This window comes from Streptomyces sp. Ag82_O1-12 (assembly GCF_900182715.1).
Taxonomy (GTDB): domain Bacteria; phylum Actinomycetota; class Actinomycetes; order Streptomycetales; family Streptomycetaceae; genus Streptomyces; species Streptomyces massasporeus.
Genome location: NZ_FXUW01000001.1, coordinates 7,092,154 through 7,148,905 on the forward strand (window position 1 = coordinate 7,092,154; position 56,752 = coordinate 7,148,905).

General features: G+C 72.0%; 48 protein-coding genes and 1 pseudogene (1 of these 49 cut by a window edge). 25 read left to right on the top strand and 24 right to left on the bottom strand.

The window, feature by feature from the left end; translation table 11 throughout:
- Positions 1–168: 168 nt before the first annotated feature.
- From QOL88_RS32325 to QOL88_RS32340, 4 genes are all read left to right on the top strand, one after another.
- Entirely contained in the window at positions 169–1,995 is a 1,827-nt protein-coding gene (locus QOL88_RS32325) for a gamma-glutamyltransferase family protein (RefSeq protein WP_097221788.1), read from the top strand.
- Positions 1,996–2,080: 85 nt separating this feature from the next.
- Complete coding sequence (locus QOL88_RS32330; protein ID WP_097221789.1) at positions 2,081–2,926, top strand: inositol monophosphatase family protein; 846 nt, start codon at positions 2,081–2,083, stop codon at positions 2,924–2,926.
- Positions 2,927–3,105: 179 nt separating this feature from the next.
- Positions 3,106–4,515: a phytoene desaturase family protein gene (locus tag QOL88_RS32335; protein WP_097221790.1), complete on the top strand. Its 1,410-nt coding sequence runs from the start codon at positions 3,106–3,108 to the stop codon at positions 4,513–4,515.
- A complete protein-coding gene (locus QOL88_RS32340; protein WP_097221791.1) occupies positions 4,512–5,021 on the top strand; it encodes an O-acetyl-ADP-ribose deacetylase in 510 nt (169 codons plus the stop codon). Before QOL88_RS32335 ends, QOL88_RS32340 begins: the two co-directional genes overlap by 4 nt.
- A gap of 18 nt (positions 5,022–5,039) precedes the next feature.
- Here the strand turns inward: QOL88_RS32340 and QOL88_RS32345 are convergent, their stop codons facing one another.
- From QOL88_RS32345 to QOL88_RS32355, 3 genes are all read right to left on the bottom strand, one after another.
- Complete coding sequence (locus QOL88_RS32345; protein ID WP_097221792.1) at positions 5,040–5,873, bottom strand: class II glutamine amidotransferase; 834 nt, start codon at positions 5,871–5,873, stop codon at positions 5,040–5,042.
- A 408-nt stretch (positions 5,874–6,281) separates the two neighbouring features.
- Positions 6,282–7,691: a DUF2252 domain-containing protein gene (locus QOL88_RS32350; RefSeq protein ID WP_097221793.1), complete on the bottom strand. Its 1,410-nt coding sequence runs from the start codon at positions 7,689–7,691 to the stop codon at positions 6,282–6,284.
- Between the two features lie 3 nt (positions 7,692–7,694).
- Positions 7,695–8,273 carry a potassium channel family protein gene (locus QOL88_RS32355; RefSeq protein ID WP_097221794.1) on the bottom strand — a complete coding sequence of 193 codons (579 nt, stop codon included), beginning with the start codon at positions 8,271–8,273 and terminating at the stop codon, positions 7,695–7,697.
- Positions 8,274–8,459: 186 nt separating this feature from the next.
- On the opposite strand from QOL88_RS32355, the gene QOL88_RS32360 reads away from it, so the two are divergent.
- Together QOL88_RS32360 and QOL88_RS32365 are read left to right on the top strand one after the other, a co-directional pair.
- Positions 8,460–8,930 carry an SHOCT domain-containing protein gene (locus QOL88_RS32360; protein WP_097221795.1) on the top strand — a complete coding sequence of 157 codons (471 nt, stop codon included), beginning with the start codon at positions 8,460–8,462 and terminating at the stop codon, positions 8,928–8,930.
- Between the two features lie 32 nt (positions 8,931–8,962).
- A complete protein-coding gene (locus QOL88_RS32365; protein WP_097221796.1) occupies positions 8,963–9,382 on the top strand; it encodes a DUF7144 family membrane protein in 420 nt (139 codons plus the stop codon).
- Positions 9,383–9,444: 62 nt separating this feature from the next.
- Here QOL88_RS32365 and QOL88_RS32370 read toward each other — a convergent pair whose 3' ends face one another.
- Positions 9,445–11,490: a SpoIIE family protein phosphatase gene (locus QOL88_RS32370; RefSeq protein ID WP_097221797.1), complete on the bottom strand. Its 2,046-nt coding sequence runs from the start codon at positions 11,488–11,490 to the stop codon at positions 9,445–9,447.
- A gap of 153 nt (positions 11,491–11,643) precedes the next feature.
- Here QOL88_RS32370 and QOL88_RS32375 point away from each other — a divergent pair, with 153 nt between their 5' ends.
- Together QOL88_RS32375 and QOL88_RS32380 are read left to right on the top strand one after the other, a co-directional pair.
- On the top strand, positions 11,644–12,474 hold the full coding sequence (locus QOL88_RS32375; RefSeq protein WP_097221798.1) for an alpha/beta fold hydrolase: 831 nt from the start codon (positions 11,644–11,646) through the stop codon (positions 12,472–12,474).
- Positions 12,475–12,698: 224 nt separating this feature from the next.
- Positions 12,699–16,595 (top strand): glycoside hydrolase family 2 TIM barrel-domain containing protein, encoded by a 3,897-nt coding sequence (locus QOL88_RS32380; RefSeq protein WP_097221799.1) that lies wholly within the window; start codon positions 12,699–12,701, stop codon positions 16,593–16,595.
- Positions 16,596–16,622: 27 nt separating this feature from the next.
- On the opposite strand, the gene QOL88_RS32385 is transcribed toward QOL88_RS32380, so the two are convergent.
- A complete protein-coding gene (locus tag QOL88_RS32385) occupies positions 16,623–16,985 on the bottom strand; it encodes an ArsR/SmtB family transcription factor (protein ID WP_097221800.1) in 363 nt (120 codons plus the stop codon).
- Between the two features lie 142 nt (positions 16,986–17,127).
- On the opposite strand from QOL88_RS32385, the gene QOL88_RS32390 reads away from it, so the two are divergent.
- Both QOL88_RS32390 and QOL88_RS32395 read left to right on the top strand, forming a co-directional pair.
- Complete coding sequence (locus QOL88_RS32390) at positions 17,128–18,597, top strand: AlkA N-terminal domain-containing protein (RefSeq protein WP_097223276.1); 1,470 nt, start codon at positions 17,128–17,130, stop codon at positions 18,595–18,597.
- A 9-nt stretch (positions 18,598–18,606) separates the two neighbouring features.
- Positions 18,607–19,089, top strand: coding sequence for a methylated-DNA--[protein]-cysteine S-methyltransferase (locus tag QOL88_RS32395; protein WP_097221801.1), 483 nt, complete (start codon positions 18,607–18,609; stop codon positions 19,087–19,089).
- Here QOL88_RS32395 and QOL88_RS32400 read toward each other — a convergent pair.
- The 3 genes from QOL88_RS32400 to QOL88_RS32410 all read right to left on the bottom strand — a co-directional run bounded on the left by QOL88_RS32400 (position 19,086) and on the right by QOL88_RS32410 (position 21,509).
- Positions 19,086–19,817, bottom strand: coding sequence for an SIR2 family NAD-dependent protein deacylase (locus tag QOL88_RS32400; RefSeq protein WP_097221802.1), 732 nt, complete (start codon positions 19,815–19,817; stop codon positions 19,086–19,088). The two genes, QOL88_RS32395 and QOL88_RS32400, sit on opposite strands and share 4 nt — an antisense overlap.
- 80 nt (positions 19,818–19,897) lie before the next feature.
- Complete coding sequence (locus QOL88_RS32405) at positions 19,898–20,392, bottom strand: NUDIX domain-containing protein (RefSeq protein ID WP_097221803.1); 495 nt, start codon at positions 20,390–20,392, stop codon at positions 19,898–19,900.
- A 43-nt stretch (positions 20,393–20,435) separates the two neighbouring features.
- Positions 20,436–21,509: an ADP-ribosylglycohydrolase family protein gene (locus QOL88_RS32410; RefSeq protein ID WP_097221804.1), complete on the bottom strand. Its 1,074-nt coding sequence runs from the start codon at positions 21,507–21,509 to the stop codon at positions 20,436–20,438.
- A 252-nt stretch (positions 21,510–21,761) separates the two neighbouring features.
- Here QOL88_RS32410 and QOL88_RS32415 point away from each other — a divergent pair, with 252 nt between their 5' ends.
- Positions 21,762–22,880 (top strand): glycerate kinase, encoded by a 1,119-nt coding sequence (locus QOL88_RS32415; RefSeq protein WP_097223277.1) that lies wholly within the window; start codon positions 21,762–21,764, stop codon positions 22,878–22,880.
- Positions 22,881–22,978: 98 nt separating this feature from the next.
- Here QOL88_RS32415 and pssA read toward each other — a convergent pair whose 3' ends face one another.
- The 9 genes from pssA to QOL88_RS32460 all read right to left on the bottom strand — a co-directional run bounded on the left by pssA (position 22,979) and on the right by QOL88_RS32460 (position 33,891).
- Positions 22,979–23,761: a CDP-diacylglycerol--serine O-phosphatidyltransferase gene (gene pssA / locus QOL88_RS32420; protein ID WP_097223278.1), complete on the bottom strand. Its 783-nt coding sequence runs from the start codon at positions 23,759–23,761 to the stop codon at positions 22,979–22,981.
- Between the two features lie 58 nt (positions 23,762–23,819).
- Positions 23,820–24,476: a phosphatidylserine decarboxylase gene (locus tag QOL88_RS32425; protein ID WP_030843916.1), complete on the bottom strand. Its 657-nt coding sequence runs from the start codon at positions 24,474–24,476 to the stop codon at positions 23,820–23,822.
- A gap of 170 nt (positions 24,477–24,646) precedes the next feature.
- Positions 24,647–25,852 (bottom strand): acyl-CoA dehydrogenase family protein, encoded by a 1,206-nt coding sequence (locus QOL88_RS32430; protein WP_097221805.1) that lies wholly within the window; start codon positions 25,850–25,852, stop codon positions 24,647–24,649.
- A 2-nt stretch (positions 25,853–25,854) separates the two neighbouring features.
- Positions 25,855–26,367: a MaoC family dehydratase gene (locus tag QOL88_RS32435; RefSeq protein WP_031107606.1), complete on the bottom strand. Its 513-nt coding sequence runs from the start codon at positions 26,365–26,367 to the stop codon at positions 25,855–25,857.
- A gap of 2 nt (positions 26,368–26,369) precedes the next feature.
- Positions 26,370–27,329, bottom strand: coding sequence for an HpcH/HpaI aldolase/citrate lyase family protein (locus QOL88_RS32440; protein ID WP_062716550.1), 960 nt, complete (start codon positions 27,327–27,329; stop codon positions 26,370–26,372).
- Entirely contained in the window at positions 27,326–29,374 is a 2,049-nt protein-coding gene (locus QOL88_RS32445; protein WP_097221806.1) for an ethylmalonyl-CoA mutase, read from the bottom strand. The genes QOL88_RS32440 and QOL88_RS32445 overlap by 4 nt, the downstream gene beginning before the upstream one ends.
- 15 nt (positions 29,375–29,389) lie before the next feature.
- Positions 29,390–30,733 (bottom strand): crotonyl-CoA carboxylase/reductase, encoded by a 1,344-nt coding sequence (gene ccrA / locus QOL88_RS32450; RefSeq protein WP_097221807.1) that lies wholly within the window; start codon positions 30,731–30,733, stop codon positions 29,390–29,392.
- A gap of 382 nt (positions 30,734–31,115) precedes the next feature.
- The gene (locus QOL88_RS32455) at positions 31,116–31,943 is read right to left on the bottom strand and encodes a TetR family transcriptional regulator (protein WP_179879019.1); all 828 of its coding nucleotides are present in this window, start codon (positions 31,941–31,943) and stop codon (positions 31,116–31,118) included.
- A gap of 142 nt (positions 31,944–32,085) precedes the next feature.
- A complete protein-coding gene (locus tag QOL88_RS32460; RefSeq protein ID WP_097221809.1) occupies positions 32,086–33,891 on the bottom strand; it encodes a 3-hydroxyacyl-CoA dehydrogenase family protein in 1,806 nt (601 codons plus the stop codon).
- A gap of 397 nt (positions 33,892–34,288) precedes the next feature.
- On the opposite strand from QOL88_RS32460, the gene QOL88_RS32465 reads away from it, so the two are divergent.
- Entirely contained in the window at positions 34,289–34,864 is a 576-nt protein-coding gene (locus tag QOL88_RS32465) for an adenylosuccinate lyase (RefSeq protein ID WP_097221810.1), read from the top strand.
- Between the two features lie 134 nt (positions 34,865–34,998).
- On the opposite strand, the gene QOL88_RS32470 is transcribed toward QOL88_RS32465, so the two are convergent.
- From QOL88_RS32470 to QOL88_RS32485, 4 genes and pseudogenes are all read right to left on the bottom strand, one after another.
- Positions 34,999–35,526: a GNAT family N-acetyltransferase gene (locus tag QOL88_RS32470; protein ID WP_179879020.1), complete on the bottom strand. Its 528-nt coding sequence runs from the start codon at positions 35,524–35,526 to the stop codon at positions 34,999–35,001.
- Positions 35,527–35,555: 29 nt separating this feature from the next.
- Positions 35,556–35,648: pseudogene (locus QOL88_RS32475) on the bottom strand (RidA family protein); the annotation flags it as partial.
- A 63-nt stretch (positions 35,649–35,711) separates the two neighbouring features.
- Positions 35,712–37,307: an alpha/beta hydrolase gene (locus tag QOL88_RS32480; protein WP_097221812.1), complete on the bottom strand. Its 1,596-nt coding sequence runs from the start codon at positions 37,305–37,307 to the stop codon at positions 35,712–35,714.
- Between the two features lie 183 nt (positions 37,308–37,490).
- Positions 37,491–38,540 carry an Rv2578c family radical SAM protein gene (locus tag QOL88_RS32485; RefSeq protein WP_097221813.1) on the bottom strand — a complete coding sequence of 350 codons (1,050 nt, stop codon included), beginning with the start codon at positions 38,538–38,540 and terminating at the stop codon, positions 37,491–37,493.
- 169 nt (positions 38,541–38,709) lie between these two features.
- Here QOL88_RS32485 and QOL88_RS32490 point away from each other — a divergent pair, with 169 nt between their 5' ends.
- The 11 genes from QOL88_RS32490 to QOL88_RS32540 all read left to right on the top strand — a co-directional run bounded on the left by QOL88_RS32490 (position 38,710) and on the right by QOL88_RS32540 (position 54,027).
- The gene (locus QOL88_RS32490) at positions 38,710–39,153 is read left to right on the top strand and encodes an SRPBCC family protein (protein WP_097221814.1); all 444 of its coding nucleotides are present in this window, start codon (positions 38,710–38,712) and stop codon (positions 39,151–39,153) included.
- A 156-nt stretch (positions 39,154–39,309) separates the two neighbouring features.
- Entirely contained in the window at positions 39,310–41,694 is a 2,385-nt protein-coding gene (locus QOL88_RS32495; RefSeq protein WP_097221815.1) for an MFS transporter, read from the top strand.
- A 164-nt stretch (positions 41,695–41,858) separates the two neighbouring features.
- On the top strand, positions 41,859–44,297 hold the full coding sequence (locus tag QOL88_RS32500) for an ATP-binding SpoIIE family protein phosphatase (protein ID WP_097221816.1): 2,439 nt from the start codon (positions 41,859–41,861) through the stop codon (positions 44,295–44,297).
- Between the two features lie 122 nt (positions 44,298–44,419).
- Positions 44,420–45,145: a class I SAM-dependent methyltransferase gene (locus tag QOL88_RS32505; RefSeq protein ID WP_097221817.1), complete on the top strand. Its 726-nt coding sequence runs from the start codon at positions 44,420–44,422 to the stop codon at positions 45,143–45,145.
- A gap of 120 nt (positions 45,146–45,265) precedes the next feature.
- A complete protein-coding gene (locus QOL88_RS32510) occupies positions 45,266–46,357 on the top strand; it encodes an SGNH/GDSL hydrolase family protein (protein ID WP_257027957.1) in 1,092 nt (363 codons plus the stop codon).
- A 74-nt stretch (positions 46,358–46,431) separates the two neighbouring features.
- On the top strand, positions 46,432–47,265 hold the full coding sequence (locus tag QOL88_RS32515; RefSeq protein ID WP_097221819.1) for a M55 family metallopeptidase: 834 nt from the start codon (positions 46,432–46,434) through the stop codon (positions 47,263–47,265).
- On the top strand, positions 47,258–48,571 hold the full coding sequence (locus QOL88_RS32520; protein ID WP_097221820.1) for a M20/M25/M40 family metallo-hydrolase: 1,314 nt from the start codon (positions 47,258–47,260) through the stop codon (positions 48,569–48,571). The genes QOL88_RS32515 and QOL88_RS32520 overlap by 8 nt, the downstream gene beginning before the upstream one ends.
- A 4-nt stretch (positions 48,572–48,575) precedes the next feature.
- On the top strand, positions 48,576–50,579 hold the full coding sequence (locus QOL88_RS32525) for a S9 family peptidase (protein WP_097221821.1): 2,004 nt from the start codon (positions 48,576–48,578) through the stop codon (positions 50,577–50,579).
- Positions 50,576–51,508 (top strand): S66 peptidase family protein, encoded by a 933-nt coding sequence (locus tag QOL88_RS32530; RefSeq protein ID WP_097221822.1) that lies wholly within the window; start codon positions 50,576–50,578, stop codon positions 51,506–51,508. The genes QOL88_RS32525 and QOL88_RS32530 overlap by 4 nt, the downstream gene beginning before the upstream one ends.
- 120 nt (positions 51,509–51,628) lie before the next feature.
- The gene (locus tag QOL88_RS32535; protein ID WP_373559324.1) at positions 51,629–53,422 is read left to right on the top strand and encodes a CocE/NonD family hydrolase; all 1,794 of its coding nucleotides are present in this window, start codon (positions 51,629–51,631) and stop codon (positions 53,420–53,422) included.
- Positions 53,423–53,466: 44 nt separating this feature from the next.
- Complete coding sequence (locus QOL88_RS32540; protein ID WP_097221824.1) at positions 53,467–54,027, top strand: GNAT family N-acetyltransferase; 561 nt, start codon at positions 53,467–53,469, stop codon at positions 54,025–54,027.
- A 16-nt stretch (positions 54,028–54,043) separates the two neighbouring features.
- Here QOL88_RS32540 and QOL88_RS32545 read toward each other — a convergent pair whose 3' ends face one another.
- On the bottom strand, positions 54,044–54,391 hold the full coding sequence (locus QOL88_RS32545) for a VOC family protein (RefSeq protein WP_097221825.1): 348 nt from the start codon (positions 54,389–54,391) through the stop codon (positions 54,044–54,046).
- 48 nt (positions 54,392–54,439) lie between these two features.
- Here QOL88_RS32545 and QOL88_RS32550 point away from each other — a divergent pair, with 48 nt between their 5' ends.
- Entirely contained in the window at positions 54,440–54,919 is a 480-nt protein-coding gene (locus QOL88_RS32550) for a phage holin family protein (protein WP_097221826.1), read from the top strand.
- 6 nt (positions 54,920–54,925) lie between these two features.
- A complete protein-coding gene (locus QOL88_RS32555; RefSeq protein WP_097221827.1) occupies positions 54,926–55,957 on the top strand; it encodes an SDR family oxidoreductase in 1,032 nt (343 codons plus the stop codon).
- A gap of 4 nt (positions 55,958–55,961) precedes the next feature.
- Here the strand turns inward: QOL88_RS32555 and QOL88_RS32560 are convergent, their stop codons facing one another.
- A complete protein-coding gene (locus tag QOL88_RS32560) occupies positions 55,962–56,330 on the bottom strand; it encodes a GatB/YqeY domain-containing protein (RefSeq protein WP_257028096.1) in 369 nt (122 codons plus the stop codon).
- Positions 56,331–56,432: 102 nt separating this feature from the next.
- Positions 56,433–56,752, bottom strand: partial view of an LLM class F420-dependent oxidoreductase gene (locus tag QOL88_RS32565; protein WP_097221829.1) — the final stretch only. 643 nt of this gene lie beyond the right edge of the window; only the last 320 of its 963 coding nucleotides appear in the window; the start codon falls outside the window, past its right edge — the gene reads right to left on this strand; the stop codon is at positions 56,433–56,435.

Sequence of the window (56,752 nt, forward strand, 5' to 3'; positions counted from 1 at the left end):
CCCACTTCATGCCGGAGGCGGGGAAGAAGGGACGCAGGGCGATCGATAGCCTTCTGGGGGAGCGGGCGGAGAAGGTCCCTGGCGCTAACTCCCCAGTTTCTCCCCAGGACCCCTCCTGAGTGCCCATCGTCCGGGCCGGTACGCGTAAACAGCGAGGTGAGAGGCCGTATGTTCACGACCCGCCCGACCCTTCAGGGCACCTTCGGCATGGTGTCCTCCACCCACTGGCTCGCCTCGCAGTCGGCAATGGCCGTCCTGGAGAGCGGGGGCAACGCCTACGACGCGGCCGTGGCGGGCGCCTTCGTGCTGCACGTCGTCGAGCCGCACCTCAACGGCCCGGCCGGTGAAGTGCCGATCCTGCTCGCCCCGGCCGGCGGCGAGGTGCGGGTGCTGTGCGGGCAGGGCGTCGCACCGGCCGGCGCGACCGTCGCGCACTACCGGGGTCTCGGCCTGGACCTCGTCCCCGGCACCGGGCCGCTCGCCGCCGCCGTACCGGGCGCGTTCGACGCCTGGATGACGCTGCTGCGCGACCACGGCACCCGGTCCCTCGAGGACGTCCTGAAGTACGCGATCGGATACGCCGAGCACGGACACGCGCCCGTGGAGCGCGTCGGCGAGACCGTCGAGACCGTGCGCGAGCTGTTCGAGACGGAGTGGACCTCGTCGGCGGACGTCTATCTCCCCGGCGGCAAGGCACCGCGCCCCGGCGAGCTCTTCGCCAACCCCGCCCTCGCCGCCACCTGGAAGCGCCTGCTCGCCGAGACCGCCGGCGCGGGCGGCAGGGAGGCGCGGATCGAGGCCGCCCGGCAGGTCTGGCGCACCGGGTTCATCGCCGACGCCCTCGTCCGCCAGGCCGGTCGCCCCACCAGGGACACCAGCGGAGAACGCCACACCGGTACCCTCACGGCCGCCGACCTCGCCACCTGGTCAGCGACCTACGAGAGGCCGGCGACGTACGACTGGAACGGCTGGACCGTGTGCAAGCCCGGCCCCTGGAGCCAGGGCCCGGTCCTCCTCCAGCAACTCGCCCTGCTCCCGCCCGAACTGCCCCGCTACGGCTCGGCCGACTACGTCCACCTCCTCGTCGAGAACTGCAAGCTCGCCATGGCCGACCGGGAGGCCTGGTACGGCGACGCCGCAGACGTGCCCCTCGACGACCTGCTGTCCGACGCGTACAACACGGCCCGCCGCGCCCTCGTCGGCGAGTGGGCCGAGAACGGCCTGCGGCCCGGCAGCCCCGGCGGACGCATCCCGCGGCTGTGCGCGCACGCGCGCGGGGCGGCCGCCGCCCAGGAGGGCTACGACGCCCTGGGCGCCGGCGAACCGACCGTCGCCAAGAGCCCGGCGTCCCCCGTGCCGGGCGAACCGGAGATCCTGGCCGACGGGACCACCCGCGGCGACACCTGCCACCTCGACGTGGTCGACCGCTGGGGCAACATGGTCTCGGCCACGCCCAGCGGCGGCTGGCTCCAGTCCAACCCGGTCGTGCCCGAACTCGGCTTCCCGCTCGGCACCCGGCTCCAGATGACCTGGCTGGAGGAAGGCCTGCCGGGCTCACTGGCCCCCGGCCGGCGCCCCCGCACCACCCTGACGCCCTCGATCGCCCTGCGCGACGGCGTGCCCGTCATGGCGTTCGGCACGCCCGGCGGGGACCAGCAGGACCAGTGGCAGCTGCACTTCCTCCTCGCGGTCGCGCTGCGCGCCCGGGTGCGCGGCGGCCCCGACCTCCAGGGCGCCATCGACGCCCCGAACTGGCACAACGACAGCTTCCCCGGCTCGTTCTACCCGCGCGGCATGCGCCCGGGCAGCGTGACCGTGGAGTCCCGCACCGACCCGGTCGTCGTGGCGGAACTGCGGCGCCGCGGCCACGACGTGACCGTGGGCGGCCCCTGGTCGGAGGGCCGGCTGTGCGCGGTCGCCCGGGACCCGGAGACGGGCGTGTTGTCGGCGGCGGCGAACCCGCGCGGGATGCAGGGGTACGCGGTGGGCCGGTGATCCGGCGGGCCGCTGTTCATCGCGAGGCCACCCGGAGTGCACCCGGAGTGCGGGCGTTGTCAGTGGCACGTGTTGTCATGGAGGGGTGAACGACAGCAACGAAACCATCGAAGAGTTTCTCGCACAGCACGCCTCCGACGTCGAAGAGGCGATCCGCAAGGCCGCCGCCACCGAGATCATGCCGCGCTGGCGCCAGCTGGCAGCGCACGAGATCGACCAGAAGAGCGGCCCGCACGACCTGGTGACCGACGCCGACCGCAAGGCCGAGCTGTACCTGACCGAGGCCCTGGCCGCCCTGCTGCCCGGTTCGGTCGTGGTCGGCGAGGAGGCGGTCCACGCCAACCCCGCGTCGTACGCGGCGATACGCGCGGACGCCCCGGTCTGGATCGTCGACCCGGTCGACGGGACACGTCAGTTCGTGCGCGGCGAGGCCGGGTTCTGCACCCTGGTCGCGCTGGCCCACCGCGGCACCCTGCTCGCGTCCTGGACGTACGCGCCCGCCCGCGACCGGCTCGCCACCGCCCAGCGGGGCAAGGGCGCCCACCTCGACGGGGAGCGGCTGTTCGCCGGAGTGCCGGAGCCGGGTCGGGACCTGCGCGTGGCCACCTCCCACCCCGACTACACGACGGACGAGGAGAAGCACGCCCTGCTCGGTCTGCGCGCCGACGGGGTGGCACCGCGCCCGTGCGGCTCGGCCGGTCTGGAGTACCTGGCCGTCGCCCGGGGCGAGTTGGACGCCGTCGCGTTCTCCTGGGAGGCGGCCTGGGACCACGCGGCCGGTCTGCTCCTGGTCGAGGAGGCCGGCGGCGCCCACCTGACACTCGCGGGGGAGCCGTTCCGCATAGCGGGCGGCAACACCCTGCCCTTCACCGCCGCCCGCGACGCGGCCACGGCCCGCCGGGTGGTGGGCCTGCTGTCGGGCGAGGTATAGACCCAAGACCGTTGCATGACGCACACGGTTGATCACCCAGCGTGTGTATGAGTGGATTCCAGCTGCCGCAAAGCGGTCTTCCGCACCGGAAATCACCGGCGGCCGGTGACTGTCAGTCTCCGGGCATATCCTGATCCTCAGTGGCCGTCGGCTGACGAAGGGGTCCGAAGGTGCCGTCGATGCTCGATGTCGTCGTAGTGGGTGCGGGGCCGAACGGACTGACCGCGGCCGTGGAGCTGGCCCGCCGCGGCTTCTCCGTCGCCGTCTTCGAGGCCCGGGGCACCGTGGGCGGCGGTGCCCGCACCGAGGAGCTCACCCTCCCCGGCTTCCGGCACGACCCGTGCTCCGCGGCCCACCCGCTCGGCATCAACTCACCGGCGTTCCGCGCCCTGCCGCTCGAGCGGTACGGCCTGGAGTGGCTGCACGCCGAGCTGCCCATGGCGCATCCGTTCCCGGACGGCACGGCGGCCGTCCTGGCCCGGACGGTCGGCGAGACGGCCGCCTCCTTCGGCCCGCGCGACGCCGGCGCGTACCGCAGGCTCATCGCGCCCTTCCTGCCCAAGTGGGACACCCTCGCCCGGGACTTCATGTCCCTGCCGATGACCGCGCTGCCCCGCGACCCGGTGACCCTCGCCCGCTTCGGCCTGGCCGGGCTGCCCCCGTCGACACTGCTGATGCGCCGCTTCCGCGACGAACCGGCCAAGGCCCTGTTCTCCGGGCTCGTGGCCCATGTCATGGCACCGCTCAGCGGCCTCGCCACCGGCGCGATCGGCCTGGTCTTCGCCCTCGCGGCGCACGCGCGCGGCTGGCCCGTCGCCCGCGGCGGCTCCCAGTCCCTCTCCGACGCACTCGCCGCCTACCTGAAGGACCTCGGCGGCAGCGTCCACACCGACTACGAGGTCAAGCGCCTCGACGATCTGCCGCCGGCCCGGGCGTACGTCTTCGACACCTCGCCCACCGCCCTGGCCCGCATCGCCGGCTTCGGCAACCACTACGCCGGCTACCGCTACGGGCCGGGCGTCTTCAAGGTCGACTACGCGCTGGACGGCCCCGTGCCCTGGACCGCGAAGGAGGCCCGCGCCGCCGGCACGGTGCAGGTCGGCGCGAGCAGCGCGGAGATCGGCGCCGCCCTGCGCGCGGCCTCCCGGGAGGGCCGGGCCCCCGACAAGCCGTTCCTGATCACGGTCCAGCCGAGCGTCGTCGACCCCACCCGGGCCCCGGACGGCAAGCACGTCTTCTGGGCCTACGGGCACGTCCCGAACGGTTGGACCGGCGACCTCACCGACACCATCGAGCGCCAACTGGAGCGCTTCGCCCCGGGGTTCCGCGACCGCGTCCTGGCCCGTGCCACCGCGGGCCCGCCCGAACTCGCCGCCCGCAACGCCAACTACGTCGGCGGGGACATCGCCTCCGGCGCCGCCTCCGGACTCCAGCTGCTGCTGCGCCCCAGGGCCACCCTGTTCCCCTACCACACCCCGCACCCGGCCGTCTTCATCTGCTCGTCGGCGACCCCGCCGGGCCCCGGCGTGCACGGCATGTCGGGGCACAACGCGGCGAAGGCGGTCTGGAAGCGACTGAGGCAGACATGACGGCCATCGAACTGGTCCGGGGCGACATCACCCGCGAGAGCGTCGACGCGATCGTCAACGCGGCCAACTCCTCACTGCTGGGCGGGGGAGGGGTCGACGGGGCGATCCACCGCCGCGGCGGACCCGCGATCCTGGAGGACTGCCGCCGGCTCCGCGCCGCGCACCTCGGCAAGGGCCTGCCCACCGGCCGGGCGGTCGCCACCACCGCCGGCGAGCTGGACGCCCGCTGGGTCGTCCACACCGTCGGCCCGGTGTTCAGCGCGACCGAGGACCGCTCCGGCCTCCTCGCGTCCTGCTACCGCGAGTCGCTCCGCGTCGCCGGCGAACTCGGCGCCCGCACGGTCGCGTTCCCCGCGATCTCCACCGGCGTCTACGGCTGGCCGATGGACGACGGTGCCCGCATCGCCGTCGAGACCGTACGGGCGGCGGACACGACCGTCGAGGAGGTCAGGTTCGTCCTCTTCGACGAACGGGCCTACGAGGCGTTCGCCGCGCGGCTGCGCTGAGCCACGGCACGGCGGGGCTCAGACGGGCTCCGGCTCGAAGTGTTGCAGCAGGTCCCGGCCGGGCTGGACGACTCCGTAGGTGCTCTCGGGGACGGCGTTCCACACACCGGGGAGATCGCCCAGCGGCTCCGACACGACCAGCCGCGTCTCGTCGGAGACATGGTTCAGGAACCCCAGGTCGGGGTGGAGAGCGCGGACGTCCTCCACGCGGCTGCTGTAGTAGAGCGACCGCGACTTCCCCGCGCTGGAGTAGCGGAAGAACCACACCCGCTCCCCGTCGGTCACCGCGACCGTCATCTGCAGCGGCTGCGGCACCCCGTGCTCGTGGCCCAGGCGCTCGATCAGCCCCGTCATCCGGGCCACCGCACCCGGCGGATCGCCGTCCAGCCCGAAGGTGAGCGCCACGTGGAACATCACCTCCGAGTCCGTCGTGCCCTCCATCGACGCGAACAGCCCCGGGTCCACGGCCAGCATGAGATCCCGGCGCAGCTCACGGAATCCGTCGATCGCTCCGTTGTGCATCCACATCCACCGCCCGTGGCGGAACGGGTGGCAGTTCGTCTGCTGCACGGCCGAGCCGGTCGAGGCGCGCACATGCGCGAAGAACAGCGGCGAGCGGACGTGGTCGGCGATCTCCCGCAGATTGCGGTTGCTCCAGGCCGGGCCGGTGTCGCGGATGACGGCGGGGGTGCGCAGGTGCCACGCGTACCAGCCGACGCCGAAGCCGTCGCCGTTGGTGGTCTCGACCCCCATCCGCGCGTGCAGGCTCTGGTCGATCAGCGAGTGCTCCGGGCGGTAGAGGACGTCGTCGAGGATCACGGGAGTGCCCGAGTAGGCGAGCCAGCGGCACATGGCCGATACCCCTGTTCCGAGCCGCCCCGGCCGGGCCGCGCGGCTCCGTAGGTGATGTGCGTGGACCCCAGCGAACCTCCCTCGCGCCCGGCACGCATCGCCCGCCGCGGGTGGTTACGGCCCTGGGCCGGGCATGCGCGGCTGAATGAGCGCGGAGACCCGGAGCGGAGCGAGCGCCACTCGTGGTGGACGGACGCGGGGGTGACGGCTCCCCGGCGGAGGCGCCCCGCGTGGACCGGCGGCGGACGCCGGCCCGCCCCGCGTGGATCGGCGGGGGTGCCAGCCGGCCTCGTGTGGATCGGGGGGATGCCGACCGGCCCCTTGTGGATCCGCGGGGGACGCCGACCCGCCTCGTGTGGATCGGCGGCGGACGCCGACCCGCCTCGCCGGTCCCGGCGACCCGGCCGATCACTCCGTCGCCGCGTGGATCCGGCCCGAGCGGGCCGCCGCGCCCAGCGTCTCGAAGTCCCGCTCGTTCTGGTCGGCGTACGCCTGGGCGAATACGGTGAGCGCCCGGTCGAAGCGGTCGCCGCCGCCCAGGTAGGCCGCGATGGCGACCGGATCGCCGGAACGGGCGTGGGCCCGCGCCAGGCTCGCCCCGCACAGCCGCCCGAACAGCCGGAGCAGGCCGGGGTCCATGGTCTCCGGCTGGGCGATGCCCTTCCAGTCCCGCAGCTGGCGTACGTAGAAGTCCCGCTCATGCCCGTCGAGGCCCACCGCGTGCGTCCAGCCCAGCAGGATGTCGCTGGTCGTCTGGATCAGCCGCTGCCCCGACACCACGCGCCGCCCCTGGTTGTCGTAGCGGTCGCCGCCGCAATGGGCGGCGAGCGCCGACTCCTGCGCTTCCTTGGCCTGCAGCAGCAGGGGATCGTCGTCGTCCCGGCCGAGCAGCAGCACGATCCAGCAGCGGGTGCCGACACTGCCGACCCCCACCACCTTGCGGGCGATGTCCACCAGGCGGTAGCGGCGCAGCAGGTGTCGTCGCTCGTACGACAGCGTCCTGGCGTAGCCCTCCAGAACGGCCCGCAGCTCCTTCTCCCGGAAGTGCGCCGAGTCGTCCTCCAGCAGGTCCCGCAGCGGGGTGATCAGCGGCGGGTCCGGTGTGATCCGCCGCCCCACGGCCGTGTCCCGGGTGAGCTTCTCGTAGGCCTGCATGTGGGTGCGGGTCCGGGCCTTCGCCGTGGCCTTCGCGGTGCGGCGCCGGGCCTCCTTGGAGATCGACGCGGCCATCAGCTCCCGCACGTGGTCGGCGTCGTCCTGGGCGTACCAGATGTCCAGGGTGCGCATCCCGGCGAAGTCCCGCATCCGCCGCCGGTAGGCCTTGACGCACGTCTCCACCGCGCTGTTCTGCTCCGCCGTCGAGAAGTCGTTGGCGCGGCCCGCGATGGCGAAACTGGCCGCGAGCCGTTTGACGTCCCACTCGAACGGCCCGGCCAGCGTCTCGTCGAAGTCGTTGATGTCGAAGACCAGATGGCGCTCCGGCGAGGCCAGCAGCCGGAAGTTCAGCAGATGGGCGTCCCCGCACAGCTGCACCCGCAGCCCGGTGTCCGTGTGCGCGCCGAGGTCCGCCGCCATGATCGCCGCCGCGCCGCGGTAGAAGCGGAACGGGGCCTCCAGCATGCGGCCGTAGCGGATCGGCACCAACTCCTTCACACGGGTGGCGGACTGGCGCTCCAGCACCTCGACGGGGTCGAACCGGTCGAGCCCGGCCTCGAACCCGGCGTGGGAGGAACGCGGCACCCGCCGCCGGGCGTTCCGGCCCGCGGCGGCCCGCTCGGCCGGTGACCTGAAGGTGGTGAAGGGACTCGGTACGGTCATGGTTCAGCGCTCCGGCCGCGAGGGGAAGTCGTCCGAGGGCTCCCGGCCCTGCCGGCGCAGCCCCGCCTGCACCGCGCCGGCGAGGATTCGTGCCGCCACGCCCACCAGTAGCAGCCCGCCCGCCATCTGAATCATCGTCAGCACTCGCCCGGTCTGGGAGCGGGCCGTGATGTCGCCGTAGCCGACGGTGGTGAACGTGGTGAGCGTGAAGTACAGGGAGTCCGTCTTGGTCAACGGCTCGCTGAACGAGCCCGGGGTCGTGTGCTCCAGCAGGAAGTAGGCGCCCGCGAAGAGCAGCAGGAACAGCGCCAGCGTCGTGGCCAGGGCCTCGACGGCCTTCAGCCGGGGGTAGGGCGAGGTCACGATGGCCCGCACCTCCCACCAGAAGACCACGACCACCAGCAGCAGACCGCAGGCCAGCAGCACCGAATCGCCGCTCGTGCCGCGCCCGTCCAGGGGCAGCACGTAGTAGACCGTGACGAGCCCGGCCGCGATGAGCGCGGCGCGTACGAGGGCCCTGCCCGCCGCACGCCGGCGACGCCCCGGCCGCCGCCGGTCGGGAACCTCCGCTGGATCGTCCATCGCGTGTCTTCCGGTCTCGGTCCCGCCCCGGTGCCGGGGCGCCCCACAAGGCCTGCCCTACCACCTCAGCGCCCGGACGCCTCGCACGGATCACCCGCCACGGGTGAGGCAGCCCGGCTCCGGGCCCGGGCACGCTGGTGCCGACGGGGACGACTGCCGGGCGTGCACCCGGGACGGAGGACTGACATGAGCGCGCAGAACTACCTGGCGTACGACTTTCCGCTGCTGAGCGCCTTCTGGTCGATGCTGTGGTTCTTCCTCTGGATCATGTGGTTCGTCCTGCTCTTCCGGGTGGTCCTCGACATCTTCCGCGACGATTCCCTGAGCGGCGGGGCCAAGGCCGGCTGGCTGGTCTTCTGCGTCCTGCTGCCCTTCCTGGGCGTCTTCGTCTACGTCCTCGCCCGCGGCCGGAACATGGGCCGCCGGGAGACGGACCGGGCCCGTGCCCAGCAGCAGGCCTTCGACAGCTACATCAAAGAGACCGCCCGGGGCGGCGAGCACCGGTCCAGCAGCGTCGACGAGCTCGCCAGACTGTCCGAGATCCGTTCCCGCGGCGACATCACGGATGAGGAGTTCCGCAGGGCCAAGGAACTGGTGCTCAGCGGCTCCGGAGCATCGGGCGCATCGACCGCCGGTACCCCCACCTCCGGTCGCTGACCGCGCCGGACGCAGCAGAATCGAGGAGCAGGATGACCGCCACACACCCGACGCACGGGTCCTCGAGGACGAGGCACGGAACCGCCGCCGCAGGCCTGATGATCTTCGCAGCCGTGATGCTCATGCTCGCCGGGATCCTCGGCATCATGCGCGGCATCTCGGCGATCGCCGAGGACCAGGTCTTCGTCACGACCCCCAACTACGTCTTCGCCTTCGACACCACCGGCTGGGGCTGGATCCACCTCGCCCTGGGCGTGGTCGCCGTGCTCATCAGCCTGGGGCTGTTCCAGGCCTCCACCTGGGCGCGCGTGCTCGGCGTGGGGATCGCCGGACTCGTCCTCATCGCCAACTTCCTCTCCCTGCCGGCCTACCCGGTCTGGTCCGTGGTGATGATCGCGATGTCCGCGTTCATCATCTGGGCTCTGTGCACCGTGAAGAAGGGCGACGCCTGAGAGCCGCCGACCGTGCCCCGCCCAGAAGGGCCGGGCACGGCCGCGCCGCGCCCTCGGCCCGCTCAGGCGCGGGTGCGGACCAGCAGCAGGGCGACGTCGTCGTCCGGCTCCGGGCTCAGCGCGCTGAGCAGGCTGTCGCTGGTGTGCTGCAGGCTGGGCCCCGCGTTCCCGAGCAGTCTGGTCAGTGTGTCCAGGCCGGTGTCGATCGGCTCCCCGCGGTTCTCGACCAGCCCGTCCGTGTACAGGGCGAGCAGGGAGCCCGGGGCGAGCTCCACCTCCACCGTGCCGAACTCCACGCCGCCGACCCCGAGCGGGACCCCGCCCGGCACGTCGACCAGCTCGGCACGGCCGTCCGCCCCGGCGAGCACCGGCGGCAGATGCCCGGCGCTGGACAGCTCGCAGGTGCCGCGCCGCAGATCGCACACCGCGTACACGCACGTGGCGATCGCGTCGCCGAGGGAGCCGGCGATGTCGTCGAGGTGCCGCAGCAGCTCGGCGGGCGGCAGGTCCAGCCGGGCCAGCGCCCGCGTCGCCGTGCTCAGCTGCCCCATGATCGCCGCGGCCTGGACGCCCTTGCCCATGACGTCGCCGACGACCAGCCCGGTGCGCCCCGGGCCCAGCGGCAGCACGTCGTACCAGTCGCCGCCGACCTCGCTGAGGGCCGGGCGGTAGCGGGCGGCGATGTCCAGCCCCTCCCGCTCGGCGGGCGTGCTCGGCAGCAGGCTGCGCTGCAGGGTGAGGGCGGTGCCGCGCTCACGGCCGTAGAGGCGGGCGTTGTCTATGCAGATCGCGGCGCGGGCGGCGAGTTCGGAGGCGAGCGCTTGGTCCCGGTCGTCGAAGGGGCGCTCGTTGACCGTGCGGTACAGCGAGAGCGTGCCGAGCACCTTGCCCCGGGCCACCAGCGGCAGCGCCAGGTAGGAGTGGGCGCCGGCCTCGTGCAGGGCCAGGGCGGCCCGTGAGTCGCGGGCCAGCCGCCGCATCATCTTGCCGTCCACGTGCTCGACCAGGACCGGACGGGCGCTGCGCACACACTGCGTGATGATCCGCGACGAGCCGTACGTGGCCAGCTCGCCCACCGGGTCGGCGGCGTGGATGGCGTCGGTGGGGTACCCGGCCGCCACGGCCAGCGCCCGGAACTCGGCCGGGGAGCGGCCCGACACGGGCGTGATGGTGCCGCGGGCCACGACCGACTCCAGGACGTCCACGGCGGCCAGGTCCGCGAGGTGCGGCACGACCACGTCGGCCAGCTCCCGGGCGGTCTGCTGGAGGTCCAGCGTGGTGCCGATCTTCATGCCCGCGTCGGCGATCACCGACAGGTGCTGGCGTGCCTGCGCGACCTCGGCCGCGGCCTGCTGACGCTCGGTGACGTCCAGGACGGCCATCGCCAGCCCGAGCACCCTGCCGTCGATGTCCTCGATGCGGTGGTAGGACTCCGAGTAGGCGCGTTCCTGCGCGTCCGCCGCCGTCCGCCCGACGGTCTGCTGGTCGAGCAGGGGCGCGCCGGTCTCCAGGACGTGCCGCATCCGGGCCTCGATGGCCTCCACGTCGAGGTCGGGCAGCACCTCCCCGACCCGGCGCCCCAGCACCGCCTCCTCGGGCATGCCGTTGATCCGCTCCAGCGCGGGGTTGACCCCGACCCAGCGCAGGTCGTTGTCGAAGACGGCGATGCCGAGCGGGGTCTGGTTGACGAGGCTGTGCGAGAGGGCGAGGTCGCGCTCGACCTGTCGTACGGTCGTCGCGTCCGTGGCGAGTCCCAGCAGGTGGGGCTGCCCCTCGGGGTCGAGGAGGCGCATCGTGCGGAACTCCACGGCGCGTTCCGTGCCGTCGCGGTGCCGCAGCGGGAAGACACCGGCCCAGCGGGCACCCGTACTGACCTGGGCGAACAGCTCCCTGCCCCGGGGCCGGTTCTCGGGGGAGACCAGGAGGGTGTCGGCGCGCTGGCGCAGGGCCTCCTGCGCGGTCCAGCCCAGCAGCTGCTCGATCTCGGGGCTCCACAGCGCGATGTGCCCGCCGGCGTCCAGGACCACCGCCGCGACCTTCAGCAGATCCAGCAGCCCGCCGGGCGCGGCCGTGACGGCGTCGCGGTCCGAGGTCGCATACCCGTTCATGCGAGCCGCTCCTTCCGGCGCGGCAAGAGGTACCGCCATGATCTGTTGCGCGGGCTGTCCGATGAGGTCACATTACGGTCGGAGGAGCGACACTGTCGCGCCGAAATGACAAAAAACCGCGGGTCGGTGCCCGGGGTGGGAGGGAGCGGCGTCATGGGGGACTGGACCTTGCGGGAGAGCCTGGTCACCGCGTCGGGGCACGTGCGCTGGGACCGGCTGGGCGAGCCGGGCGCCGAGCCGGTCGTGCTGCTGCACGGGACGCCCTTCTCGTCGTATGTGTGGCACGAGATCGCACCCGCCCTCGCCGCGGCCGGGTATCAGGTGCACGTCTGGGACATGCCCGGTTACGGCGCCTCCGGCATGCACCCCGGCCAGGACGTCTCACTGGGCGCCCAGGGCGGAATCCTCGCCGAGCTGCTCGCGCACTGGGGGCTTCGGGAGCCGTCCGTGATCGCGCACGACTTCGGCGGGTGCGTGGCACTGCGGGCCCACCTCCTGCACGGAGCCCGCTACCGACGGCTCGCCCTGGTCGACCCGGTGGCCCTGCGGCCCTGGGGCTCCCCCTTCTTCCGCCTGGTGGGGGAGCACAGCCGGGTCTTCGAACAGCTCCCGGCGGCGCTCCACGAGGCCCTGGTGCGCGAGTACGTCTCCTCCGCGAGCCATGCCGGACTGCGCCCCGCCACGCTCGACGCGCTGGTCGGGCCGTGGACGACCGAGGAGGGCCAGGCCGCGTTCTACCGGCAGATCGCGCAGGCCGACCAGCGCTACACCGACGAGATCCAGCCGCTCTACCCGTCGATCGACCTGCCCGTCACGGTCTGCTGGGGCACCGAGGACACCTGGATCCCGTTCGCCAGGGGAAAGGAGCTCGCCGCCCTGATCCCGGGGGCGCGGCTGGTGCCCGTCCCGGAGGCCGGGCATCTCGTCCCGCTGGACGCGCCCGCCCGGCTGACGAGCGAGCTGCTCGCCTTCCTCACGGCCTGAGAACCCGTCCGGCATCGGGGAACCATCAGGACCGCACAAAGTCCGACGGGGTCATTGCTTCGATTGTGTTCGAGTCCTAGGGTGTGCCTGCTCAGCAGTTGCTCAGTCACCGTCAGTTGCACGCGTCCCGACAGAACCGCCCACCACAGCTGGGCGGTTGGGGATCCCCTCTGACGTGCCCTCAGTCCGTGCAGCACCCTGTCGAACCGAGGAAGGCCACGGTCATGCCGCACCCGCACCCGCACCCCTCTCCCGCCGACCGGCCGGTCGTCAGCCGTCGCCGACTGCTGGAGTCAGGAGCCGCCGTGCTCGGCGCGCTCGCCCTGTCCGCGTCGCCCGCCGCGGCGCACGCGGCCGGCCGGCGCCCGGCGGCGGACGGCCCGCCCGAGTGGAACGACGGCCTGAGCGTCTACCGGGTCGGCACCGAGCCGCCGCACACCACCCTCATGCCCTACGCGGACCTCGGACAGGCCCTGAAGGGCGACCGTGAGCGCTCGCCGTACCGGCTGAGCCTCGACGGCACCTGGAAGTTCGCCTACGCGGACCGCCCCGAGGACCGGGACAAGGACTTTTACGGCACCGACGTCGACGACTCCGGCTGGGACACCATCCCCGTGCCCTCGGCCTGGCAGCTGCACGGCTACGACTTCCCGATCTACGTCAACATCACCTACCCCTGGTGGGGTCCCAACGGCGGTGGCGAGGACGCCCAGCCGCCGGCCGCCCCGACCCGCTACAACCCCGTCGGCCAGTACCGCCGCACGTTCACCGTGCCCCGCACCTGGTCCGGCCGCCGCACCTTCCTGCACTTCGAGGGCGTCAAGTCCGCCCACTATGTGTGGATCAACGGCGAACTGGTGGGCTACCACGAGGACTCGTACACCTCCGCCGAGTACGACATCACGCCCCATCTCAAGCCGGGCACCAACCAGATCGCCGTCGAGGTGTACCGCTACTCCGACGCGGAGTGGCTGGAGGACCAGGACATGATCCGGCTGAGCGGCATCTTCCGGTCGGTCCACCTCTACTCCACGCCGAGCGTGCACCTGCGCGACTTCCGCCTGGACACCCCGCTCGGCGACGGCTACACCACCGCCGCACTCAAGGTCACCGCGCACGTCCGCGACTACGGCGGCAAGGGCGCCGGCCGCTACACCGTCGAGACCCAGCTGTACGACGCGCGCGGCCACGCCGTCTGGTCGCGGCCCCTGAACCGGCCCGTCGACGTCCCCGACGGCGACGAGGCCACCGTCGAGGCGTCCAGAGCCGTCCCTTCGCCGAAGCTGTGGTCGGCCGAGCACCCCAACCTCTACACCGCCGTGCTCCGCCTGCGCGACCCGGCCGGCAAGGTGGTCGAGACCCTCTCGCACCGGGTCGGCTTCCGCGAATTCGCGCTCAAGGACGGCCTGATGCGCATCAACGGCCAACCGGTCTCCTTCCGCGGCACCAACCGGCACGAGATGCACCCCGTCACCGGCTCGGCGCTCACCCGCGCGCAGATGGTCGAGGACATCGGAATCATCAAGCGGCTCAACATCAACAGCGTCCGCACCTCGCACTACCCCAACAACCCGCTCTGGCTCGAACTCGCCGACGAGTACGGCCTGTACCTCGTCGACGAGACCAACCTCGAGACCCACGGCATCCGCGACACGTTCCCCGGCAGCGGCCACCCGGAGTGGACCGAGGCGTGCGTGGTCCGCGCCCAGAACATGGTCCACCGCGACAAGAACCACGCCTCGGTGGTCATCTGGTCCCTCGGCAACGAGGCAGGCGGCGGCACCACCTTCAACGCCATGCACGACTGGATCCGCTCCTACGACTCCACCCGCGTCATCCAGTACGAGGGCGACGACCGCCCGGGCATCAGCGACATCCGCTCCGAGATGTACGACAGCCCGCAGCGCGTCGAGCAGCGCGCCAAGGACACCGGCGACACCCGGCCGTACGTGATGATCGAGTACTCCCACGCGATGGGGAACTCCAGCGGCAACTTCAAGAAGTACTGGGACATCGTCCGCCGCCACGACGTCCTCCAGGGCGGCTGGATCTGGGACTTCGTCGACCAGGCCCTGGCCTGGCCCACGCCCACGCGCAAGCTGCTCGCGGAGACCGGGCCCGGCGGGCTCCGCGGTGAGGTCATCAACCCCAGCGGCACCTTCGACCGCGCCAAGGGCGTCTCCGGCGGCACCGTCTTCCCCCGCGACACCGGCCTCGACCTCACGGGCTCCCTCACGCTGGAGGCCTGGGTCACCCCGGACGTCACGGGCGGCCATCAGCCCGTCATCGCCAAGGGCGACACCCAGTACGCCCTCAAGCAGACCGACAAGAACCTGGAGTTCTTCATCCACGGCGGCGGCCAGTGGGTCACCGCGAGCTGGGCCCTGCCCGACGGCTGGACCGGCAAGGAGCACCACATCGCCGGCGTCTTCGACGCGGACGCGGGCACCCTCACCCTGTACGTCGACGGCCAGGTGCGCGGCACCAGGACGACCACCCGGCGCCCCGCGAACAACACCGCGTCCCTGTCGCTCGCCACCGACATCGACAACCCGACCCGGGAGTTCAGCGGCACCATCCGCCGGGCCCGCGTGTACGCCCGCGCGCTCGGCGCCGCCGAACTGGCCTCGGACACCCGCGCGCCGGGCGACGAGGGCGTGCGCTTCTGGTTCGACGCCGCCACCGCCGGCCTCACCGAGAAGCGCCCGCGCGACAAGACGTTCTACGCCTACGGCGGCGACTGGGGCGACAACCCCAACGACGGCGCCTTCTCCGGCGACGGCATCGTCACCGCCGACCGCGGCCTCACCGGCAAGTCCGCCGAGGTCAAGCAGGTCTACCAGGCCGTCAACGCCACCGCGGCACCGGGCGGCCCCGGCGCCGTCACCCTCACCAACGAGTACCTGTTCACCAACCTCCGTGAGTTCGACGGCCGTTGGTCCCTCGTCGCCGACGGCGAGGTCGTCCAGCGCGGCCGGCTGACCCGCGACCAGCTGAACGTCGCCCCGCTCGGCAGCAAGGACATCACGATCCCGGTGCGGCTCCCGGCGAAGCCCGCGCCCGGCACGGAGTACTTCCTCCAGCTCTCCTTCACCACCAAGGAAGCCACCCCCTGGGCCAAGGCCGGCTTCGAGGTGGCCAAGCAGCAACTCGCCCTCGACGCGGGCAGCCCGGCCGTGAAGCCCGCGCCGCTGCGCGGCGTGCCCGCCCTGAGCCACACCGACGGGGACAAGACGGTCAGTGTGAAGGGCAGGGGCTTCGCCGTCACCGTCGACAAGGGCACCGGGACCATCACGTCCTACGAGGCGGGCGGCACACGCCTCCTCACCTCCGGCCCCGTCCCGAACTTCTGGCGGGCGCCCACCGACAACGACCGCGGCAACGGCCAGCACACCCGCAACCAGACGTGGCGCGACGCCGGAGCGAAGCGGAAGGTCACCGACGTACGGGTACGGCCCCTCGACGACCGGGCCGTCGAGGTCACCGTCACCGGCACGCTGCCCACCGCCACCGAGTCGACGTACCGCACGACCTACACGGTCTTCGGCAACGGCGAGATCAAGGTCGACAACACCCTGCACCCGGGCGCGGCGAACCTGCCGTACATCCCGGAGGTCGGCACCCTGCTGTTCCTGCCGCGGAGCCTGGACCGGCTGCACTACTACGGCCGGGGCCCCGAGGAGAACATGTGGGACCGCAACAACGCCACCGACGTGGGCCTGCACTCGGGCACCGTCTCCGGGCAGTGGACCTCCTACCTGCGCCCCCAGGAGAACGGCAACAAGACCGATGTGCGGTGGGCCGCGCTGACCGACGGCCGGGGGCGCGGACTGCTCGTGACCGGTGAGCCGCTGCTGGAGGTCAACGCCTCGCACTTCACGCCCGAGGACCTCTCGGTCGGGGCCCGCCACGACTACCAGCTCACCCCCCGGGACGCGGTGGTCCTGCGGCTCAACCACCGCCAGATGGGCGTGGGCGGCGACAACAGCTGGGGCGCGCACACGCACGACGAGTTCAAGCTGCTCGCCGACCGCGACTACGCGTACACCTACCGGCTGCGACCGCTGACGCGGGTGAGCGAGGCGATGGAGGCCTCGCGGCGGCGGACCGCCACCGCATAGCGCGAGCGGCGGATCAGCGGCGCCGCCTCAGTCGGTGGCGTCGCTGATCCCCAGGCGCAGATGCTCCACGTGGTACACGGCCTGGTCGAGCAGCTCGGCGACATGGTGGTCGTGCAACGCGTAGACCACCGAACGGCCCCGCCGCTCGCCCACGACCAGGCCCAGATTGCGCAGCAGCCGCAGCTGGTGCGAGCAGGCCGACTGCTCCATCCCCACCTCGGCGGCCAACTCCGTGGCCGGCAGCGGGCCTTCGCGCAGCCGCGCCAGGATCAGCAGCCGGGAGGGCGTGGACAGGGCCTGGAGCGTGGTGGCGACCTTCGCGACGTTGTCCGCGTCCAGGCGTACGCGCTCGGCGGCTTCCTGCACGGGGGTGACGGCTCCATGACCCATGCCGCCATCGTACCGGCCTCGTGCGAACACATGAATGAATCTTCATCTATCCCTTCCGGGGGCGGGGCACGGGCACGTCCATGTCGGATTCTCGCCAGCCCCGGACCGCCCGGTGCCGGATGCTGGACCCATGCAGATGGGGATGCACACCGACACCGAGCGCTGCGTACGCGCCGTCCGGTCCAAGGACGCGCGGTTCGACGGCTGGTTCTTCACCGCCGTCCTGACCACCGGCATCTACTGCCGTCCCAGCTGCCCGGTGGTGCCGCCCAAGCCGGAGAACATGGTCTTCCACCCCAGCGCGGCGGCCTGTCAGCAGGCCGGGTTCCGGGCCTGCAAGCGCTGCCGGCCCGACACCAGCCCCGGCTCCCCGGAGTGGAACCAGCGCGCCGACCTCGTGGCCCGCGCCATGCGGCTGATCGCCGACGGCGTGGTGGACCGCGAGGGCGTGCCCGGCCTCGCCGGACGGCTCGGCTACAGCACCCGGCAGGTCGAGCGCCAGCTCCTCGCCGAGCTGGGCGCGGGCCCCCTCGCACTCGCCCGTGCCCAGCGCGCCCAGACCGCCCGGCTGCTCATCGAGACGACCGCCCTGCCCATGGCGCAGATCGCCTTCGCCGCCGGCTTCGCCTCGATCCGCACCTTCAACGACACGGTCCGCGAGGTCTTCGCCCTGCCCCCGAGCGAGCTGCGCGCCCGCGCCCCGAAACGGCAGGGCGCCGGCACCCCCGGAGCACTCTCCCTGCGCTTGCCGTTCCGCGCCCCGCTCAACCCCGACAACCTCTTCGGCCACCTCGCCGCGACGGCCGTACCCGGCGTGGAGGAGTGGCGCGACGGCTCCTACCGCCGCACCCTGCGCCTGCCGTACGGCCACGGCATCGTGGCCCTCACCCCGAACCCGGACCACATCGCCTGCCGCCTCACCCTCAGCGACCTGCGCGATCTGACCGTCGCCATCAGCCGCTGCCGCCGCCTGCTCGACCTGGACGCCGACCCCGTCGCCATCGACGGCCAGCTGCGCACCGACCCGGTCCTCGCACCACTGGTCGACAAGGCGCCCGGCCGGCGCGTGCCGCGCACGGTCGACGAGGCCGAGTTCGCCGTCCGGGCCGTGCTCGGGCAGCAGGTCTCCACAGCCGCCGCGCGCACCCACGCGGCCCGCCTGGTCACCGCGCACGGCGAACCGGTCGAGGACCCCGAGGGCGGCCTCACCCACCTGTTCCCGGACCCCGCCTCCCTCGCGGAGCTGGACCCCGAGGCGCTGGCGATGCCCCGCACCCGCCGCACGACCTTCACCACCCTGGTCCACCGGCTCGCCGACGGCGAGCTGCGCCTCGGCGTCGAGAGCGACTGGCCGCAGACCCGCGCCCAGCTCCTGGCCCTGCCCGGCTTCGGCCCCTGGACGGTGGACGCCATCGCCATGCGCGCCCTGGGCGACCCCGACGCCTTCCTCCCCACCGACCTCGGCATCCGCCGCGCCGCCCGGGAACTGGGCCTGCCGTCCACGCCCGCCGCGCTCACCGCCCGCGCCACCGCCTGGCGCCCCTGGCGGGCCTACGCGGTCCAGTACCTCTGGGCGACCGACAGCCACCCGATCAACTTCCTTCCGGTATAGGGACATCCGATGAAGCAGCACACCGTGACCGACAGCCCGTACGGCCCGCTCACCCTCGTCGCCGAGGACGGCGTCCTGTGCGGCCTCTACATGACCGACCAGCGCCACCGCCCGCAGCAGGAGACCTTCGGCACCCGCGACGACACCCTCTTCGCGGAGACGGAGGAGCAGCTGAAGGCCTACTTCGCCGGTGACCTCCAGGAGTTCACCGTCGAACTGCGCCTGACCGGCACCCCGTTCCAGCGCGCCGTCTGGGAGGAACTGCGCCGCATCCCCTACGGCGAGACCCGCACCTACGGCCGGCTCGCCGACACCCTCGGCACCCCCACCGCCTCCCGCGCGGTCGGCCTCGCCAACGGCCGCAACCCCATCGGCATCATCGTCCCCTGCCATCGCGTCATCGGCGCGAGCGGCAGCCTGACCGGCTACGGGGGCGGCCTGGAACGCAAGCAGCGCCTGCTGGACTTCGAACGGGGCGCGGCCCTGTTCTAGGCGGCGGTCGCGAGGCCGCGCAGCAGCTCCGGCAGTGCCGTGCCGATGGGATCGCGGACGATCTCGTCGGCACGGTCGTCGTACGGGGTCGGCTCGGCGTTGACGATGATCAGGCGGGCGCCGTGGTCGGCGGCCACACCGGCGAGACCGGCGGCGGGCTGGACCTGAAGGCTCGTGCCGACGGCGACGAAGACCTGGCAGGCCTTGCTGACGGCGGCCGCCTCACCGAGGACGACGGGGTCGAGCCGCTCACCGAACATCACGGTCGCCGGCTTCAGGATCCCGCCGCACTCCCGGCACGGCGGGTCCTCCTCACCGGCCTCGACCCGGGCGAGCGCGTCCGCCATCGGACCGCGGGCGTGGCAGCCGGTGCAGACGACACTGCGGGCCGACCCGTGCAGCTCGAACACCTTGCGGGCGGGCATCCCGGCGAGCTGGTGCAGCCCGTCCACGTTCTGCGTGATCACCCGCACCGGCACACCGGACCGCTCCAGCTCCGCCACCGCCCGGTGCGCGGCGTTGGGCTCGGCCCGCAGCGCCCCCGTCTCGCGCCGCATCAGCCAGGAGCGGCGGCGGATCTCGGCATCGCCCATGTAGTACTCGTACGTGACGAGCTTCTCGGCCTCGGGATCCCGCCGCCACAGCCCGTTGGGCCCGCGGTAGTCAGGGATCCCGGAGTCCGTGCTGATGCCGGCACCGGTGAGCAGGGCGACGAGCGGTTTGGTCATGCCACCGACAGTAGGACGGGCCGCGGGGCGGCGGCGAGCGGTTATCACACGGGACGCCGGGGGGTGAGCGGCCGGACCGGTCAGAACACCCGTCGGCCGTTCTCCAGCTCCGCCGTGCCCGAGCCGTCCGCCAGGACGTCGAGTGCGGTCAGCACGCGGCCTCCGAGGGCGCCCGGCAGGTAGTCGGCCAGCTCCTCGCGCGGGACCAGACGCCAGGACAGCAACTCCTCCTCCTGGAGGCGGATCGCCTTGAACTCGTCCTCGCTCAGCACCCCGCCGTCGTACAGGTACGCCACCACCGGCGGGCGGCCCGTGCCGTGGACCCAGTCCACCGCCAGCAGCCGGCCGAGCTCCCGGTCCAGGCCGATCTCCTCGGCCGTCTCGCGTCGCGCGCCCTGCCGCGGGGTCTCGCCGTCGTCGGACTCGACGGTGCCGCCGGGCAGCGCCCAGCCCTCCCGGTAGTTGGGCTCGACGAGCAGCACACGGCCCTCGCCGTCCCGGAACAGCGCGGCGGCGCCGGCCAGGACGCGGGGCAGGGAGGCGATGTAGGCGGCGAAATCAGGAGAAGTGGTCATCGGTGCAGGGTAACCACCGGATCGCCGCCTCATGCCAGGGCGGTCAGGCCGCGGCCTCCGCCAGCCGCAGCGTCCGTTCCGCCAGCTCGCTGATCCGCACCCCGTCGAAGCCGAACACCGCGCTGCGGACCGTGTCCTCCAGCGGGGTCTTCCACTGGTCGGCGATGGCCGCAGCCCCGCCGAACACGCCGGCCACCGAACCGGCCGTCGCGCCGTTGGAGTCGGTGTCCAGGCCGCCGCGGACGGTCAGGGTGATGGTGCGGGTGAAGTCGCCGTCGCCGTAGAGCAGACCGGCGGTGAGGACGGCGGCGTTCGGGACGGTGTGGATCCAGCCCATGCCGGTGGTCTCCTCGGCGACCGTGGTGAGCGTGTCCTCCCAGGACATCCGGGTGTCGTGCAGCGAGACCACCCGCCGCACCGTTCGGGCGAGGCGGCTGCTCGCCGGGATCACCGCCAGGGCCTCGTCGACGGCGCGGCGCACGGTGGGCGCCGTGAACGCCGCCGCGATCAGCGCCGCCGCCCACATCGCCCCGTAGACCCCGTTGCCGGTGTGCGACAGCACCGCGTCCCGGCGGGCCAGGGAGGCGGCCCGGCGCGGGGCACCCGGGCAGGTCCAGCCGTAGACGTCGGCGCGGATGAGGGCGCCGATCCACTCCTGGTACGGGTTGTCGTACGTCGCCGTCAGCGGCGGCTTCAGCCCGTTGGCGAGGTTGCGGTACGCCGCCCGCTCGGCGGTGAACGTCTGCAGGTACGGCAGCCGCAGCAGCCACAGGTCGCCGACCTGCTCCGTGCTGAAGCCGAAGCCGTGGGTCTCCAGCAGGTCCAGGCCGAGGATCGCGTAGTCGACGTCGTCGTCACGGCAGCTGCCGTGGATGTGGCCGCGGACGCACTGGCGCCACTCGGGGCGCAGCTCGAACCCGTCGTGCTCGCTGATCGGCTCGGGCAGGTAATCGGTGAGGGGGAGGGCCGAGGCCTGTCGGAGGTAGCGGTCGATGCGGTCGCGGGTCCACACCTCGCCCTGCTCGACCGGCTTGCCGAGCATGTTGCCGGCGACGCGGCCGGTCCAGCCGCCGAGGATGCGGTCGGACAGCGCTGTTCCGGTGCCAACGAGGGTCATGGTTGTGGTCTACCCGTTTCGGGAGGGGGCTTGCGGCACGTTCGGGGCTATACCTGTGCTCGGTGGCTGATCGCGCGGTTCCCCGCGCCCCTGAGGGCGTCGGTCCAGGGGGTGGTCAAAGGCTGACGGGCGGGGGCTCCTCCGGTTAAGGTCACAGCGGCGCGACTGGCCTTGACATGCGTGAGGGCCCGGAGAGCAAGGGGAGTGCAAGTGGCGGACGCTGCAGTGAGCGACACCCGGACGACACAGCGGGTGCTCGTCGCCGCGGACAAGTTCAAGGGGTCGCTGACGGCCGTCGAGGTCGCCGAGCGGGTCACGGCCGGACTGCGCCGGGTCCTGCCCGGCCTCGAGGTCGAGTCGCTGCCCGTGGCCGACGGCGGCGACGGGACCGTGGCCGCGGCCGTCGCGGCCGGATTCGAGCGCCGGGAGGTACGGGTCGCCGGTCCCCTCGGCGACGAGCTGACGGCGGCGTACGCGCTGCGCGAGGGCACCGCGGTCGTGGAGATGGCCGAGGCGAGCGGGTTGCAACGGCTGCCCGCCGGGGTCTTCGCCCCGCTCACGGCGTCCACGTACGGCTCCGGCGAGCTGCTGCGGGCCGCGCTGGACGCGGGTGCCCGCACGATCGTCTTCGGGGTCGGCGGCAGCGCCACCACCGACGGCGGCGCCGGGATGCTGTCCGCGCTGGGCGCCCGCTTCCTGGACGCCGACGGCGAGCCGGTGCCCCCGGGCGGCGGCGGACTGGCCGAACTGGCCACGGCCGACCTGTCGGGACTCGACCCGCGCCTCAGCGAGGTAGAGCTGGTCCTCGCGAGCGACGTCGACAACCCGCTGACCGGCCCGAAGGGCGCACCCGCGGTCTACGGCCCGCAGAAGGGCGCCTCGCCCGACGACGTGGAGGCCCTGGACACCGCCCTCGCGCACTTCGCGAAGGTGCTGGAGGGGGCGGCCGGCCCCAAGGCCGCCGAGTACGCGGCGTCGCCGGGCGCCGGTGCGGCGGGCGGCATCGGCTACGGCGCCCTGCTGCTGGGCGCCCGGTTCCGCCCCGGCATCGAGGTGATGCTCGACGTCCTGGGCTTCGCACCCGCCCTGGACCGCGCCGACCTGGTCATCACCGGCGAGGGCTCCCTCGACGAGCAGACCCTGCACGGCAAGGCCCCGGCCGGCGTCGCCGCGGCGGCCCGTGCCGCGGACAAGGACGTCGTGGCGGTCTGCGGCCGCCTCGCACTGCCGCCGCAGACCCTGGGCCGGGCCGGTTTCCGCCGGGCCTACCCCCTGACGGACGCGGAACCGGACGTGGCGAAGTGCATCGCCGAGGCGGGACCGATCCTGGAACGGGTCGCGGAACGCATCGCCAGGGACTTCCTGACCTGAGCCGCGCGCTCCCGTCGGCCACGGCACGAAGAATCGCCCACGGCACGAAGAAGGCCCCGAGCTCTCGGCTCGGGGCCTTCTTCATGGTCGTACGGACGCTACGGCAGCTGTGCCGCCCGCGCCTCGCGGCGGTTGCCGCGGAAGTTGTTCACCCGGCGAGCCGTCGCGAACAGCGGAATCACCGCGCCCATGACCAGCTGGAGCGCACAACCCGTCTGGAGCAGCAGCTGACCGCTCGGCGCGTCGAAGGCCCAGGCGGCCATCAGGCCCATGCCCAGCACGATCCACGACAGCATCGCCACGGCGAGCCGGCCCCGCGGCTTCGGGTACTCCACGCGGCTCACCATCAGCCACGCCGTCCCCAGGATCGCCAGCAGCGTCGCCACGAAGGGCAGCTCCAGCAGCACGATGGACACGACCGTCAGTGCGCCGAACGGCGACGGCATGCCCTGGAAGGTGCCGTCCTTGACCGTGACGCACGAGAACCGGGCAAGCCGTAGCACCACCGCCAGCAGCACCACGATCGCCCCGACCGCCGCGACCCGCTGGTACGCGCCCTCCGCCACCATGCCGTAGACGAGGACGAAGTACGCCGGCGCCAGGCCGAAGCTGATCAGGTCGGAGAGGTTGTCCAGCTCGGCGCCCATGGGGGAGGAGCGCAGCTTGCGCGCCACCAGGCCGTCGAACAGGTCGAAGACCGCCGCGCACAGCATCAGGATGACCGCCGTGGCCGCGCTGTTGCGCGCCATGCCGGACTCCTGGCTGCCCATGAGGTCCGGGATCAGGATGCCGGTGGTGGTGAAGTACACCGCCATGAAGCCGCACGTGGCGTTGCCGAGCGTCAGCGTGTCCGCTATCGACAGCCGAAGGGAGAGGGGCATCTCCTCTTCCTCGTCGACCTCGTCGGCCTCCGGGACCCAGCCGGCCTTGGTATCAGGATCAATCACGGTCAATGCGAGTCACCCCAGCCACGGTCTTCTGCCCCACCTCGACCGCGACCTCCACGCCCTCGGGCAGGTAGAGGTCGACCCGCGAGCCGAAGCGGATCAGGCCGATCCGCTCGCCCTGCTCGACCTTCGTGCCCTGGGGCAGGTAGGGGACGATGCGACGGGCGACCGCGCCGGCGATCTGGATCATCTCGATGTCGCCGAGCTCGGTGTCGAAGTGCCAGACGACACGCTCGTTGTTCTCGCTCTCCTTGTTGAAGGCGGGAACGAAGCCACCGGGTACGTGCTCGACCGACGTCACCGTGCCCGCGAGGGGCGCGCGGTTGACGTGGACGTTCAGCGGGCTCATGAAGATGGCGACGCGCGTGCGGCCGTCCTTCCACGGCATGATGCTCTGCACCACACCGTCGGCGGGCGAGATGACCCGGCCCTGGGTGATCTCGCGCTCGGGGTCGCGGAAGAACCACAGCATTCCCGCCGCGAGCGCGGTGGCGGGAACGGCGACGGCCTTGGCGGCGCCGGAGCGCCGGGCCCGGGCCAGACTGAGGGCTGCGGTGGCGACGGTCGGAAGGAGCCACGGCGATGCTCCGCGCGCGAGGCGTACGCCGGCCCGGCTGTCGCGTGGTGCAGAGGTTTGGCTGTGGGGCATGGATGACCTTCGTAGCGGATGATGCCGCACTCTGACGGGGGACGGCGGCTTTCCGGCGATCGTAGCGGCTCGGAGCCGTAACTGGGTAAGCCAGGCAGCCGAGTCGGCGGCAGAAGAGTGTTGACGGGGTGTGATCTTCTTCTCCAAGAAAACACCCCGTATCCGGACATCTAGCCCTGGAATCGATACTCTTCGAGCAGCCGCCTGCCGATGATCATTTTCTGGATCTCGGCGGTACCTTCACCGATGAGCAGCATCGGAGCCTCACGGTAGAGGCGCTCGATCTCGTACTCCTTGGAGAAGCCGTAGCCGCCGTGGATCCGGAAGGCGTCTTCGACGACCTCCTTGCAGTACTCGGAGGCGAGGTACTTCGCCATCCCAGCCTCGAGGTCGTTTCGCTCCCCGGAGTCCTTTTTGCGTGCTGCGTTTACCATCATCGCATGGGCGGCCTCGACCTTGGTAGCCATCTCGGCCAGCTTGAACTGGATCGCCTGGTGCTGGGCGATCGCCTTCCCGAAGGTGTGGCGCTGCTGCGCGTACCGGACGCCCAGTTCGAACGCACGCTGAGCGACGCCACAGCCACGTGCCGCCACGTTGACGCGGCCGACCTCGACGCCGTCCATCATCTGGTAGAAGCCGCGGCCGGTGACCCCGCCGAGCACGCGATCGGCGGGAATCCGCAGGCCATCCATGATGAGCTCGGTGGTGTCGACCCCCTTGTAGCCCATCTTGTCGATCTTGCCGGGGATCGTGAGGCCGGGACGCACCTCGCCGAATCCGGGCTCCTTCTCGACGAGGAAGGTCGTCATCGACTTGTGGGGCGCCGTACCCTCGGGGTGACCTTCGTCACTCTTGACCAGAACGGCCACCAGAGACGACGTTCCGCCGTTCGTCAGCCACATCTTCTGGCCGTTGAGGACGTACTCCTCGCCGTCCTTCACCGCCTTCGACGAGATCGCCGACACGTCCGAGCCGAGCGCCGGCTCCGACATCGAGAACGCGCCCCGGATGTCGCCGGCCGCCATCCTCGGCAGGAAGTGGTCCTTCTGCTCCTGCGTGCCGTGCTGCTTGAGCATGTACGCCACGATGAAGTGGGTGTTGATGATGCCGGACACCGACATCCACCCGCGGGCGATCTCCTCCACGCACAGCGCGTAGGTCAGGAGCGACTCGCCCAGACCCCCGTACTCCTCGGGGATCATCAGGCCGAACAGGCCCAACTCCTTCAGTCCGTCGACGATCTGCTGCGGGTACTCGTCGCGGTGCTCCAGGTCGGTCGCGACCGGGAGGATCTCCTTGTCCACGAAGTCCCGGACGGTGGACAGGATCTCCTGCTGGATGTCCGTCAGACCGGCGGTCTGGGCGAGTCGCGCCATGGCTACTTCTCCTGCTCCCTGAGCTCGGGGCGGCCGGGCTGCTCGCCGCCGCGCTCCTTGATGTAGGTCTCGGTCGGCACCATGACCTTGCGGCGGAACACGCAGACCAGCGTGCCGTCCTGCTTGTAGCCCTTGGTCTCGACGTGGACGATGCCGCGGTCGTTCTTCGACTTCGACGGCCACTTGTCGAGCACGGTCGTCTGGCCGTAGATCGTGTCGCCGTGGAAGGTCGGCGCCACGTGCTTCAGCGACTCGATCTCCAGGTTGGCGATCGCCTTGCCGGAGATGTCCGGGACGGACATGCCGAGCAGCAGCGAGTACACGTAGTTCCCGACGACGACGTTCTTGCCGAAGTCCGTCGTCTTCTCCGCATAGTTCGTGTCCATGTGGAGCGGGTGGTGGTTCATGGTGAGGAGACAGAACAGGTGGTCGTCGTACTCGGTGACCGTCTTTCCAGGCCAGTGCTTGTACGTCGCCCCGACCTCGAACTCCTCGTAGGTGCGCCCGAACTGCATGGTCACGCCTCCGGAATCTCGAACTTGCTGGTGCGCTGCATGCCGGCGGCGCGGCCCTTGCCGGAGATGACGAGCGCCATCTTGCGGCTGGCCTCGTCGATCATCTCGTCGCCGAGCATCGCCGAGCCCTTCTTGCCGCCCGCCTCGGACGTGTAGTAGTCGTACGCGTCCAGGATCAGCTCGGCGTGGTCGTAGTCCTCCTGCGACGGCGAGAAGATCTCGTTGGACGCCTCGACCTGGCCCGGGTGCAGCACCCACTTGCCGTCGAAGCCGAGCGCGGCGGCGCGCTGGGCGACCTCGCGGTAGCCATCGATGTTGCGGATCTGGAGGTAGGGGCCGTCGATCGCCTGGAGGTTGTTGGCGCGGGCGGCCATCAGGATCTTCATCAGGATGTAGTGGTAGGCGTCCGCCGGGTAGCCGGGCGGCTGCTCGCCCACGACCAGCGACTTCATGTTGATGGACGCCATGAAGTCGGCCGGGCCGAAGATGATCGTCTCGACGCGCTGGGATGCTGTGGCGATCTCGTTGACGTTGTTCAGGCCCTGCGCGTTCTCGATCTGCGCCTCGATGCCGATCTTGCCGACCTCGAAGCCCATCGTCTTCTCGATCTGCGTCAGCAGCAGGTCCAGGGCGACGACCTGCTGGGCCGTCTGCACCTTGGGCAGCATGATGCAGTCGAGATTCTGGCCGGCGCCCTCGACGACCGTGACGACGTCGCGGTACGTCCACTCGGTCGTCCAGTCGTTGACGCGCACGACCCGCGTCTTGCCCGTCCAGTCGCCCTCGTTGAGGAACTTGACGATGGTGTGCCGCGCCTCGGGCTTGGCGAGCGGCGCGCACGCGTCCTCCAGGTCGAGGAAGACCTGGTCCGCCGGGAGGCCCTGCGCCTTCTCCAGGAAGCGGGGGTTGCTTCCCGGCACCGCGAGACACGAGCGGCGGGGACGCAGACGGTTGACGGTCATGCGGGGACCTCCAGGGGGTCGAGCTTGTTCGCTTTCCGGATCTCGTCGACGATGCTGCCGATGATTCCGGTGATGTCGAAGTCCTTCGGGGTGAAGACTGCGGCCACTCCGGCTTCCCTGAGCTGCTCGGCGTCACCATTCGGGATGATGCCACCGGCGATCACGGGTATATCTGTGGCACCGGCCACACGCAGCCGTTCGAGGACGTCCGGCACCAGTTGGGCGTGGGAGCCGGACAGGATGGACAGGCCCACCGCGTGCACGTCCTCGGCGAGGGCCGCGTCCACGATCTGCTCCGGCGTCAGCCGGATGCCCTGGTAGACCACCTCGAAGCCGGCGTCCCGGGCGCGCACCGCGATCTGCTCGGCGCCGTTGGAGTGCCCGTCCAGGCCCGGCTTGCCGACCAGGAAGCGCAGCTTGCCCACGTTCAGATCCTTGGCCGTGAGGTCGACCTTCCGGCGGACCACGGCGAGCGCGCTGCCCTCCTCGACCGGGACGGCCACCGGCGCCGAGGAGACACCCGTGGGCGCCCGGAACTCGCCGAACACCTCGCGCAGCGCCCCGGCCCACTCGCCGGTCGTCGCCCCGGCACGCGCGCACTCCAGAGTGGCCTCCATGAGGTTCTCGTCGCCGCGCGCTGCCTCCTTCAGCCGCTCCAGGGCCTTGCAGGGCCGCGGGTGGTTGAAGGGCGGCTGGTAGCGGCTGTCGCGCCACTGCTCCAGCCCGGCGATGACCCGGGCCTCGACCGCCGGGTCCACCGTCTGGATCGCGGTGTCCAGATCGGCGGTCAGCGGGTTCGGCTCGGTGCCCTCGAAGATGTTGACGCCGATGATCTTCTCCTGGCCGGACTCGATCCGGCCCCGGCGCTCGGCGTGCGAGGAGACCAGCTGCGACTTGAGGTAGCCGGACTCGACGGCCGCCATGGCGCCGCCCATCTCCTGGATGCGGTCGATCTCGGCGAACGAGTCCTCGACCAGCCGGTCGACCTTCGCCTCGATCACCTTCGAGCCCTCGAAGATGTCCTCGTACTCCAGCAGGTCGCTCTCATACGCCAGCACCTGCTGGATGCGCAGCGACCACTGCTGGTCCCAGGGGCGGGGCAGCCCGAGGGCCTCGTTCCAGGCGGGGAGCTGCACGGCACGCGCGCGGGCGTCCTTGGAGAGGGTGACGGCCAGCATCTCCAGCACGATCCGCTGGACGTTGTTCTCCGGCTGCGCCTCCGTCAGGCCCAGGGAGTTGACCTGGACGCCGTAGCGGAAGCGGCGCTGCTTGGCGTTCTCGATGCCGTAGCGCTCGCGGGTGATGCGGTCCCAGATGCGGCCGAACGCGCGCATCTTGCACATCTCCTCGACGAAGCGGACGCCCGCGTTCACGAAGAACGAGATGCGGGCCACGACGTCGCCCATGCGCTCCTGCGGCACCTGGCCGGAGTCGCGCACGGCGTCGAGGACGGCGATCGCGGTGGACATCGCGTACGCGATCTCCTGGACCGGCGTGGCGCCCGCCTCCTGCAGGTGGTAGCTGCAGATGTTGATCGGGTTCCACTTCGGGATGTGGGAGACCGTGTACGCGATCATGTCCGTCGTCAGGCGGAGCGAGGGCCCCGGCGGGAACACGTGGGTTCCCCGGGACAGGTACTCCTTGACGATGTCGTTCTGGGTCGTGCCCTGGAGCTTGGTGATGTCCGCGCCCTGCTCCTCGGCGACGACCTGATAGAGCGCCAGCAGCCACATGGCGGTGGCGTTGATCGTCATCGAGGTGTTCATCTGCTCCAGGGGGATGTCCTGGAACAGCCGGCGCATGTCACCGACGTGCGCGATCGGCACGCCGACCCGGCCGACCTCGCCGCGGGCGAGGATGTGGTCGGAGTCGTAGCCGGTCTGCGTCGGCAGGTCGAACGCCACCGACAGACCTGTCTGGCCCTTGGCGAGGTTGCGCCGGTACAGCTCGTTGGACGCCTCGGCGGTGGAGTGACCGGCGTAGGTGCGCATGAGCCACGGCCGGTCCTTCTCCCGCCTGCCTTCGGCGGGCTGACGCTCAGTCATCTATGACCCCGGGTCTCAGATGTTGCGGAAGCGGTTGATGGCGTCGATGTGCTTGGCGCGCTTCTCCTGGTCGCGCACGCCCAGACCCTCCTCGGGGGCCATGCACAGCACGCCGACCTTGCCCTGGTGGAGGTTGCGGTGCACGTCGTAGGCGGCCTGGCCGGTGTCCTCGAGGGAGTACACCTTCGACAGGGTGGGGTGGATCTTGCCCTTCGCGATGAGCCGGTTGGCCTCCCAGGCCTCGCGGTAGTTGGCGAAGTGCGAGCCGATGATCCGCTTCAGCGACATCCAGAGGTAGCGGTTGTCGTACTCGTGCATGTAGCCCGAGGTCGAGGCGCAGGTGGTGATGGTGCCGCCCTTGCGCGTGACGTAGACGCTCGCGCCGAAGGTCTCGCGGCCGGGGTGCTCGAAGACGATGTCGATGTCCTCGCCGCCGGTGAACTCGCGGATGCGCTTGCCGAAGCGCTTCCACTCCTTGGGGTCCTGGGTGTTCTCGTCCTTCCAGAACTTGTAGCCCTCGGCGCTGCGGTCGATGATCGCCTCGGCGCCCATCGAGCGGCAGATCTCCGCCTTCTGCTCGCTGGAGACGACACAGATCGGGTTGGCGCCGCCGGCCAGCGCGAACTGGGTGGCGTAGCTGCCGAGTCCGCCGCTCGCGCCCCAGATCAGGACGTTGTCGCCCTGCTTCATGCCGGCGCCGTTGCGGGAGACCAGCTGCCGGTAGGCGGTGGAGTTGACCAGGCCGGGGGCGGCGGCCTCCTCCCACGACAGGTGGTCGGGCTTCGGCATCAGCTGGTTGGACTTGACCAGGGCGATCTCGGCGAGGCCGCCGAAGTTGGTCTCGAAGCCCCAGATGCGCTGCTCGGGGTCGAGCATCGTGTCGTTGTGGCCGTCGCTGGACTCCAGCTCGACGGACAGACAGTGCGCGACGACCTCGTCACCGGGCCGCCAGGCGTTGACGCCCGGGCCGGTGCGCAGGACGACGCCCGCGAGGTCGGAGCCGATGATGTGGTACGGCAGGTCGTGGCGCTTGGCCAGGTCGTTGGTGCGGCCGTAGCGCTCCAGGAAGCCGAAGGTGGACAGCGGCTCGAAGATCGACGTCCACACCGAGTTGTAGTTGACCGAGGAGGCCATGACGGCCACCAGCGCCTCGCCCGGGCCGAGCTCGGGCAGCGGCACCTCGTCCAGGTGGATCGACTTGCGGGGGTCCTTGTCGCGCGTGGCGAGTCCGGCGAACATCTCCGTCTCGTCCTTGTGCACGGTGATCGCGCGGTACGACTCGGGGATCTGGAGGGCGGCGAAGTCCTCCGACGTGGAGTCGGGCGACTGGATCGCGGCCAGGATGTCCTTAACGGTCACGGTGTTGCCTCCGGCGGTGAGCGCCCTGAGGGAGGGGCGCCGATGGTTACGTCGGTGCTGCTGAGGGTTGAGGGTGTGCCGTCGGTTCGGCGGTGGTGCTGATCGGCAGCGCTGGGTGGCGCGGGAGGTTGCCTGTGACGCAGGCGCCCGGGCGGGCAAGCGGGTGAGCTTGCTGGGACGTCGCCCGGACCTCTTCAACGTATGACACCGCGTGTCACCCCGCAAGGCACTGAGTGCCAGAACTTGATCTCAGATGAAATCTTTACGTAACAAATGAGCGATGATCGATCGAACGGGCTCTGCAAGGGCCTGCAAAACGGCCCCTGACATGCCAAAACGGCCACCCCGAGGGGTGGCCGTCATCACACGGGTGAAGGGGCGCTCAGCGCTCCTTGAGGGCCTGCTCGATCGTCCGCATGACCTCGTCGAGCGGTGCGTCGGTGCGGGCGACGGTCACCAGTACCTCGCCCTGCGTGGAGGCCGTGGCCACGGCCGGCTGCGGCTCCGTCGAGCGGCCGGCCCCGATGCCCGAGCCGAAGGTCTTGCGCACGATCGCGAAGGCGTGGTCCAGCTGCGCCTCCACGTCCCCCTGGCCGCCCGCGCGCAGCCAGCGCCGCAGGACGTGGTTGTGGGCGGTGACGACCGCGGACGCGGCGACCTCCGCCAGCAGCGGGTCGTCGTTGGCGTCGTCGGCGTGCGCGCGCTCGTCGAAGTGGCCGAGGAGATAGCGGGTGAAGAGGCGCTCGTAGCGGGCCACCGAGGCGATCTCCGCCTCGCGCAGGGTGGGCACCTCCCGCGTCAGCTTGTAGCGGGCGACCGAGATCTCCGGCCGGGCCGCGTACATCCGCATGACTTCCTTGATGCCGCGGCACACCGTGTCGAGCGGATGCTCGTGCGCGGGCGCGGCGTTGAGCACCGCCTCGGCGCGGATCAGCGTGTCGTCGTGGTCGGGGAAGATCGCCTCTTCCTTGGAGCGGAAGTGGCGGAAGAAGGTGCGGCGGGCGACCCCGGCCTGGGCCGCGATCTCGTCGACGGTGGTGGCCTCGTACCCCTTGGTCGCGAACAGCTCCATCGCGGCGGCCGCCAGTTCCCTGCGCATCTTGAGCCGCTGGGCGGCGGCGCGAGAGCCGGCGGCACTCTCCGGCGCGTCGGCCGAGGCGGGTGTACGTGAGGACTTGGCGGGCTGGGGCATGCCCTGAACGTACTGCATGTGCGCAGCTCGCCGCGCAGGACCCGGTTCACCCCCGCCGCCGGAAGGCGGGTCAGGGGCGGCCCGGCCGGCCGGGTGGAACCGGTCCGGGCCGAGCAGGCCGCCCCACTCCGCGCCGGACCGGAACCAGTCGCCGGGACGCTCAGCGCTTGGCATATTCGCGGAAGCCACGGCCGGTCTTGCGGCCGAGGCAGCCCGCGGCCACCAGGTGCTCCAGCAGCGGCGCCGGAGCGAGCCCCGGGTCGCGGAACTCGCGGTGCAGGACCTTCTCGATGGCGAGCGAGACGTCCAGCCCGACGACGTCCAGCAGCTCGAACGGGCCCATCGGGTACCCGCCGCCCAGCTTCATCGCCGCGTCGATGTCGTCGAGCGAGGCGTAGTGCTCCTCGACCATCTTGATCGCGTTGTTCAGGTACGGGAACAGCAGCGCGTTCACGATGAACCCGGCCCGGTCACCGCAGTCGACCGGGTGCTTCCTGATCCGGCCGCACACCTCGCGGACCGTCGCGTGGACGTCGTCGGCGGTCAGCACCGTGCGGACGACCTCGACCAGCTTCATGGCCGGCGCCGGGTTGAAGAAGTGCATGCCGATCACGTCCTGCGGGCGCGAGGTGGCCCGGGCACAGGCGACGACCGGCAGCGACGAGGTCGTGGTGGCCAGGATCGCGCCCGGCTTGCAGACCTTGTCCAGGGCCGCGAACAGCTGCCGCTTGACCTCCAGGTCCTCGGCGACCGCCTCCACGGCCAGGTCGACGCCGGCGAAGTCGTCGTAGGTGCCCGTGGCGGTGATGCGGTCCAGGGTCTCGGCGGCCGCCTCCGCGGTCATCCGGCCCTTGTCGACCGAGCGGGCCAGGGACTTGCCGATCCGGGCCTTCGCGTTCTGCGCCTTCTCCGCGCTGCGGGCGGCGATGACCACCTCGTACCCGCCCTTGGCGAACACCTCGGCGATACCGGAGGCCATGGTGCCCGAGCCCGCGACACCGACCGAGCGGATCTCCCGGCCGGGAACCAGGTCACCGCCCTCCAGCGGGGTCAAGGCGTCCCGCACGACGACCGGGCTGCCGGGCGCCTCGTAGGTGTAGAAGCCGCGCCCCGCCTTGCGGCCGGTCAGACCCGCCTCGCTCAGCTGCTTGAGGATCGGCGCCGGGGCGTGCAGCCGGTCGCGGGAGGAGGTGTACATGGCCTCCAGGACCGTGCGCGCGGTGTCGACGCCGATCAGGTCCAGCAGTGCCAGCGGGCCCATGGGCAGTCCGCAGCCCAGCCGCATCGCGGCGTCGATGTCCTCGCGGGAGGCGTACTTCGCCTCGTACATCGCGGCGGCCTGGTTGAGGTAGCCGAACAGCAGGCCGTCCGCGACGAAACCGGGCCGGTCGCCGACCGCGACGGGCTCCTTGCCCAGGTCGAGCGCGAGGTCGGTGACCGCGGTGACGGCCGCCGGCGCGGTCAGCACCGAGGAGACCACCTCGACCAGCTTCATGGCCGGCGCGGGGTTGAAGAAGTGCAGGCCCAGCACCCGCTCCGGACGGGAGGAGTCGGCGGCCAGCCGGGTCACGGACAGGGCGTTGGTGCCGGTCGCCAGGATCGTCTCCGGGCGCACGATCCCGTCCAGCTCCCGGAAGATCTGGTGCTTGATCTCGTACGACTCCGGGGCCACCTCGATGACCAGGTCGGCGTCGGCCGCGGTGCGCAGGTCGGCGGAGGTGCGGACACGGCCGAGGATCTCGGCGCGCTCCTGCTCGGTCAGCCGGCCGCGCTCGACGCCGCGGGCGGTGGAGGCCTCCAGGGCGGCGACGCACTTCGCGGCCTGGGTCTCGCTGATGTCGATGCCGACGACCGTGCGGCCGGCCTTGGCGAGGACCTCGGCGATGCCGGTGCCCATCGTGCCGAGGCCGACGACGGCGATGGTCTGCAGCGGGGACTGGGACGGGTCGGACAGGGGAGTGGCCATCGCGGGACTCCAGGATGAGGGTGACGACGGGGAACGCGCTCCGGGTGCGCCGGAGTCGGACCTTCAGGGGCCGGACCACGGGCGCACCGGGTGCGTGATGAAGTGCGGGTGTTGGCCGGGCTGCGAAGCGCACACGCCCGGTGCCGCGCCCCGGGCGTGCACACGCCCGGAGGAGAACGGCGGTTCCGACCGGCCCTGTCCCGGGGCCGAGCCGTACTTGCGGTACCTGAGGCACCGAACCGACTGCTCCCGCGACAGCCGCGTCACCAGACCGCCGCGAGGAAATACGAGTGGGTAACTCGCTCGTCTGAGCTTAACCGGCGGGTAACGAGCGCGCCAGCCCCCGGGTTTGTGATGTACGTCCCGCGCAGCTCGCGCCGCCCCTAACCTCAGAGTCATGGACGAAGAGTTGCGATCACTCACGGAGCGCTTACGGCAGGAGTCCGGGGCGCCGCCCGCGTTCGAGCGGCTCGTGGCGACCGACGACCTCGACGCCCTGGCGGCGGCGCTGACCGAACCCGGTCAGCACCTGTGGGCGAGGGAGCTGGCCGCGTTCCGGCTGGGGCTCGCGCGGGACCCGCGGGCCTTCGAGGCCCTGGTGCTGCTGCTCAACCACCGCGACCCCCCGCGCTGCGCCTCCGCCGCCCATGCCCTGGCCCGGCTGGGAGATCCGCGCACCGCCCGCGCGGCCGCCGCCCTCGCCACCAACGAACTGCGCGTCGCCTACGCCCTGCACCCGGTGCGGCTCCTGGTCGAACTGCGTGCCCCGGAGGCGGTGCCCGCGCTGATCACCACGCTCCAGCGGCGGCTGCGCCCGCACGACCCGTACCGCCGCGTGGCGCTGGCCTGCGTGGACGGACTCGGGGCGCTGGGCGACGCCCGGGCCAGACCCGTCCTGAACGAGGCGCTCGCGCATCCGACGCTGGCCGAGGCGGCGGTGCGGGCGCTGGGGCGGATCCCGAAGCAGAGGTGACGTCAGCGGGGGAGGGGACCGCCGCGCCCCACCGCACCGCCAGCGGGAGGAGGGGCCCGCCGCACCGCGACATCAGCGGAGGGGCCCGCCGCACCGCGACGTCAGCAGGGGGAGGGGCCCGCCCTACCGCGATGTCAGCGGGCGAGGGTCCTGGTGTACCGCACCTCGGGGACCGCGACCCCGTCCACCTCGAAGGGCTCCTCGGCGCCGTCCGCCCGGAAGCCGGCCCGTTCGTAGAAGCGGCGGGCCCGGTCGTTCTCCTTGAGCACCCACAGCAGGAGACGGCCGTGGCCCGCGGCGGAACAGCGCGCGACCGACTCCGTGAGCAGCGCCCGCCCCACGCCCCGCCCCACCTGATCCGGGTGCACGTAGATGGCGTACAACTCGGCGTCCCCGGTGCGGACTTCCCCGTCCCGGTACGGGCCGTGGCACGCCCAGCCGACGATCTCGCCACCGGTGTCCTCGGCGACCAGGTTCACCACGTCGCCGTCGCCCTGGGCGAGGTGCGTACGACGCCGCTCGGCGTCCTCCTCGACACTGAGCCGGTCCAGGTAGGACTGCGGCACCAGACCCCGGTAGGCGCTGCGCCAGCCGCCGACCCGGACCCGCGCGACGCCCTCGCAGTCGGCGAGCGTCATCTCCCGTATCCGCGGGCTCCTCATGGCGCGACCACCGCGAACGCCTCGACCTCGATCGCCACGAAACGGCCGGTGCCCAGGACGACATGGCTGTACTGGGCGGCGGCGACGCCGTCGGGGGCGGGAATTGTCGTCAGCTCACTCATGGGTTCATGGTGGACCATGGGACTGACAAATCCCGCCCCCGCCCCTGGCGTCTCGTCAGCCGCTCAGTGGCGGAAGCCGAGCAGGCCGTGCAGCGCCGAGCCGTTCGACGGCGCCGACGCCGCCTTCGCCGACGCCGCCTTCGCCGCCGCGGGCTTCGGATCCGGCAGCGCCTCGCACACGGCGTCCGCCTCGCCGTACCCGCGCGGCACGGTGCCGTCCGTCAGATACGCCGCCAGGTGTTTGTCCAGGCAGGCGTTGCCGCTCAGGGTGATGCCGTGGTTGCCGCCGCCCTGTTCGACCACCAGGCTGGAACGGGCCAGCAGACGATGCACGGTGACACCGCCCTCGTAGGGCGTGGCCGCGTCGCCGGTCGCCTGGAACAGCAAGGCCGGCGGCAGCTTGCCGTTGGCCACGTTCACCGGGCGCAGCGAGTCCGTCGGCCAGAACGCGCACGGCGCGTTGTACCAGGCGTTGTTCCAGGTCATGAACGGCGCCTTCTCGTAGACCGCCCAGTTGTCCTCACGCCACCGCCGCCAGTCGCGCGGCCAGTCGGCGTCCCGGCACTGCACCGAGGTGTAGACGCTGTAGCCGTTGTCGCCGGAGGCGTCGACCGCGCCGAAGTCCTCGTACGCCTCGACCAGCGGCTCGGGGTCCTTGTCGTGCACGTACGCGGCGAACGCCTCCGCGAGGATCGGCCAGTAACCGTTGTAGTAGCCGCCCGGGATGAAGGTGTCCTCCAGCTCCGACGCGCCCACCGTGCCGCCGGCCGGCTTCTTCGCGAGGGCCGCGCGCATCGCGTACCAGGTGGCCTCGATCTTCTCCGGATCGGTGCCCAGCCCGTACGTGGTGTCGTACTCGGCGACCCAGGCCAGGAAGGCGCGGTGGCGGTCGTTGAAGGCCACGTCCTGGTTGAGGTTGGCCTCGTACCAGACGTCCGTCGGGTCGACGATCGAGTCCAGGACCAGGCGCCGCACCCGCTCGGGGAAGAACTTGGCGTACACGGCGCCCAGGTAGGTGCCGTACGAGTAGCCGAAGTAGTTGATCTTCTTCGCGCCCAGGGCCTGCCGGATCGCGTCCATGTCGCGGACGGCGTCGACGGTGTCGATGTACGGCAGGAGGTGCGCGTACTTCTTGCCGCAGGCGGCGGCGAAGGAAGCGGCGCGGGCGAGGTTGGCCTTCTCGATCGCGGGCGTCGTCGGCAGGGAGTTCGGGCGGACCGGGTCGAAGTGGCCCGGCCTGCAGTCCAGAGCGGGCTTGCTCGCTCCCACGCCGCGCGGGTCGAAGCCGATGACGTCGTAGCGGGCCGCGACCTTCGCGGGCAGCGAGCGCGCGACGAACCCGGCGAGCGTCAGGCCGCTGCCGCCGGGGCCGCCGGGGTTGACCAGCAGCGGGCCCTGGTAGGCCCGGGCGGTGTGCGGGACACGGGAGAGGGCGAGGGTGATCTTCTCCCCGTGCGGTCTGCGGTGGTCGAGTGGCACTTTCACCGACGCGCACTGCAGCGTCGGGTAGTCCTCGGTGGCGCAGCTCTTCCAGGTGAGCTTCGCGGTCCGGGTGGTGGTGTTCGCGGTGCTGGGTGCGCTCGCCTCGGCGGGAACGGCCGTGAAGGTCCCGGCCATGACGACGGCGGCGCCGCACAGCGCGGCTGCGCGTTTTCTCATGGAGTCCTCCCAGGACGGCGGGGTCGAGGACCGCGAGGGTCGCCGTCCTCGCCGCATCGTCCCGGAAACCGGTCCTGGAAGAACTCATTCGGTAAAGCTCATGACCCGATTGGATCTCAGATGCGCTCGAATGCTCGCCATGGGGCGCAGGTCTCGCCTGCTCCCGGAGGAGCTCGAATTCTCCTAGAGGAGCGAGAGTTGGGTCGGTCCCGTCACCGGCGGCTCCTCGGCCGCCTCGGCTGCCTCGGCCGGCCGGATCCGCCGAGGCGTCCCCGCGCGTGTGGGCCCGATGCCGTACTCCTCGGCCAGCTCGTGCACCTGACGGGTGATCCGCCGCTGGTACCACTTCGGGGCGTAGGAGCCCTCCGCGTACAACCGCTCGTAACGGGCCACCAGGTACGGGTGGTGCTGCTCCAGCCAGGCCATGAACCACTCGCGGGCGCCGGGCCGCAGATGCAGCACCAGCGGCGTCACGGACGTGGCGCCGGATGCCGCGATCGCCCGTACGGTGGCGCGGAGTTGGGCTGGCGTGTCGCTCAGGAACGGGATCACCGGCGCCATCAGCACCCCGCAGCCGATGCCGTGTTCGGCCAGGGTGCGCACGACCTCCAGGCGTCGCTCCGGCGCGGGCGTGCCGGGCTCGACGGTGCGCCAGAGCTCCTGCTCGGTGAAGCCGACCGACACGGAGATGCCGACGTCGGTCACCTGCGCCGCCTGTGTGATCAGGTCCAGGTCGCGCAGGATGAGCGTGCCCTTGGTCAGGATCGAGAAGGGGTTCGCGTGATCGCGCAGCGCCGCGATGATGCCCGGCATCAGCCGGTAGCGGCCCTCGGCGCGCTGGTAGCAGTCGACGTTGGTGCCCATCGCGATGTGCTCGCCCTGCCAGCGGCGCGAGCCGAGCTGCCGGCGCAGCAGCTCCGGCGCGTTGGTCTTGACGACGATCTGGCTGTCGAAGCCGAGGCCCGTGTCGAGGTCCAGATAGCTGTGCGTCTTGCGCGCGAAGCAGTAGACGCACGCGTGCGAGCAGCCCCGATAGGGGTTGACCGTCCACTGGAACGACATCCGTGAGACCGCCGGCACCCGGTTGATGATCGAGCGGGCCCGGACCTCGTGGAAGGTGATCCCGCGGAACTCCGGGGTGTCGAACGTGCGGGTCGTGACCGCGTCCGCGCCGAACAGCGCGGCATCGGCCCGGCTGTGTTCGGAGTCCGATGTGAGGTTCTCCCAGCGCATGACGCCTCCTCGGTAGCACTGACCACAGAATAGAACACACGTTCCCTTGATCGTGCGAGGGTGTTTTCCGAACGTGTTCGACCGGGTTGCGCCACCCCGATTTGGGGGGCCGGGCAGCGGGGTGGTTGGCTTGCCCCGACCCCCGAGCAACCAGTCCTGGAGGAAAGCGATGGCGCAGGTCGAGGCCACTACGGAGCGGATCGTCGCGGCGGACGCGGAGACGGTGTTCGACGCCCTCGCCGACTACAGCGGCACGCGCGCGAAGCTGCTGCCCGAGCAGTTCAGCGAGTACGAGGTCCGGGAGGGCGGTGACGGCGAGGGCACCCTCGTCCACTGGAAGCTCCAGGCCACCAGCAAGCGGGTGCGCGACTGCCTCCTGGAGGTGAGCGAGCCCACCGATGGCGAGCTGGTCGAGAAGGACCGCAACTCCTCCATGGTCACCACCTGGCGGGTCACCCCGGCCGGCGAGGGCAAGTCCCGGGTCGTCGTCACCACCACCTGGACCGGGGCCGGTGGCATCGGCGGCTTCTTCGAGAAGACCTTCGCGCCCAAGGGTCTCGGCCGGATCTACGACGCGATGCTCGCCAAGCTCGCCGCCGAGGTCGAGAAGTAGCCCACCTCAAAGCTCGGAGTCTCAGGGGCTGTTGCCCTCCTCACCGGTTCGAGTGATCTCCGTACGGCTCGCTCCTGTGCCGTAACTCGTCGCGCTTGCTCGTAGTTGTCGCTTTTACGCGGGAATTGTGCGGCAGCGCGACGAGGGGAGCGGTGAGTGGGCGGGATCACTCTGGCGCAGGACGAACCGGCGGTAGCGCCTCCCGACACCCCCGCACCCCCGCCCGATCCGGACACCGGACCGAGCCCGCGCCGGGTGCGGCTGGTCTTCTTCGCTCTCATGCTGGCCCTTCTCCTGGCCGCCCTGGAGCAGATGATCGTCGCCACCGCGCTGCCGAAGATCGTCGGTGAACTGCACGGCCTGGACCGGATGTCCTGGGCGATCACCGCCTACCTGCTCACCGCCACCGTCGGACTGCCGATCTACGGCAAGCTCGGCGATCTGCTGGGCCGCAAGGGCGTCTTCCAGTTCGCGATCGTCGTCTTCGTCGTCGGCTCCGCGCTCGCGGGCCGGGCTCAGACCATGGACCAGCTGATCGCTTTCCGCGCGCTGCAGGGCGTCGGCGCGGGCGGCCTCATGATCGGCGTCCAGGCGATCATCGCGGACATCGTGCCGCCCCGGCAGCGCGGCCGCTACATGGGCCTGATCGGCGCCGCCTTCGGCCTCGCCTCCGTGGCCGGACCACTGCTCGGCGGCTACTTCACGGACCATCTCTCCTGGCGCTGGTGCTTCTACGTCAACGTCCCCTTCGGCCTGGTCACCCTGGCCGTCGTCGCCGTCACGCTGAAACTCCCCAAGCCGGCCGCCCGGGGCCGGCTGGACGTCCTCGGCGCGCTGCTGCTGACCGCCGCCTCCACCTGCCTGGTCCTGCTGACCAGCGGGGGCGGCACCGAGTACGCCTGGGACTCGCGCATGATCCTCGGCCTCGCGGCCGGAGCGGCGGCGGCGACCGTCCTCTTTCTCGTCACCGAGCACTTCGCCGTCGAACCCCTCATCCCCCTCAGGCTGTTCAGGGACTCCGTCTTCAACGTCACCGGCCTGGTCGGCCTGGTGATCGGGGTGGGCCTGTTCGGCGCCGCCAGCTATCTGCCGACGTACCTGCAGATGGTCGACGGGGCCTCCGCCACCGAGTCGGGCCTGCTCATGCTGCCGATGATGGCCGGCATCGTCGGCGCCTCGATCATCGCCGGCCAGCTCATCAGCCACACCGGCCGCTACAAGGCCTACCCGATCCTCGGCGGCGCCCTCTCCGTCACCGGCATGTGGCTGCTGTCGCGCCTGGAGGTCGGCACGCCCCGGCTGCACTACAGCATCTGGATGGCCGTCCTGGGCGCCGGCATCGGCATGGTGATGCCGGTGCTGATCCTCGCCGTGCAGAACTCCGTACGCCCCGCCGACCTCGGCACCGCCACCAGCGCCAACAACTACTTCCGGCAGATCGGCGGCAGCGTCGGAGCCGCCGTCTTCGGCACCCTGTTCGCCGACCGGCTCGCCGACGCCCTCGCCGACCGGCTTCCCGCGCGGGCCGGGCTGCCGGACGCCGAGTCCCTCACCCCGCAGCTCGTGCACGCGCTGCCCCCGGCCCTGCGCGACGACTACATCCGGGCGTACGCCGACGCCATGCCGCGGATCTTCCTCTACCTGGTGCCGGTGCTCGTCCTCGGACTGGTCATCGCCCTCTTCCTCAAGGAGAAACCCCTGGTGTCCCACAACGCCTCCGTCACCGACCCGGGCACGACGCGGGTGAACACCCCGGTCCCGCAGGCCCGCGCCGCGCACGCCACGGGCGTGCCCGTGTGCGGCTCGGTGCAGCACCCCGACGGGACCGTCGTGCCCCGCGCGGCACTCACGCTCATCGACGTCACCGGGCAGCAGACCGGGCGCGGCGCGAGCGGCGAGGACGGGCGCTACGCGCTGGCCACCCCGGGCCCGGGCTCGTACGTGCTGATCGCCGCGGCCGGCGGCCACCAGCCGCAGGCGGTCACCGTGACCGTCGGCGAACGCCCCGTCGAGCTCGACATCGTCCTCGGCGGCGCCGGAAACCTGATCGGCACCGTGGTCACGGCCGACGGCACGCCCGTGCGGGACGCCACCGTCACGCTCACCAACGTGCACGGCGAGGTCGTGGCCACCACCCGCAGCGGCCGGGAGGGCGGATACGTCATCACCGAGCTCGTCGCCGGCGAGTACACCCTCGCCGCCAGCGCGCCCGCCTTCCGCCCGGCCGCGCTCCCCGTCACCGTCCAGGCCGCCCGCGAGACCCGCCGGGACATCGAACTGGCCGGCAGAGCCGTGCTGCGCGGCACCGTCCGGGCAGGCGGCGGCAGGCCCGTCGAGGACGCGCGCGTGACGCTGCTCGACGTGGCGGGCAACGTCGTCGACACCCTCACCACGGGCGCCGACGGCACGTTCCGCTTCGTCGACCTGTCCTCCGGCGAGTACACCGTCATCGCCGCGGGCTACCCGCCCGTGGCCACCGTGCTCCAGGTCGCCGGAGGAGGCCGTACCGAGCGGGATCTCCAGCTGGGCCACGGGGACTGAACGGGCACCGGCCGCAGGCTGAACGAACAGCGGCGCGCGGGGTCGTACGCCGGTGCGAACCCCGCGCGGGCAATTCCCGCGTTGCCTCACATCGCCACCGGCGGGAGCCGTACGGTGGAGACACCGGCACAGATCTTGCGTCCGTGGGGAGAGAGGGCCTGGCCATGGACCATGGCACCGACAGGGCTGGACAGGGCACGGTCAGCGAACCCGCCGAGCCCGGCCGCGTCCCCCTGGCCGTCGTCGTGGTCGACCGCGACGGCCTGGTGTCCCACTGGAGCCGCGGCGCACGGCGCCTGTTCGGCGTCCCCAAGGACGAGGCGATCGGCCGCACCGCCCTCGACCTGCTCCCCGTCTCCGGCGCCCTGCCCGACGGACGGGACACCAGCCCGTACGCCGCCGGTGACGGTATCGGCCCCGACCTCGAATCCTCCCTAGACGGCGGGCTCTCCTACCCGGCCGCGGGCCGCGCCCGGCTCACCGCCTCCGGGGACGGTCGCGTCGACGTCCTGTGGTGGGCCTACCCGCTGGTGGGCCCCGGGCCCGAGCGGCTGCTCGTGCTGGCCGCCGACGCCGACGGACTGCGCGCGGGCGACGGGGCGTTCGAGCGGATCGCGCCCGGCTTCGCGCTGCACACCGACTTCCCCGGAGCGGAGGACCTCGCCCGCCGGCTCCCCGAGATCCTGCCCAGCATGAGCGTCGGCGAAAGCGCCCGCATCGTCGCGCAGATCCTCGAACTCGGCTATCCCGTCCTGGAGTTCAGCCAGAACGACCGGGTGCCCGTGACCCCCGACTGGGGCGTGGCCCGGCGCGCCGAACGCAAGGCACGCCGCGAACGGGCCGCGCGGGCCCTGGCCGCCGGCGAACCCCTGCCGGCGGACCTGCGGGACGACGGCGAGGACCTCGAGTACGCCGCCGTCCGTGAGCGCCTGGAGTTCCTCAACGAGGTCAGCGGCCGCATCGGCACCTCCCTCGACCTGTCCCGCACGATCGTCGAGGTCAGCAGGGCCGTCGTGCCCCGCTTCACCGATGTCGCCGGGACGTACCTGCGGGAACAGGTCGTTGCCGGCGAGGGGTTCGAGGACGGCGTGCCCGACACCACCACGATGTGGCACCGGGTCGCCCTGGAGCACACCGACGAACCGGGCCGCTGGGACGACGTGGTCCCCGTCGGCGAGGCCATGCCGTTCCCGGCGCACACGCCGTTCTTCCAGTGCATGACCAGCGGCGAGCCCGTCCTCGTGCCGCGCATCAGTGAGGAGATGGGGCACGCCATCGCCGCGCAGTTCGACAAGCGCGACATCAGGCCCCTCATCACCGGACGCTCGATGCTGGTCGTGCCACTGAAGGCCCGCAACGTCGTCCTCGGCTTCATGATCCTGCTGCGGCACCCGGAGCGACCCGTCTTCAACGACATGGACCGCGTCACCGGCGCCGAACTCGCCGCCCGCGCGGGCCTCGTGCTCGACAACGCGCGTATGTACACCTTCCAGGAGAACGTCGCCGAGACACTCCAGGACAGCATGCTCCCGCACATCCCGCCCCGCATGACCGGCTGCGACATCGCCACCCGCTATCTGCCGGGCACCCTGCTCGGCCGGGTCGGCGGCGACTGGTTCGACGCGGTGAAGCTGCACGGCGGGCGCACGGCCCTCGTCGTCGGCGACGTCATGGGTCACGGCCTGAACTCGGCCGCGATGATGGGCCAGTTGCGGACGGCCGTGCAGACCATGGCCGGGCTCGACCTGCCGCCCGCCCAGCTGCTGCGCAACCTCGACGACCTCGCCCAGCGCCTCGGCGACAGCTACCTCGCGACCTGCCTCTACGCCGTCTACGACCCGATCGCGAGCGAACTCCACCTCGCCAACGCCGGGCACATCCCGCCCGTCCTGGTCCGCGCCGACGACGGTCGCAGCGAACTGCTGGACCTGCCCACGGGCGCGCCCATCGGCGTCGGGGGAGTGCCCTTCGAGGCGATCCGGGTGCGCGTCGAGCCCGGCGACCGGCTGGTGATGTGCACCGACGGACTGGTCGAGGTGCGCGGCGAGGACATCGGCGTGGGCCTGGCGACGCTCTGCGAGTCGGCCGCGCACCCGGCCGCGTCCATGGACGACGCCTGCGACACCATCATCCGCGCCCTGGCTGTGACGTTTGCCGAAGCGGGCCGCGGCGGCCGCAAGGACGACGTGGCGCTGCTGATGGCCCGCCTGGGCGGTATCGACCCGGGCGACGTGGCCGAATGGCGCCTCGCCCTCGACCCGTCCGAGGTGAGCCGGGCCCGCGCGGTGGTGCGCGAGCAACTGCACGACTGGGGCCTGGCGAAACTCGTCGCGCCCGCCGAGCTGATGGCCGGCGAACTCGTCACCAACGCCGTACGGCACTCGCACGCCCGGCCCGTCGCACTGCGCCTGGTCCGTGGGGACACCCTGCTGTGCGAGGTGGAGGACGACGACCACGAGCTGCCGACCCTGCTCAGCGCGGGCCCGCTCGACGAGGCGGGACGCGGTCTGCGCGTCGTCAGCACGCTGTCCCGCGAGTGGGGGACCAGCGGGACCAAGAGCGGCAAGACGGTGTGGTTCGAGCTGACACTGCCGCGCCGCTGAACACCCCGGCGTCGAACGGGGCGTGAAGGTACGTGCCGCGTTCTTGTGGCCGGGGCCGGGGCGCGATACACCGTACTCGCCCGCCACATGGCGGGATTCGTTCGCACCCTGGGGAGTGGGCCATGAGCGTGACGAGTCGGTACCGGGAGGCGTGGGAGGCGTTCTGGCGGGAGGCGTCCGCCGAACCGGGGGCGGTGTTCTGGGACGCGGAACCGGTCCTGACCGTCGGCCCGCATCTCGCCCTGTTCGAGCCGTACCTGGTCGATCCCGCACTGCCGATGGTGGACCTCGGCTGCGGCAACGGCACCCAGACCCGCTATCTCGCCGATCGTTTCCCGCGGGTCCTGGGCGTCGACCTGTCCGCCGCGGCCCTCGACCACGCCCGGCGCTCCGACCCGGCGGGGCAGGCCGCCTACCGGCAGCTGGACGCCGCCGGGAAGGACGAGGCCCAGGCCCTGCACGCGGAGCTCGGCGACACCAACGTCTATGTGCGGGGCGTCCTGCACCAGTGCGAGCCGGACGACCGGCAGTCCCTCGTCGACGGGATCGCCACGCTGGTCGGCGACCGGGGCCGGGCCTGCCTGGTGGAGCTCTCGGGCGCCGCGAAGCAGGTCCTGGCGGGTCTGGCGGGCGACCCGGACGGCCCGCCGCCCAAGCTCGCACCGGTCTTCCGGCACGGCCTCACTCCGGGCGAGGTCTCGGACGAGGCCGTGCCCGAGTATCTGCGCTCGGCCGGTCTCACCGTCCTGGCGAGCGGCCGGCTGCCGCTGAGGACCACGGAGTACCGCCCGGACGGCACACGCATCGAGCTGCCCGCCACCTGGCTGGTGGCGGGGCGCAGGGCCTGAGGCGAGCGGGCGGAGGGGCGGGGCCGGGGCGTGGTCTGGTGAACCAGGGATTTGTCGGTGTACGGTCACTCTGCCCCGTCCCGTGCACCTGCCTCGCCCTCGCGGAGGACAGCCATGCCGATGCCCTGGTTACGGATGCTGGTCGCGTCAGCGGTCTCGACGGTGCTGGTCGGCACGACCGCCGTCACGACCGTCGCCGCACCGGAACCCCGCGCGGTACGGGACGGCGTGCACACCGCGGGGCGGGTCAAGGACGCCGGTGACGTGCTGCAGTACAGCTGGCCCGGCGTCTACTTCGAGGGCCGGATCCGGGGCACCGGCGTGGGCGTCGTGCTCGACGATCCGGCCGCCGACTACGACGTCCAGGTCGACGGGGCCACCGTCGCGACCCTCGTCACGCCGGGGAAGACCACCCACTGGGTCAGAGGTCTGCGCGACGGCGTGCACACCGTCCGGCTCGTCAAACGCAACGACACCCCGTGGAGCACCAGCTCCTTCGGCGGCTTCGTCGCCGCACCCGGCGGTGCCGTCCTGGCCCGGCCCGCCGCCCGCAGCCGCCAGATCGAGTTCATCGGCGACTCCCTCACGGCCGGCTACGGCAACCTCTCCACCTCCCGGGACTGCGACGGCGAGCAGCTCAAACGCACCACGAACGCCGACGTGAGCTACGGCGCCCTCACCGCCCGGGGGCTGGGCGCCGATTACCAGCTCAACGCGTATTCGGGCCAGGGCATGGTCCGCAACTACAACGGCGGCTCGCCGGAGGTGAACTACCGCACCTTCTACGACCGCGCGCTGCTGAACGTGCCCGGCGACGTCTGGCACAACCCCGGCACCTGGCGGCCGCAGCTCGTGGTGGTTTACCTCGGCACGAATGACTTCTCCACCCCGGTCAACCCGGGCGAGCCCTGGACGGGCGAGAGCCTCGCGGCCGCCTACCGCAGCGCCTACAGCGGTTTCCTCGCGAAGCTGCGGCAGCGCTACGGGACGGCGACCACCCTCCTGGCCGTCGGCACGGGCCCGTTCGCCGGCCATGTCGAGCGCGTCGTCCGGGAACGCACCGACGCGGGCGACCGCCGGGTCCGCTCCTGGTCCCTCGACACCACCGGCCTCGACTACACGGGCTGCCACTGGCACTACTCGGCCCATGACCACCGCCTCCTCGCCGACCGCCTCACCGCGTTCCTCGCCGACCTGCCGATCCGTTGGTGACCACCTCGTAGCCCGTTCCGCCCGCAGCGCGTAACGTGACGAACCATGAAGATCTCCGCCCTGGACGGCTCGTCATGAGGATCCTCATCAGCGCCGACATGGAGGGCGCCACCGGCGTCACCTGGCCCGACGACGTGGTGCCGGGCGCCTCTCAGTGGGAGCGCTGCCGCTCGCTGTTCACCTCCGACGTCAACGCCGCCGTCCTCGGCTTCCACGACGGCGGCGCCGACGAGGTGATCATCAATGAGGCGCACTCCACCATGCGCAACCTGCTGCTGGAGCAGCTCGACGACCGCGCCCAGATGCTCACCGGCCGGCACAAGGCGCTGTCCATGGTGGAGGGGGTGCAGCACGGAGACGTCGACGGCATCGCGTTCGTCGGCTACCACGCGGGCGCCGGCATGGAGGGCGTCCTCGCGCACACCTATCTCGCCAACTCGATCACGGGCGTGTGGCTGAACGACGTGAGGGCGAGCGAGGGGCTGCTCAACGCGCATGTCGTCGCCGAGTACGGCGTGCCGGTCGTGCTGGTCACCGGGGACGACGTCGCCTGCGAGGACGCGCTCGGGTACGCGCCCGAGGCGCTGAAGGTCGCGGTGAAGGACCACGTGTCGCGCTACGCGGCCGTGTGCCGCACGCCCGGTCGCACCGCGGCCGACATCCGGGCGGCGGCCAAGGAGGCCGCCGCACTGGCGGTGCGGCACGAACCCGTCCGCGGCGGCCCGTTCACCGTGGCCGTCGAGTTCGACGCGGAACACCTGGCGATGACCGCCACCGTCGTCCCGGGTGTGGAACGGATCGGGGAGCGGAAGGTGGCGTACACGAGCGGGACCATGTACGAGGGCATCCGCGCCTTCAAGGCGGTCACCACGATCGTCTCGGCCGCGGTGGAGGAGCAGTATGGCTGAGCAGGTGGACCAACCCGCGCTGGACGAGGTCGTGACGTACACGTCCGACCTCATCCGCATCGACACCACCAACCGGGGCGGGGGCGACTGCCGGGAGCGGCCCGCCGCCGAGTACGCCGCCGCGCGGCTCGCCGACGCCGGGATCGAACCGACCCTGCTGGAGCGCACCAAGGGGCGGACCAACGTCGTCGCCCGGATCGAGGGCACCGCCCCCTCGGCCGGCGCCCTGCTGCTCCACGGCCATCTGGACGTCGTGCCCGCGGCGGCCGGCGACTGGAGCGTGCACCCGTTCTCCGGGGAGATCCGCGACGGGGTCGTCTGGGGGCGCGGCGCCGTCGACATGAAGAACATGGACGCGATGATCCTGGCCGTCGTGCGCGGCTGGGCACGGCAGGGCGTCCGGCCCCGCCGGGACATCGTCATCGCGTTCACGGCCGACGAGGAGGCCAGCGCCGAGGACGGCTCCGGGTTCCTCGCCGACCGGCACCCCGGCCTGTTCGAGGGCTGCACCGAAGGCATCAGCGAGTCGGGCGCCTTCACCTTCCACGACGGCAACGGGCGGCAGATCTACCCGATCGCGGCCGGGGAACGCGGCACCGCCTGGCTGAAGCTCACCGCCCGCGGACGCGCCGGACACGGCTCCAAGGTCAACCGGGACAACGCCGTGACCCGCCTCGCGGGCGCGGTCGCGCGGATCGGCGCACACGAGTGGCCCCTGCGGCTGACCCCGACCGTACGCTCCGCCCTCACCGAACTCGCCGCGCTCTACGGCATCGAGAGCGACCTCACCGACGTGGACGCGCTGATGGAGAAGCTCGGGCCGGCCGCGAAGCTCGTCGAGCCGACCCTGCGCAACAGCACCAACCCGACCATGCTGGACGCCGGTTACAAGGTCAACGTCATTCCGGGCGAGGCCGTGGCGCACGTGGACGGCCGGTACATGCCCGGCGGCGAGGAGGAGTTCCGCAGCACCCTCGACCGGCTCACCGGGCCGGACGTGGACTGGGAGTTCCACCACCGCGAGGTCGCCCTGGAGTCGCCGGTGGACTCGGCGACCTTCGCGGGCATGCGAGCCGCCCTCGAGGAGTTCGCGCCCGAGGGGCACGTGGTGCCGTTCTGCATGTCCGGCGGCACCGACGCCAAGCAGTTCTCCCGCCTCGGCATCACCGGCTACGGCTTCACCCCGCTGAAGCTGCCGGACGGCTACGACTACGCGGCCATGTTCCACGGGGTCGACGAACGGGTACCGGTCGAGGCGCTGCACTTCGGTGTCCGCGTACTCGACCGGTTCCTGCGGACGGCCTAGGAGAGTGGGGGAGACGGTGCGGACGCTGGCCTACGGGGCGTGGCCCTCGCCCATCGACGCGGCCCTGGCCGCCGCGCACGACGGGCACCCGGAGTACGTGGGCTTCGTCGGCGACGAGGTGTGGTGGACCGAGCCGCGCCCCGCCGAGGGCGGCCGGCGCACCCTGGTGCGGCGGCACGCCGACGGCCGGGAGGAGTCGCTGCTGCCCGCGCCGTGGAACGTGCGCAGCCGGGTCATCGAGTACGGCGGGCACCCGTGGGCCGCCGTCGCGGGGGACACCGGTCCGCTGGTGGTGTTCGTGAACTTCGCCGACCAGCGGCTGTACCGCTGTGCGCCGGGCGGCGAACCCCGACCGCTCACCCCCGTGTCCTCCGTCGGCGCCGGCCTGCGCTGGGCCGAGCCGCTGGCGCTGCCCGAGCGGGGCGAAGTGTGGTGCGTGCTGGAGGAGTTCACCGGTGACGGACCCACCGACGTGCGCCGTGTCCTGGCCGCCGTCCCGCTGGACGGATCCGCCGCCGAGGACCGGGACGCCGTACGGGAACTCACCGACGGGCGGCACCGGTTCGTGACCGGACCGAAGCTCTCGCCCGACGGACGGCGGGCCGCCTGGCTCGCCTGGGACCACCCTCGCATGCCGTGGGACGGCACGGAACTGCTCCTCGCCGACCTCACCCCCGACGGCACCCTGCGCGACGCCCGGACCGTGGCCGGCGGGCCCGGCGAGGCCATCGCCCAGGTCGACTGGACCCACGACGGCCGCCTGCTGCACGCGAGCGACCGCACCGGCTGGTGGAACCTCTACCTCGACGGGGAGCCGGTGTGCCCGCGCGAGGAGGAGTTCGGCGGGGCCCTGTGGAAGCTGGGTTCGCGATGGTTCACACCGCTGCCGAGCGGTCTGATCGCCGTCGTGCACGGCCGGGGCGCCACCGCCCTCGGCGTACTCGACCCCGAGACGGGCGAGGTCGTCGACGCGGCCGGACCGTGGACCGAGTTCGCCCCCACCCTCGCCGCCCACGGCGAGCGGAGCGAGAGGGGGGTCCCCCCGCCCGAAGGGTGGGGGAGGGTCGTCGCCGTCGGCGCCAGCCCGCGCAGCGCCTACGAGGTCGTCGAGCTGGACGCCCGCACCGGCCGGGCCCGTGTGGTCGGCGCCGAGCACGACGACGCCGTCGATCCCGCGTACTACCCCGAGCCGCAGATCCGCACCTTCACCGGCCCCGACGGGCGCGACATCCACGCCCACATCTACCCGCCGCACCACCCCGGCTGCGTCGCGCCCGGCGACGAGCTGCCGCCCTACGTCGTCTGGGCGCACGGCGGGCCCACCGGCCGCGCGCCGCTCGTGCTCGATCTGGAGATCGCCTACTTCACCTCGCGCGGCATCGGCGTCGCCGAAGTGAACTACGGCGGCTCCACGGGGTACGGCCGCCCCTATCGCGAGCGGCTGCGTGAGCAGTGGGGCGTGGTCGACGTCGAGGACTGCGCCGCCGTCGCCCTGGCCCTCGCCGACGAGGGCACCGCCGACCGCGGCCGGCTCGCCGTCCGGGGCGGCAGCGCGGGCGGCTGGACCGCCGCCGCCTCGCTCACCACCACCGACGTCTACGCCTGCGGCACCATCAAGTACCCGATCCTGGACCTGGCCGGCTGGGGCACGGGGGAGACCCACGACTTCGAGTCGCGGTACCTGGAGGGCCTGATCGGGCCGCTCGCCGAGGTGCCCGCCCGGTACGCGGAACGCTCGCCCGCCGCCCACGCCGACCGCCTCACCGTGCCGTTCCTGCTGCTCCAGGGCCTGGACGACGTGATCTGCCCGCCCGTCCAGTGCGAGCGGTTCCTGGCCCGGCTGGAGGGCCGGAAGGTGCCGCACGCGTATCTCGCCTTCGAAGGAGAGGGACACGGGTTCCGCAGGGCGGAGACCATGGTGCGCGCACTGGAGGCCGAACTCTCCCTCTATGCCCAGGTGTTCCGCCTGGACCCGCCCGGCATCCCCACTCTGGAGCTCAGCAAGTGAACCAGCTCGTCCGACCGCCCCGGCTCGCCCCCGGCGCCCGCGTCGCCGTCGTCGCGCCCAGCGGGCCGGTGCCCGAGGAGCGGCTCCAGGCCGGGCTCGACATCCTGCGCGGCTGGGACCTCGACCCCGTGGTGACACCGCATGTGCTGGGCAGACACCGGGAGTTGGACTACCTCGCCGGCACGGACGAGCAGCGCGCCGCCGACCTTCAGAGCGCCTGGTGCGATCCGTCCGTCGCCGCCGTGCTGTGCGCCCGGGGCGGCTACGGGGCGCAGCGCATGGTCGACCTGCTCGACTGGTCGGCGATGCGTGCGGCGGGCCCGAAGGTGTTCGCCGGGTTCAGCGACGTCACCGTCCTGCACCAGGCCTTCGCCACCCGCCTGGGCCTGGTCACCCTGTACGGACCCGCGGCCGCCGGCGTCGACTTCCTCAAGAACGCCCGCGCCCAGGAACACCTGCGGGCCACCCTCTTCGAGCCGGAGTCCGTGCGGACCGTCACGGCCGTGCCCCCGGGTGGCACCGCGCTGGTCCCCGGCCGCGCCCGGGGCGTCACCCTGGGCGGCTGCCTCAGCCTGCTCGCGAGCGACCTCGGCACCCCGCACGCCCACCCCGGGGCGCGGGGCGGGCTGTTGCTGGTGGAGGACATCGGCGAGAGCCCGTACCGCCTGGACCGGTATCTCACCCAACTCCTGCGTACCGGTTGGCTCGACGGGGTCGCCGGGATCGTCCTCGGGTCCTGGGCGGGGTGCGGCCCGTACGAGGAGCTGCGTACGGTCCTCGCCGACCGGCTCGGCGGCCTGGGCGTCCCGGTCGTGGAGGAGTTCGGGTTCGGGCACGGCGAGGGCGCGTTGACCATGCCCCTCGGGGTCGGGGCCGAACTGGACGCCGAGGCAGGCACGTTGGCGCTGGACGAACCGGCCCTGAGCTGAGCGGTCCGCTCCTGAAATCTTGTCAAGAAACCCTCGTTTCGGTGATTGACGGCTCCTGACACGTGTCACACCATGACAACCGGCCGGTACCTACTGGTCGGTATTCGGGTTGTCCTCACTGTGGAGGTCCGTGTGTCCCGACGCGTGCCCAGAACCCGCGCACTCCTCGCTCTCGCTCTGGGCGCCGCCCTGGCCGTGCCCCTCACCCTCACCCCACCCGCGACCGCCGCCGACGCCTACACCGTCACGCCGCTGAAGTTCACCGTGCGGGCGGGCGGCCGCACCTGCACGGTCGACGCCGATCTGTACCGTCCCGCCGGCGTGGACCGCGACCGTCCGGCGCCCGCCGTGCTCGGCACGAACGGCTTCGGCGGCAGCAAGGCGGACGGCTCGACGGACACCATCGGGAAGGCCTTCGCCCAGCGCGGCTACGTCTCGCTCGTCTACTCCGGGCTCGGGTTCGGCCGCAGCGGCTGCCTCGTCTCCCTCGACGACCCGGACATCGACGGCGCCGCCGCCTCCCGGCTGGTCGACTTCCTGGGCGGCACCCGCGCCGCCGACGACGGCACCACCGCCGACTTCGTCACCCGTGACGCCCCGGGCGACCCGCGCGTCGGCATGATCGGCGGCTCCTACGGCGGCGCCGTCCAGCTCGCCACCGCCGCGGTCGACCACCGCCTCGACGCGCTTGTCCCGATGATCACCTGGAACGACCTGGCGTACTCACTCGACCCCAACAACGCCGTCGGCAGCGGCGGTGTCCCGGGCGTCTTCAAATGGCAGTGGACGAACGGCTTCTACCTCATCGGCGAGGGCCAGCCGCTGCTCGAGCCGAGCCTCGACCCGTCCCGCATCAACTCCCTGGCCTGCCTGCACTTCGTCACCGAGGCCTGCCGGACCGTCCACACCCTCAACTCCGGGAGCTACCCCGCCGACCGGACCACCGAGCTGCTGGCCTACGCGCACCGCGTCTCCCCGGTGTCGTACCTCCACCGCGTCCGCACGCCCACCCTGCTGGTCCAGGGGCAGGCCGACACCCTGTTCAACCTCAACGAGGCCACGGCGACGTACCGGACGCTCAAGGCCCAGGGCACGCCCGTCAAGATGATCTGGCAGTCCTGGGGCCACAGCGGCGGCCTCACCGGCCCTGCCACCGGTGAACTCGACCTGTCCCAGGGCAACCTGGAGACCAGCTACGTCGGCCGGCGCGTCCTCGCCTGGTTCGACCGCCATCTGCGCAAGCAGAGCCATGCCGACACCGGACCGGCCTTCGCCTACTACCGCGACTGGATCGCCGACCCCGACCGCACCTACGCCACCGCGAGCCGCCTCCCCGCCATCGGCCGCACGCTGTACCTCTCCGGTGACGGGAGCCTCGTCGACCACCGGAGTGAGGTGACCCGCGGCAGCCGCCGGTACACCAACTGGCTGACCCCCACGAGCCATTCGGAGAGCTCCCTCTCCGGACTCATCGGCCTGCCGGACACACCGCCGCGCGACACCAAGGGCACCTACCTGGACTGGACGAGCGCGCCGCTCAAGCAGCCACTCGACGTCGTCGGCGCACCCCGGGCCACGCTCAAGGTCCTCTCCCCGAAGGCCGAGCGCACCCAGAACTCCGCCGACGCGGCCGACAAGCTCGTCCTGTTCGCCAAGCTCTACGACGTCGCCCCCGACGGCACCCGCACCCTGGTGCGTCGCCTGGTCGCGCCGGTGCGCGTACCGGATGTCACCAAGAGCTTCACCGTCACCCTGCCCGGCATCGTGCACCGGTACGAGACCGGGCACCGGCTGCGGTTCGTGATCGCCGCCAGTGACGACGCGTACTTCGGCAACCGGGGGATCAAGCCGGTGACCGTGGTCAGCGGGCCGCGTGACACCGGAGTGCTGCGGCTGCCGGTCGCCGGCTCCTGACGCCCCGACTGGGGACTCACCGGCAGCACGGTTAGTGTGGCGGGGTGCCGCACCACGCATCCCGCCACCTCGCCGAAGGCCCCCGGGTGGGCATACGCCACTTCACCCACGAGGACGGTGCCGAGTTCACCGCCCGCGCCCGTGAGAGCGAGGACCTGCACCAGCCGTGGCTCTTCCCGCCCACCACGGCGCAGGCCTTCACCGCCTACGCGGGCCGGCTGATCGAGGACCCGTCCAAGGCCGGCTTCCTGGTGTGCGAGAAGAGCGACGGGGCCATCGGCGGGTTCATCAACATCAACAACATCGTCGAGGGCGGCTTCCAGTCCGGCGCCCTGGGCTACGGGGCCTTCGCGCACGCCGCCGGGCGGGGGCTGATGCGCGAAGGGCTGGACCTCGTCGTGGGTTACGCGTTCGGCCCGATGCGGCTGCACCGGCTGGAGATCAACGTCCAGCCGGGGAACGCCGCGTCGATCGCCCTGGCCCGCCGCTGCGGGTTCCGCCTGGAGGGCTTCTCGCCGAAGATGCTCTTCGTCGACGGGGCCTGGCGCGACCACGAACGCTGGGCGATCACCACCGAGATGATCACCCCGCCGGGGCGGCACTGAGCCCCGGCGGCGACGCCTACGCCTGGCGGTCCACGTACTCGTAGATCGAGCCGTCCGGATGCAGGGCGATCAGGTTCCGGCCCGCGGGTGAGGCGATCGGACCCGCCACGATGTGGGCCCCCAGGTCGGTCAGCACCTTGTGGGTCTCCTCGACGTCCGCCACGGCGATCGTCGCGGCGACCTTGCGCAACACCTCGAGTTCGGCCGGGGGACCGCTCATCAACAGGAAGCAGCCGATCGCCGCCACCTGGACACCTCCCCGCTCGAAGCGCTGGGCTCTGCCGCCCGCCAGCCGCTCGTAGAAGGGGATCGCGGTCTCGAGGTCGTCGACGCAGACGCGCAGTGTGGCACCCAGAATCTCCATGCCACCGAGCCTAGTTACGCGCCCGGGGGTGAGGGTACCCGGCCGGGCATGAAGCCGTTGGATCACCTGGAGCATCTGGACAAGCACCTCGTCGACGAACTGGCACAGGTGGCGCGCGAGACCGTACGGGACGAACTGCGCGAGCAGACGCGCAAGCAGCGCCGCAAGGCCGCTCTGTACGCATCGTCCGGCGCGCTCGCCCTGTACGCGGGCGCGGCTCTCGCGCTCGCCGTGGGCCTGGCTCTCGCTCTCGTCCTGCCCGACTGGGCGGCCGCGCTGATCACCGCCGCGATCCTGGGAGCCCTGGCCTACGTGTTGCGCGGCATGGCCCGGCCGTCCCGGCCGGGAGCGGACCACGCGGCCGCCATGGCACCGGGCGGGGACAGCGCCCGTCAGACCGCGGCCGGGGTGGTCGGCGGCATGCCGTATCCGCCCGTGCCGCCGGCCCCGCCCGCCGGAGCGGACGCCCCCGGCCCCGTGCCCCCGCGGCCGTCGCAGGCCCCGGACGTCCCCCACCGCGGGGCGTGATGCCGGGTGCGCACAGCAGGACCCCCGCACCAGCGCGGCCGTGTGGTCGTGGTGACCGGAGCCAGCGGCGGGGTCGGACGGGCCACCGTCCGGGCCTTCGCCGCCCGCGGCGACAAGGTCGCCCTGCTCGCCCGCGGGCGTGAGGGACTCGCCGCGGCGGCGGACGAGGTGGAGCGCGCCGGGGGCGAGGCGCTCGTCGTCTCCATCGACGTCTCCGACGCCAAGGCCGTCGACGACGCCGCCCAGCAGGTCGTCGACGCGTACGGCCACATCGACGTCTGGGTCAACAACGCCTTCACCGGCGTGTTCGCGCCGTTCACGGAGGTCGGCCCGGACGAGTTCCGGCGCGTGACCGAAGTGACGTACCTGGGCTATGTGTTCGGCACCCGGGCAGCCCTGCGGCACATGCTTCCGCGCGACCGCGGCACCATCGTGCAGGTCGGCTCCGCGCTCGCCTACCGGGGCATTCCGCTGCAGTCGGCGTACTGCGGGGCCAAGCACGCGATCCAGGGATTCAACGAGTCGCTGCGCTGCGAACTGCTGCACGCGCGCAGCGGGGTACGGACGACGATGGTGCAACTGCCGGGCCTCAACACCCCGCAGTTCGACTGGGTGCTGAACCGGATGCCCGGGCGGGCGCGGCCCGTGGCGCCCGTGTACCAGCCGGAGGTCGCGGCCCGGGCGATCGTGCACGCGTCGTCGCACGCGCGGCGCCGGGAGTACTGGGTGGGCGGCTCCACGGCCGCCACGCTCCTCGCCAACGCCGTGATCCCCGGGCTGCTGGACCGCTACCTGGCCCGCACCAACGTCGACGCCCAGCAGGAGGAGGGCCGGCCCGAGGGTCCCGCGAACCTCTGGTCCCCGGCGGACGGCCCGCACGGTCGGGACTTCGGCGCGCACGGGCGCTTCGACGACGAGTCCACGGCCGGCGGCCCGCAGCAGTGGCTGTCGCGCAACCGCGGCCGCCTGGGCGCGGCCCTCACGGTGGGAGCGGGCGCCCTGGCGTTCCGCAAACTGGCCGGGCAGGCCCGCCGCTAGTTCGCTACGCGTCGGCTACGACTTCGGCGGTGTCTTCGTCTTCGGCGGAGTTTTCGGTGGTGTTCTCGGCGTCGTCGAGGAACCGGAGCAGCACGGCCGCCTCCGCCCGGAGCCGTTCGGCCCGGGCGGCATGCGCCGGCGCGGTCAACTGCGCGGCCACCTCCAGCCGTTCGGACGCCTCGGCGCGCACGATGCCCACCACTTCATGCTCACCGAGCTCGCGCCGGGCCGCCTCGGTGGCGCCGGCACCTACCGGAGAGGCTTCCAGGGCGCCGGCGCGGGGGACGGCCTCGACGGGTACCGCCTCGGCGTTGTCCAGCGCTGCCAGGGCGCCGCGCAGGGCACTCACCGCGGCCTTGTCCCGGGCCCGCATCGCTTCCGGCAGGGCGTCACGCATTCGACGTCGTACAGACATGCGGGCGACTCTAGGCGACCCGGTCCCCCTCCACTCCTGATTTCGGCGCGCTTGCCTTCGTCAGAGGGCCTGCTGGAGCTGGGGCAGCACCTTCGTGCGGTAGAAGTCGAAGAAGCCGCGCAGGTCCGGGCCGATCTGGTTCACGTAGACCCGGTCGAAGCCCGCGTCGGCGAACTGCTTCAGCTCCGACACGTGCTCGTCCAGGTCGTCGCCGCACACCCGGTTCCCGCGCACCATGTCCTCGGTGACGAGCTGCTGCGCCTGCTCGAAGTGCTTGGGGGAGGGCAGCACCTGGCCGAGCTCGCCCGGCAGCTGCTCGTTGGCCCAGAGCCGGTGGACGGTCCGTACGGCCTCGTCCTTGTCGGTGTCGTAGCAGACCT

Excerpts from the sequence above, each read along its gene's own strand:
- QOL88_RS32385 (WP_097221800.1), bottom strand. The coding sequence starts at position 16,985 with ATGGGTCATGGAGCCGTCACCCCCGTGCAGGAAGCCGCCGAGCGCGTA.
- QOL88_RS32440 (WP_062716550.1), bottom strand. The coding sequence starts at position 27,329 with ATGACCGTCAACCGTCTGCGTCCCCGCCGCTCGTGTCTCGCGGTGCCG.
- QOL88_RS32510 (WP_257027957.1), top strand. The coding sequence starts at position 45,266 with ATGCCCTGGTTACGGATGCTGGTCGCGTCAGCGGTCTCGACGGTGCTG.
- QOL88_RS32445 (WP_097221806.1), bottom strand. The coding sequence starts at position 29,374 with ATGACTGAGCGTCAGCCCGCCGAAGGCAGGCGGGAGAAGGACCGGCCG.
- QOL88_RS32550 (WP_097221826.1), top strand. The coding sequence starts at position 54,440 with ATGAAGCCGTTGGATCACCTGGAGCATCTGGACAAGCACCTCGTCGAC.
- QOL88_RS32375 (WP_097221798.1), top strand. The coding sequence starts at position 11,644 with ATGGGGGACTGGACCTTGCGGGAGAGCCTGGTCACCGCGTCGGGGCAC.
- QOL88_RS32560 (WP_257028096.1), bottom strand. The coding sequence starts at position 56,330 with ATGCGGGCCCGGGACAAGGCCGCGGTGAGTGCCCTGCGCGGCGCCCTG.
- QOL88_RS32520 (WP_097221820.1), top strand. The coding sequence starts at position 47,258 with ATGGCTGAGCAGGTGGACCAACCCGCGCTGGACGAGGTCGTGACGTAC.
- QOL88_RS32405 (WP_097221803.1), bottom strand. The coding sequence starts at position 20,392 with ATGACCACTTCTCCTGATTTCGCCGCCTACATCGCCTCCCTGCCCCGC.
- QOL88_RS32500 (WP_097221816.1), top strand. The coding sequence starts at position 41,859 with ATGGACCATGGCACCGACAGGGCTGGACAGGGCACGGTCAGCGAACCC.
- QOL88_RS32460 (WP_097221809.1), bottom strand. The coding sequence starts at position 33,891 with ATGGCCACTCCCCTGTCCGACCCGTCCCAGTCCCCGCTGCAGACCATC.
- QOL88_RS32485 (WP_097221813.1), bottom strand. The coding sequence starts at position 38,540 with ATGCGCTGGGAGAACCTCACATCGGACTCCGAACACAGCCGGGCCGAT.
- pssA (WP_097223278.1), bottom strand. The coding sequence starts at position 23,761 with ATGCCCCTCTCCCTTCGGCTGTCGATAGCGGACACGCTGACGCTCGGC.
- QOL88_RS32515 (WP_097221819.1), top strand. The coding sequence starts at position 46,432 with ATGAGGATCCTCATCAGCGCCGACATGGAGGGCGCCACCGGCGTCACC.
- QOL88_RS32400 (WP_097221802.1), bottom strand. The coding sequence starts at position 19,817 with ATGACCAAACCGCTCGTCGCCCTGCTCACCGGTGCCGGCATCAGCACG.
- QOL88_RS32340 (WP_097221791.1), top strand. The coding sequence starts at position 4,512 with ATGACGGCCATCGAACTGGTCCGGGGCGACATCACCCGCGAGAGCGTC.
- QOL88_RS32380 (WP_097221799.1), top strand. The coding sequence starts at position 12,699 with ATGCCGCACCCGCACCCGCACCCCTCTCCCGCCGACCGGCCGGTCGTC.
- QOL88_RS32390 (WP_097223276.1), top strand. The coding sequence starts at position 17,128 with ATGCACACCGACACCGAGCGCTGCGTACGCGCCGTCCGGTCCAAGGAC.
- QOL88_RS32505 (WP_097221817.1), top strand. The coding sequence starts at position 44,420 with ATGAGCGTGACGAGTCGGTACCGGGAGGCGTGGGAGGCGTTCTGGCGG.
- QOL88_RS32465 (WP_097221810.1), top strand. The coding sequence starts at position 34,289 with ATGGACGAAGAGTTGCGATCACTCACGGAGCGCTTACGGCAGGAGTCC.
- QOL88_RS32350 (WP_097221793.1), bottom strand. The coding sequence starts at position 7,691 with ATGACCGTACCGAGTCCCTTCACCACCTTCAGGTCACCGGCCGAGCGG.
- QOL88_RS32370 (WP_097221797.1), bottom strand. The coding sequence starts at position 11,490 with ATGAACGGGTATGCGACCTCGGACCGCGACGCCGTCACGGCCGCGCCC.
- QOL88_RS32355 (WP_097221794.1), bottom strand. The coding sequence starts at position 8,273 with ATGGACGATCCAGCGGAGGTTCCCGACCGGCGGCGGCCGGGGCGTCGC.
- QOL88_RS32545 (WP_097221825.1), bottom strand. The coding sequence starts at position 54,391 with ATGGAGATTCTGGGTGCCACACTGCGCGTCTGCGTCGACGACCTCGAG.
- QOL88_RS32410 (WP_097221804.1), bottom strand. The coding sequence starts at position 21,509 with ATGACCCTCGTTGGCACCGGAACAGCGCTGTCCGACCGCATCCTCGGC.
- QOL88_RS32490 (WP_097221814.1), top strand. The coding sequence starts at position 38,710 with ATGGCGCAGGTCGAGGCCACTACGGAGCGGATCGTCGCGGCGGACGCG.
- QOL88_RS32435 (WP_031107606.1), bottom strand. The coding sequence starts at position 26,367 with ATGCAGTTCGGGCGCACCTACGAGGAGTTCGAGGTCGGGGCGACGTAC.
- QOL88_RS32365 (WP_097221796.1), top strand. The coding sequence starts at position 8,963 with ATGACCGCCACACACCCGACGCACGGGTCCTCGAGGACGAGGCACGGA.
- QOL88_RS32430 (WP_097221805.1), bottom strand. The coding sequence starts at position 25,852 with ATGGCGCGACTCGCCCAGACCGCCGGTCTGACGGACATCCAGCAGGAG.
- QOL88_RS32470 (WP_179879020.1), bottom strand. The coding sequence starts at position 35,526 with ATGAGGAGCCCGCGGATACGGGAGATGACGCTCGCCGACTGCGAGGGC.
- QOL88_RS32360 (WP_097221795.1), top strand. The coding sequence starts at position 8,460 with ATGAGCGCGCAGAACTACCTGGCGTACGACTTTCCGCTGCTGAGCGCC.
- QOL88_RS32335 (WP_097221790.1), top strand. The coding sequence starts at position 3,106 with ATGCTCGATGTCGTCGTAGTGGGTGCGGGGCCGAACGGACTGACCGCG.
- QOL88_RS32425 (WP_030843916.1), bottom strand. The coding sequence starts at position 24,476 with ATGCCCCACAGCCAAACCTCTGCACCACGCGACAGCCGGGCCGGCGTA.
- QOL88_RS32345 (WP_097221792.1), bottom strand. The coding sequence starts at position 5,873 with ATGTGCCGCTGGCTCGCCTACTCGGGCACTCCCGTGATCCTCGACGAC.
- QOL88_RS32455 (WP_179879019.1), bottom strand. The coding sequence starts at position 31,943 with ATGCAGTACGTTCAGGGCATGCCCCAGCCCGCCAAGTCCTCACGTACA.
- QOL88_RS32325 (WP_097221788.1), top strand. The coding sequence starts at position 169 with ATGTTCACGACCCGCCCGACCCTTCAGGGCACCTTCGGCATGGTGTCC.
- QOL88_RS32395 (WP_097221801.1), top strand. The coding sequence starts at position 18,607 with ATGAAGCAGCACACCGTGACCGACAGCCCGTACGGCCCGCTCACCCTC.
- QOL88_RS32480 (WP_097221812.1), bottom strand. The coding sequence starts at position 37,307 with ATGAGAAAACGCGCAGCCGCGCTGTGCGGCGCCGCCGTCGTCATGGCC.